Source organism: Streptomyces sp. Edi2, from assembly GCF_040253635.1.
In the GTDB taxonomy this organism is placed as follows: Bacteria; Actinomycetota; Actinomycetes; order Streptomycetales; family Streptomycetaceae; genus Streptomyces.
In genome coordinates, this window is record NZ_JBEJGX010000003.1 from 7046843 (window position 1) to 7103148 (window position 56306).

Genomic DNA, 56306 nt, shown 5'->3' on the forward strand with positions numbered 1-56306 from the left:
GCCTGGGCGCTGCCGCGGCTGGTGACCCAACTGGCGAGCACCGCCGTGCCGCCGGTCACCGCCGCGATCCCCAGAGTCCACCACGTACTGTCGCCCACACGGCGCACTTTATCGAGCCGCTGTGGCGCCTTCGCGCCCCCCTTCCCGCTCATCCTTGCTCGGCTCCGCGCTCACGGCCTTTCGGCCACGGCAGCCCTCGGCCACCGCTACGACGGGAACTCGGCCGGCGGCACCGCACTCGTACTGGCATTCCCGCCGACCACCTTGTTCAGGCTGAACGTCAGCACCGTGTACTGCGTTCCGCCCGCCACCCGCACCGTCCGGAAGGTCGCCTTGTCGTCGAACTTCTCGAAGCGGCACTCGCGGGTGAAGGAGCTCTTCGGGCCGTTCCAGTCCTCGCCGGTGGTGAAGTACACGCTGTACGAGCCGCTGTTGACGCTGCGTACGGTCGCCTCGGAGCCCCTGCGCACATACACGGAGAACGTCGTCCGGGTGCCGCGGGCCAGCGTCACCACCGCATCGGTGCCGGTGCCGTTCTTGACGGTCAGCCGCCCCAGACCGCCCCGGCTGCCGTCGTGGACGAAGGCACCGTTCGTGAGCCGTCGGTGCCGGGCCCGTTCCGTACGCGGCAGGCGCAGTGTGGCGTCGTAGCCCAGCGCGGTGAGCGCGCGCCCGGCCAGCTTGACGCTCTGCGGGCTCCGGGCCGTGCCGAGTGCGACGCGTGGTGAGGCGGCGCAGCGGCCGCCGCTGCCACGGGCGTTCCGCAGATCCTGCGCCAAGGCGCCCAGGGCAGAGGCGAGTTGTCCGTTGCCGGCAAGGGCGTCGTCCGGCGTCGCGGTGGAGTGCAGGGCGCCTGCGGCGGTGTCCGCCTTGGCTGCTGCCGCGTCCAGGGCCCTGTTCAGCGGCCCGCCCTCGTGCGCACCGTCGACCGTGCGCAGGGCGCTGTCGAGCGGCCCGAGAGCTTCGGTCAGCGCGTGGCGGTAGGTGGCCGGTGCGACGGTCGGTGTCGGGCTCGGACCGGGGGAGTACGCCGAGCTGCTGGGGCCGTCCCCCGATCCCTTGCCTTCCCCGTCCGAAGACGACGAACAGGCCGCAAGCGGCAGTGAGAGAATGAGCGCCGCCGCGACCGGAACGGCGGCCCGGCTCCTGAGACGTGGCCTCCGTGCCGGCTGCGTCGATCGTGCGTTGGCGGTGGTGGTCCGGCTTGTGCCGTGTGCTGGTGGTGCGCCCGTGTCCGTCGCTGTCTTGTTTGTCGCGTGCGCAGAGGCGTATCTCATCATGGGTCCCCCGATTCCCCTGATTCCCCCGGTATCCCCCGACATCCGGCAACTGCCGAAAGAACAGGCTTCTCCGCCCACAAGTGACTGTCAAGACAAGTGACTTTCAAGGCCGCTTGCCGGGGTGGCGGTTGCGGGGTGGCAGTTCCGGGGAAATCCCTCGGAATTCTTGCTTCCGCACCCGTGCGCTGTCACCTGGGCGTATGTAGAGTCCCCTGCCATGGCAGCGCTGAACGATCTTCTCCCGCAGGCGGCCGTACGCCTCGATGTCCGGGTGGCGGACTGGCGGGAAGCGATACGTAGGGCGGGTGGGCTGCTGGTGGATACGGGTGCCGCCACCGACGCCTACACCGCGGAGATGATCCGCAATGTCGAGGAGAACGGGCCGTACCTCGTCATTGCGCCGGGCTTCGCGTTCGTCCATGCCCGTCCCTCGCCCGCTGTGCTCCGGACCGGGATGTCCTGGGTCCGTCTGGTGCAACCGGTGGAGTTCGGTCATGAGTCGAATGACCCGGTGCATCTGGTCGTGGGACTCGCCGCGGAGGACTCCGGGGCGCATACGGCGGCGATGGCCGCACTCGCGCAGCTGCTGGCCGACCCGGCGACGGCTCAGGCGCTGCAGGACGCGGCCGGTCCGGACGCGCTGCGTGCGGTGCTGGCCGGGCCGGAGGGCGAGTGGGATGGGGCCGGCGACGTCGGCGGCGATGGCGATGACCGGCCGCGAGGTGGAGAAGCCGTGCACGAGCGGCCCGTACCCGGTCAGGCCGTGCACGAGGAAGTCGTACGCGAGCAGCCCGGCGCCGCCCCGCAGGCGGTACACAAGATCCTTACCGTGTGCGGCAACGGCGTGGGCACCAGCCTCTTCCTGAAGAGCACACTGGAGCAGGTGCTCGACCGCTGGGGCTGGTCCCGCCACGTGACGGTGGAGGCGACCGACACCATCTCGGCGAAGGGCAAGGCGTCCGAGGCCGTCGCGATCCTCACCTCCCGGGAGATCGCCAGGACGCTGGGCGAGGTCGGCGTACCGGTGAAGGTCGTCGACGACTTCACCAGTGGTCCCGCGGTCGACCGCACCCTCCGCGACATCTATGACGTGTGAGTTCGGCAGTTGAGTACGGCAGTTGAGTACGGCGACTGAGCACAGCAGCTGAGCACGGCGGGCACGGCAGCTGAGCACGGCGGGCACGGCAACTGAGCAGGGCAACGGCGCACCGCGTCGGGAAAGGCCGCCGTCAGCCGTCGCTCGATACACCCGCCACCCGACGCCTGACACCTGCCACCCTCCACCCGCCACCCCACGCCCGAACAAACGACGCCACGAGACCACGACACCACGGCGCCCCACCGAAGGAAGCCGGGAGGACGGATCGCCACCATGGACTGGCTCATATCCCTCGCCACGTTTCTCGTGAACGAGATCCTCAGCCAACCCGCGTATCTGATCGGCCTGATCACGGCGGCCGGTCTGATCGCGCTGAAGAAGACCGCAGGTCAGGTGGTCGGAGGTGCGATCAAGGCGACGCTCGGCTTTCTGCTGATCGGCGCCGGGGCCGGGCTGGTGGTCAGTTCTCTCGGCCCGCTGGGCGGCATGATCCAGGGCGCGACCGGGGCGCATGGGGTGATCCCGACCAACGAGGCGATCGTCGGCATCGCCCAGGCGCAGTTCGGCGCCCGCGTCGCCTGGCTGATGATCCTCGGCTTTGCCGTCGCCCTGATGCTGGCCCGCTTCACTCCACTGCGGTATGTGTTCCTGACCGGCCATCACATGCTGTTCATGGCCACCCTACTGACCATGGTCCTGGCCACCTCCGGCCGCTCCTCGGTGAGTGTGGTGGTCGTAGGGGGGCTGCTGCTGGGCATTCTGATGGTCGCGATGCCGGCCTTCGCACACCCCTGGACCAAGCGCATCACCGGCAACAACAGCATCGCCATCGGCCACTTCGGCACCGCCGGTTACATCGTCGCGGGCGCCGCCGGGCAACTCGTCGGCAAGCGCAGCCGCAGTACGGAGGACATGAAGCTGCCCGAGGGCCTGCGCTTTCTGCGGGACTCGATGGTTGCCACGGCGCTGTCCATGGTGCTGATCTACGTCATCATGTCGCTGGTCTATCTGGCCCGGGTGGGCCGGGCGACGGCGTTCAAGGCGTTCGCGGCCGATGGCGGCACCGCGGCCGGCGACCTCGGCAACTACGTGATGCAGTCCGTCATGCAGGGCCTGCAGTTCGGGATCGCGGTCGCGGTGATCCTCTTCGGCGTCCGGACGATCCTGGGCGAACTGGTCCCGGCGTTCCAGGGGATCGCCGGCAAGCTCGTACCGGGCGCGGTGCCGTCCCTCGACGCCCCGATCGTCTTCCCGTACGCGCAGAACGCGGTGCTCATCGGCTTTCTCGCCAGCTTCGTCGGCGGCCTGGTCAGCCTTGCCCTGCTGACCTGGGTGGGCCATCCGGCGCTCGGCCTCGCGCTGGTCCTGCCGGGGCTTGTACCGCACTTCTTCACCGGGGGAGCGGCCGGCGTCTACGGCAATGCGACCGGTGGCCGGCGCGGTGCGGTCGTCGGTGCCTTCCTGAACGGTGTGCTGATCACGTTCCTGCCTGCGCTGCTGCTCAAGGTGCTCGGTGCGTTCGGCAAGGAGAACACCACCTTCGGCGATGCCGACTTCGGCTGGTTCGGCACCCTGATCGGCAATGCCGCCAAGGCGGGGGCGACCGGCGGCACCGTCGTGATGCTGGCCCTGGGGGCCGTGCTCCTGGGCGCGGCGGTCCTCTTCCAGAAGCGGGTCGTGGACACGGGCTGGGACCCGGGTGCCCGGCGCGATGCCTTGCTGCCGGGCTCGGAATCCGGGGCATCCGCGGTACCTGCGGCTTCCGGGGCACCCTCGCCACCTGGGGCGTCCGGCGCGGCTTCGGCTTCGGCGCCGGTCCCGGTCCCGGTCCCGGTCCATGCGAAGATCGCGCCGCCGGCCGGGGCGCCGACCCCGCCACCGCCACCCGCGGACGGCTGAGCCGGAACGTACCGGCGCAGGCTCCCCATGCGTAGGGCATGGCGCGGCACGTACGACACGACACGGACGGGCACGACACGCACGGACCGGCACCGCACGGGCACGGCACTGCACGGACCGGCCCGGCTCCCCGGCTGGGCCGTTCGATGCCCGCTCCGCGCGCGTCCGGGGCCACTGGCTGCCCGCAGAGCTAAAATCCGGAGCGTGGCTGCAGGGGAGTTCCCGACTCGTCGGCCGATGCGCCGGCCGGTGTCCAGCGGCTGATTCGCTGCCGGCGGCCCTTCCTGCCCTGCGCAGGCTCGCCCACCACCTGCACGAGGAGGCGGAGCGCATATGACCTGCGACGACGAAGAACGGCCGGGGCGGACGTCCGGCCCCGACCCGGACGCGGCCGCCCCCGACCCGGACGAGGCCGCCCCCGACGCCGTGACCTGCCGGGCCCTGCGCTACGCCTTCGGGGAGACCAAGGCCGTGGACGGCGTCGACCTCTCCGTCCGCCCCGGTGAGGTCTTCGGCCTGCTCGGCCCCAACGGCGCGGGCAAGACCACCGCGATCCGCTGTATCACCACCCTCCTGCCCGTCCCCTCCGGCATGGTGCGGGTATTCGGGCATGACGCGGCGAAGGAGCGGATGGCGGTGCGCCGGCTGCTGGGGTACGTACCGCAGCAGCTGTCCGCGGACGCCGGGCTGACCGGGCGCGAGAACGTCGCCCTGTTCGCCCGGGTCTTCGATGTCCCGCGCCGTGAGCGCGCCGCACGCGTCACCCAGGCGCTGGAAGCCGTCGGCCTCACCGACGCGGCCGGCCGGCTCGCCAAGACGTACTCCGGCGGCATGATCCGCCGCCTCGAACTCGCCCAGGCGCTGGTCAGCGCGCCCCGCCTGCTGATGCTCGACGAGCCGACGATCGGCCTCGACCCGATCGCCCGCACCAGCGTCTGGGAGCACATCAACGCCGTACGGGCCGCCACCGGCATGACCGTGCTGGTGACCACGCACTACATGGACGAGGCCGACCAGTACTGCGACCGCCTCGCCCTGATGCACCGAGGCCGGATCCGCGCCCTCGGCACTCCCGACGAGCTCCGGTCCGCCCTGCGCGCCCGCCGCCGCGCGGCCGCGGCCTCGGCCACTGCCCCCACGGCACCGAGCACTGAGGCCACCTCCGCAGTATCCGCTGCCGCCTCATCGGACTCGCCCTCCTCCCCCTCCCCCTCCCCCTCCTCTCCTTCTCCCTCCTCTCCCTCATCGGCCCCCTCGGGCTCGTCCGATGCCGTGCCGACGCTGGAGGACGTCTTCCGGGACGTCGCCGGCAGCGGCCTCGACGAGCAGTCAGGAGACTTCCGAGATGTCCGGAGCACCCGCCGCACCGCACACCGAGTCGGCTGAACCGGCCACCGGCCCCGGCCGCCTGGACCTGCTGCTGGTACCGCCACGTGCCCGCACCGGCTGGCGGGTGCTGCCCGCCAGGGTCATCGCGATGTGCGTGGTCGAACTGCAAAAGCTGCGCCACGACCGGACGGAGCTCTACACCCGCGCCGTCCAGCCCGCCCTGTGGCTCCTGGTCTTCGGCGAGACCTTCACCCGGATCAAGGCCATCCCGACCGGCGGCACCCCGTATATCGACTATCTGGCGCCCGGCATCATCGCCCAGTCGGCCATGTTCATCGCGATCTTCTACGGCATCATGATCATCTGGGAGCGGGACGCCGGCATCCTGACCAAGCTGCTGGTCACACCGACCCCACGTTCCGCTCTGATCGCCGGAAAGGCCTTCGCCGCCGGGGTGAAGGCGCTGATCCAGGCCGTCGTGGTGATCGTCATCGCCGCACTCCTCGGGGTGGCCATGACCTGGAACCCCCTACGGCTCCTGGCCGTCGGCGTCGCGGTGATCCTCGGCTCGGCCTTCTTCTCCTGCCTGTCCATGACGATCGCCGGGATCGTGCTCACCCGCGACCGCCTGATGGGTATTGGCCAGGCCATCACCATGCCGTTGTTCTTCGCCTCCAACGCCCTCTACCCGGTGGCGATCATGCCCGGCTGGCTCCAGACGGTCAGCAGGATCAACCCCCTGAGCTACCAGGTCGATGCCCTCCGCGGCCTCCTCCTGGGGACCCACGCCCATCTGGCTCTGGACTTCACCGTCCTGATGGCCGCCGCAGTACTGGGCATCGCTGCGGCCTCCTCACTCCTGGGGCGCTTGGCTCGCTGAAGCCACATCACCCGCCCCCGTCACACCACCTCGTCCGCCACGTCACCCCCGACCACCGGCGACCGTGCTGCTCCGCGCCCCGTGCACCGCACCGCGCATCGCCGAGAATTCGCCCTGCGGGCCCGGCGTTACACTCGCGCGGGATGCGTTCCCGCGGTTGTACCGCCGTCCGGACAAACCGGGACGGGACGGGAGTGAATCGCCGCCGCCGGCAGGCCTGCCTGCCCGGCCCACTGCGTCTCTCCGCCGTGGCAGCACATCGTGTTCCTTTGCCGGGTCGATGACGGTGGGTGCGAGGGTGGAAACGGCGGAGTGGCCGAAGCGGTCGAAGCAGTCGAAGCGGCCGGAGCAGTCGAAACGGTCGGAACGGACCCGGAGAACGTGGTCTTTCCGAATACCTTCGGCGCGCCACGTCTCGGATACCGGTGCCGCGTTCGGTCGACGCCTGCCAGGCCCACGGGCCATGGGGTGGACCGTTACCGCGGTATTTTTTGTGCTGTACACCGTGGTGTCGGTGCTGCGGAACGACCGCATGCTCAATGCCGGCTACGACCTGGGGATATTCGAGCAGGCAATTCGTGCCTATGCGCACGGCCGGGCTCCGATCGTGGAACTCAAGGGGCCGGGTTTTCACCTCCTCGGAGACCACTTTCACCCCATCCTGGTGCTCGTCGCCCCCTTTTACCGGCTCTTCCCCAGCGGCGTGACGCTGCTCGTGGTGCAGGCCGCGCTGATGGCACTCGCCTGTTTTCCGCTCACCCGCTGGGCACACCGGGCTGTCGGACCGGTCACCGGCCTGGTGGTGGGCTGCGGGCTGGGCGCTTCCTGGGGCCTCGTCGCGGGAGTCGCCAAGGACTTCCACGAAATATGCTTCGCGGTTCCGCTGCTCGCATTCAGCGTGACCGCCCTCGGTCAGCGTCGCTGGGGGGCGGCGGCAGCATGGGCGCTCCCGCTGCTCTTGGTGAAAGAGGACCTCGGGCTCACGCTCGCAGCCATTGGCGGCTATATCGCATGGCAGGGGCTGCGCGAGCGGCGCCACAATTCCCTGGAACGGTCCGGCCATTCCAGGGAACGGAGCCATCAGCCCAAGAATCGGCGCCGTGATCCCGGCGACGGGCGCCGTGATCCCGGAGACCGGCGTCACGATCCTGGGGAGCGGCGTCACGATTCCGGGGACCCGGCTTACCACCCCGGGGAGCGGCGACGTTTCCCCGTCCTGCTCGGTGTTGCCGTGGCCTTTCTCGGCGTGGCGGGCACAGCGGTGGAAATTCTCGTTCTTCTGCCTGCCATGAATCCCCGTGGCGGCTTCGACTATTGGCACCAGATGCCGGGCGAGGCCTCCTCGTCGGGCAGCCTCGCCGGTCTTGCGTCCGCCGGACTGCACCTGCTCTGGCCGCCGATGAAGTGGCTGCTGCTGTTCATGCTCGCCGCGCCCACCGCCTTCCTCGGCCTGCGTTCCCCCCTGACACTGCTGTGCGTACCCACGCTCGCGTGGCGGCTGCTGGCCGGCAACGAGCACTACTGGCAGCCGAATTTCCATTACAACGCGATCCTGATGCCGCTCGTCTTCGCCGGCCTCGTCGATGTGCTGCACCGGCGGCCGGATATCGTGCCGCCCCGCAGACGTCGTAAAGCCCTTGCCTTCACGGCCGCCTTCACCGCCGTCACGGCCGCGGTCTATCCGCTCCACGACCTGGTCCTCCCCTCGGCCTGGCGGACACCGGCGCATGTCCGTACGGCGGAGCGGTTGTTGAGCCGCATACCCGACGGGGACACCGTTGCCTCCTCGAACCGCTTGGCACCGATGCTGACCGGACGCACCACCGTCAGCCTCGTCTGCTTCGGCATCGGCACCGGCACCGGCACCGGCACCGGCCCCGATCCCGCCGCGCCGCCCGCCCTCCCGGCACATCCGCCGCGCTGGGTGGTCTCGGACCGTCACGACCCGACCGTCGAAACCCCCTGCCCGGTGGACCAAACTCACCGCATGCTGCGCCTCTACCGTGCCCATGGCTATGTCCAGGTCGCCGAGGAGGACGGGATCACCCTGCTCCGCAGGCCGTGATGCCCGCGCCGCCTCCCAGGCCCTCGGCAACTCCGCAGGACTGCGCGGTCGTGGCTCTCATCGCGGGCCGGCGGCGGGCCTGGCGCGGGGCCGACGGCGGGCTGGCGGATGTGGCTGAGGTGGATGTGGCTGCCTGGCTAGCGAGCCGCGGATGTGGCCGGCGGTGGAGTGGAGGTGGCTCAGGCGTCCGGAGCGACGAGGCTGCGGAGCAGGGGAGTGGCGATCCGCACGATGTCCTCCACGTCCGCGTCTGCCAGGTCGGGCAGGTGCAGCAGATAGCGCTGGGCGGCGACCCCCATCATGATCGCGCTGAACAGTGCGGCACGCAGTCGCGCGTCGGGGGCATCGATGGTGGCTGCGATGTGATCGGTGACCTCTGCGGTCATGTGCCGGCGCAACAGCTCTGCCGCTTCGTCGCTCGTCATGCTCGTCCGCAGGAGCACCGCCATGGGGCTGTCCGGATCCGCCGCCCAGGTGTCCAGCATGGCGCGCAGGCGGTTCTCCACCGTGTGGCGGGGGTCGCTGGTGGTGAGTTCGTCATGAGGGATCTGCCAGTGGACGGCCTCACGGAACAGGGCCTGCTTGCTGCCGAAATACTGGATCACGGAGGACTTGTCCACGTCGGCCTCGGTCGCGATGGCGCGAATGGTCGCACGCTCGTAACCGACCTCCGCGAACTTCCGCCGCGCGGCCGTCAGAATGCGCCGACGGGTGCGCTCGCCCTTGCGCTCCGGAAGGGCTGCCTCCTCGGCCGGATGTCCAGATCCGGACGAGCGCTGCGCGTCCTGTCCGGGTGCGTTCGGCACTGCATCGGCGCAGGTCAAAGTCGGTCCCCTTTCCGGTGCCGGTCCTGATGCTACAAGCACTTCCGGACAGTGCCGGGGCCTTGGAAACGGCGGACCGGAAGCTTCGCAGAGGGAACGGAAGATCGGAAGGCTTCACAGGGGGAACGGCGGACCGGAAGGTTCCGCGGGAGGGGGCGGGGGGCTGCCGCTGGGCTCCACCGGCCTGCACAGAGGAACAGCCGACCCCACCTTCTCCGCGGGAACGAGCCGGCGGCGTCAGCACAGGGAGAGCGTCGGCCCTCACCCCCACCCGCTCCGGCCGCTGGAGCCAGTCCCAGCGGCCGGAGCGAGACCGTACGTACCAGCGGTACGAACCGGCAGAACGGACCAGCGGTACGGACCAGCGGTACGGACCGGCGGAACCGCCCCCCCCCGCGGTGGTGTGCGGCGAGAGCCGTCCGGCTCAAACGGCCAGCGCTGCCGCATCCTCCACCAGTTGGCCGAGGTCCGGCAGAGCGTGGGACCGGCGCTGGAGCCCCTGGGCGCGGGACCGGTAGGAGCGGTCATCCAGAACGTTGCGCAGCGCCGAGGCCAGCGCGTCGCGCGTCACGTCCTGGACATTCATCCGGATCCCGACGCCCAACTCCTGCAGCCGGGAAGCATTGTGGGACTGCTCCGCGAACAGCGGTACGGCCACCATGGGGACTCCGGATGCCAGCGCCTCCCGGGTCCCGTTGAAGCCGGCATGCGTGAGGAACAGATCGCTGGACCGGAGCAGCAGTTCCTGCTGGACGAACGACGTCAGATGGACGTTGTCGCGGCGTGGCCCGTCCCACTGCTGCGGGTCGCGATCGGCTCCCAGGGCCACGACACCGGTGACCGGCAGCTCTCCCAGGGCCTCGATGATGGTGTCCAGCAGCGCACGGGCACCGCCGGGAAGCCGGGTAGCGTTCGAGCCGAGGGTGGCGAGGACGAGCGGCCGGTCCGTGTCGAGTCGGGCGATCTCCGGATCGAGGCCACCCTGTGCCGTCTGGGCGGGAACCTGGTAATAGCGGGCGCTGGGCAGCCGGTTGTCCGTGGGGTAGAAATCCTCCGGAACGACTCCGGCGCGGAAGGCGCGGAAGGGGTGCCAGGCGTCGGTGACCGGTGCCAGGCCGAATTTCTCCCGCTGCCGGTTGAGCTCCTCCGTCACGGCGGGATGGGCATAGGGCGCCATCGGCCCGATGTCCAGAGCGCCGTGCGGGATGCCGAGGATTTCCGCCGCCAGATAGCCGCCGTACTCGGTCGACTCATGGAGGATCAGGTCCGGTTGCCAGCTCTTCGCCACGTCGAGGAGGTCGGGGACGCCGGACGCGGAAAGGCGCCCGATGAAGGCCGCGGCGAAGAATTCCGGCGCCAGCTCAACGGTAACGGAGCCGGCCTTCTCCATGCCCGGAGGACGCGGGAACGTGCCGTCCCGCAGCGCCTCCCCCATCGACACCATATGGGGCAGTGTCAGCGCGGTGAGACCCCGCTTCTCTATGTGCTGGACGACCTCGGCGCCCGTGGCGACGGCCACCTCATGGCCTGCCGCCTGAGCTCTCTCCGCCACTGGCAGTACCAGCGGTGCGAGGTGCGAATAGATCGCATGTGCGGTGATGAGGATGCGCATGATGCTCGCTCTCCACGAAGCGGTGCAGGCACCACCGGGTGGGCCCCTGCGCCGCGGGTTTCACGGCCTACTGCTCAAAAATAAACGCTTGTTGAGAATCTATCACTCGCCTCTGTCGCTCGCGGTTCGTGCCCCTTCGGACCGCCGCCGACGGGAACGCCCCGCGCACTGGTCCGCAAGTACCTGGTGACTGCGCCTGCGTCTGTGCTCGGCTGCTCAAGCGCGCGGCTGGTCAGCCCCTCGGCTGCTGTTGGGTTGCCCGCCTATGGCTGTCAGCGGTGCACGCAGGTGGCCGAGTTGTCCTGGCACCAGCCCCGGGCGGGTGATCCATCGCTCTGTCCCGGGCTGCCTTTCTCGCCGCCGCGGAGATCTGAGCGCGGCTCACGTCGATCACAGATCCGGAGTGCATCGCCCAACTGAACATACGCCGCCACGACCGACCCGGCGGAGCCCTCCACGAGTACCGGTATCCGGGCTGAACACCGGGGATGTACTTTTCGGCACCCACAGGGTCCATACGCTTGCTCACCAGGGGACTTTCCGCGATGGAAAGCTCATGCCATAGTGGCAAGCCTCGAGTGAGGGAGTGGAGGGCGTCGTGAAGCAGAACGTCAATGGTGGGGGAGCGCGCGAGGGCGTGTTGTCGGCCGAGGCCGCGACGAGTGCCCTGCGGGACGTGGCGGCTTCGCAGGGTACGGCGCGGCTCCAGGCTCGACTGCTGCCTGCTTGGTATGGGCCGGTGTCCGGTGCGGTCCTGGCGGTCTACGCCATCGTGGCGGTGTGGCTGCTGGAGACGGACCAGCTCCTCGTCCAGCAATTCGCCGCATGGCCAGTGGCGTTGCTGGCGGTTTTCGTGATCAAGCGGGCCGCGCGGCGCAGTGCGGGCGTGCGGCGGTCCGGGTCGGCGCACTCCGTGGACGCCCGGGAGGAGCGCAGGAAGCGGATCTTTACGCACCTGGCCCTTGTCGTCGTCGCGGCATGCGTGGTGGGGGGAGCGTGCTGGGCGCTCGGTGCGGGCGCGCAGGCCGCCGTCGTCGCCGCAGCCGTCGCCGGGGGGCTCGGCAGCTGGGCCGGCATTGCCCGGCACAACGCTGTGATCAGGCGTCAACTGCGGGAACTGGTATGACCGCCGGCGCGCCACCGGGGACTGTCCTCGACGCGGTGCTGCACAACCCCACCCGGCTGGCCGTCGCAGCGTTCCTCTCCGAGTGCGCAGAAGCCGAGTTCGCGGTGGTGCGTGACCACTGCCAGGTGTCGGACTCGGTCATGAGCAAGGCCGCATCGGCGCTCGAGGACGCCGGATACGTCGAGATCCGCAAGGGCCACGTCGGCAAACGCTCGCGCACCTGGCTCTCTCTCACCTCCGTTGGACAGGGGGCGCTGGCCCGGCACGTCACCGCGTTGCAGGAGATCGTCGCTGCGGCCCGGAACGCCGCGGCCGGCATGCGAGCCGAGTAGGCCGGGCCGCCCCGAACCGTACGTCGCTCGGCTCGTCGTCCGCGCGCCCCGTAACACCGGTGGGGCATGGAGAGGTCCGCAGGTGTCAGTGGGGGAGCGCGGTGAGCGGCGCGGGTAGTGGGCCCGGGTCGCCGGTACGGGCGAAGGAGGCCCAGGCGGCGCGCACCCCGTTGCCGACCGCGTCCACCTGCGCCCAGTTGAGGCCACCCAGCATCGGCGTGTCCCGCCAGGCGTCCGCCGAACCGAGGAGCAGCGGGATCTCGGCGCAGTGGGTAGCGCCGTAGGGGGAGCCGGGCGGGCGCCAGTCCAGCCGGTAACCGTGCACGCGGGCGCCGGAGCGCTCCAGCTCCGCGCGCAGGGCGGTGAGCGGTGCCTCGTAGATGCGCCGCGTGCGTGCGGCGACACTTCCTCTGTCGCGCGGGCCCTCGGGGAAGGCGGACATGTCGTCGGCGTTCCACCCGTACAGCACGTCCGGGGCGCTGCCGCCGAGGGTGAGCCGCCCGGTGACGCAGGGCAGTTGGGCGGTGCTGCGCACCGGGCCGAACGGTGGGGCCAGGAAGCTTCCCGTACGACGCCGGTGGTCGGCGGCGGTCCGGGTCTGGGCGGCGAGCAGCGCTTCGTGCGAGGCGGTACGTGGGTCGGTGCCGAGGTGGGCGGCGAAGACGCGGCCGGTCTCGCGTGACTCGGTCAGGGAGCGGGTGGCGAGGGACAGCGGCGCGCTCTGGAGGACTGCCCGGCGGAACAGGCCCCGGGCATCGTCCAGTTGCAGCAGGAGCAGGATGGACAGGGCGCCGGCCGACTGGCCGAAGAGGGTGACGTTGCCGGGGTCGCCGCCGTAGCGGGCGATGTGGTCGCGCACCCAGCGCAGCGCCTCCAACTGGTCGTGGAGGCCGAGGTTGCCTTCGCTCACCCCGTCGAGGACGAGGTAGCCGAGTGCGCCGAGCCGGTAGCCGGCGCTGACCACGACCACGTCTTGTTCGGCGGCGAGCGCGCCGCCGTCGTACCAGTCGAGGAGGCCCGCACCGCTGCTGAAGCCGCCGCCGTGGAACCAGACGAGCACCGGGCGGCCGGTCGAGGGGGCGGCCGGAGTGGTCACGGCCCCCGCGGCCGGGGCGGCGGGGGCCGTGACCGTCAGGAGAAGACAGTCCTCACTCTGCGGGCGCCGGTCGCGGGGCGGGCCCATCACCGCGTCGAGCCGGGACGGCGGCTGTGGGCAGATCCGGCCCACCGGCGGGGTGTCGATCTCCGGCCCGGTGGGCCCTTTCGGCTCACTCGCCCCTGCAGGCACGGGACAGGGCAGGGCGAAGCGTTCCGCGGTGGCGAACCGGAGGGGACCGCTGCGGATCACGGAGCGGGCGTTCATGCGTCACCTGCGAGTTCGGGCTGGAGAACGGGCTGATCGGTCGACGTCTCCGGGGCCACCCGGAACAGCGCCACCGCGCCGACCAGACTGAGTGCGCAGATCCCCACCAGGTAACAGGTCACCCCCGTCGAGGAGTTGCCCGGTCCGAGGAGCGCGCTGGAGATCACGGGCGCCAGGCCGCCGCCGAGTACCGCACCTGCCTGGAGGATCAGGGAGGTGCCTGAGTAGCGCACCCGCACGGGGAAGGTGTCGGCGATGATGGCCCCCTGGACGCAGTGGGTCACCGGGATGATCAGGCCCATACCGGCGAGTGCGAGCAGGGCCATGGCGCCGTCTCCGGTGCCGAGCAGGGGGAAGAACACCGCGCACCAGACGAGGATGGCCACGGATCCCCCGACGAAGAGGGTGCGTCGGCCCTTGCGGTCGGCGAGCCTGGTCCACACCGGTATGGAGACGCACCACAGCACCGCGGCACAGGTCACCCCGAGGACGAGAAACTGCTGGTCGTAGCCGAGGTGTCGGGTGCCGTAGGACAGCGTGAAGACCATGAAGACGTAGGCGACCGCGGAGTTCGCGAGCACGGCGAGCAGGGTCAGGCCCAGTCGGGGCAGTCCGGTCTTCAGCGCTTCGGCGAGCGGGAAGCCGGCCACCTCGTCGTGTGCGCGGGCCTGCTGGAAGGACGGCGATTCGGTGACGCGCAGCCGCACGACCAGGCCGACCCCGACGAGGACGAAGCTCAGCAGGAACGGGACGCGCCAGGCCCAGGCGAGGAAAGTGCCGTGCCCGGCCAGGGAGTTCGTGGCCAGGAAGACGAGGTTCGCCAGCACCAGACCGGCCGGCGTGCCCATCTGGGGAAAGCCCGCGTACAGGTTCCGTCGTCCCTCGGGGGCGTGTTCCATCGACAGCAAAGTGGCCCCGGCGCCCTCACCGCCCAGGCCGATGCCCTGGACGACGCGCAGCACGACCAGCAGCACAGGGGCCCACAGGCCGATGGTGCCGTAGCCCGGCACGAGCCCGATGAGGGTGGAGCCCATGCCCATCATCAGCAGCGATACCACCAGCGTGGAGCGGCGTCCGAGGCGGTCGCCGAAGTGCCCGAAGACCAGGCCGCCGAGCGGACGGGCCACGAAGCCCACCGCGAGGGTGCTGAAGGCGGCGAGCGTGCCGGCCGCCGGGCTCAGGGACGGGAAGAACTGCTTGTCGAAGACCAGGGCGGCGGCCGTGCCGTAGAGGAAGAAGTCGTACCACTCCAAGGTGGTGCCGAGGAGGGTGGCAAGCGCTGTTCTGCTCGCGCCCGTGGGACGCTCCGCGTCGCTCATGGGATTGCCTCATCTGCTGGGGGACGGCGGGCGGGCCCCGCGTTATCGGTGGATCCTGGGCCCGGTGGCCAGAGGAGACAAATGCCGGTTCGCCCCGCCGCCATAGCGGTTCGGGTATAGCCGGCACCTGGTCCCGGTAGTCGGCAGTCCGTTCGGCGCGGCGCGTTCCCGGACCTTCGTGGCCCCTGTCACCCCCGTCCTGACCTGTGGGGAAGCGGTCCTGGCGGGCGGCAGGCGGGAGCGCGCGCCGGAGGCACATACCGAAGTGGGCATAGCAGTAACCCGAAAGATCATTTGTCAGTCATGGCGGCGCGATTCCAGGGTGGGAGCCATGACGGCACAGATTCCGCGGTGGATCCGCAACTTCGTCGACGGGCGGTTCATCGACCCCGAGGGCCACTGCTTCGACGCGACCGACCCGGCCACCGGCCGCGTGCACGCCCTCGTCCACGAGGCCGACGCTCTGTTGGTGGACCGGGCCGTCACCGCGGCGCGCAAGGCGCTGGACACCTGGTCGGCGACCGCGGTCCGGGAGCGGACCGACGTGCTGCGCAGGGCGGCGGACCTGATCGAGGCACGGTGCGAGGAGTTCGTGGCCGCCGAGGTGGCCGACACCGGCAAGCCCGTCACCCTGGCCCGCGACCTGGACGTGGCCCGGGCCGTGGGCAACTTCCGGACCTTCGCCGACGTGGTCGCCGCCGCCGGCCAGGAGTCCTTCCTGACCGACCTGCCCGGCGGACGTCACGCCCTCAACTACGCTGTGCGCAAGCCGCTCGGCGTGGTCGCGGTCATCGTGCCGTGGAACCTGCCGCTGCTGCTGCTCACCTGGAAGGTGGCCCCGGCGCTGGCCTGCGGCAACACCGTCGTCGTCAAGCCCAGCGAGGAGACGCCCGGTACGGCGGCCCTGCTCGCCGAGGTGCTCGCCGAGGCGGGGCTCCCGGCGGGCGCCTACAACGTCGTGCACGGGTTCGGCGGCGGTTCGGCGGGGGAGTACGTCACGACCCATCCGGGGATCGACGGTGTCACCTTCACCGGTTCGTCGGCGACCGGCGCCCGCGTGATGAAGACGGTGGCGCCGCGCGTGCGCCCGGTCTCCTTCGAACTGGGCGGCAAGAACGCCGCGGTCGTCTTCGAGGACGCCGACCTCGAGGAGACCCTGGACGGCCTGACCCGGTCGGTGTTCGCCAACACCGGCCAGGTGTGCCTGTGCACCGAGCGGGTCTACGTCCAGCGGTCGGTCTTCGCCGACATCGCCGACGGGCTGGTCGAGCGGGCGCGGTCCCTGAGCCTGGGCAGCCCGCTGGAGGCGTCCACCACTACCGGGCCGCTCATCTCGCAGGCACACCGCGAGAAGGTGCGGGCGTATCTGGAGCTTGCCGAACAGCTGGGTGCCAACGTCCTCATCGGCGGGAACACGCCCAGCCTGGGCGCCGAGCTGGACGGCGGCTCGTGGATCGAACCGACGCTGTGGACGGGCCTGACCAACGCCGACCGGCCGGTGCGTGAGGAGATCTTCGGACCCGTCGCCGCGCTGATCCCTTTCGACACGGAGGAGGAGGCCATCGCGCTGGCCAATGACACGGAGTACGGTCTCGCCGCCGCCGTGTGGACCCGCGACCTGCGCCGCGGCCACCGCGTGGCACAGGCGATGAACGTGGGCATGGCCTGGGTCAACACCTGGTTCCTGCGGGACCTGCGCTCGCCCTTCGGCGGTGTCGGCCTCTCCGGCCTCGGACGGGAGGGAGGCGCCTCGTCCCTGCACTTCTACACCGAACCGACGAACGTGTGCGTGTACCTGTGAAGGCGCCCGCCGCGACGGGGGCACCGACCCCCGGTTCCCGCACCCGTGATCGAACCGGCTGCCGGCAACACACCGGTGGCCAGAAGGACATGACCGTGGACATCGCCCCGCACGCCGTATCCGGCGGCCGCAGGCCAGGACCCGGCGTACGCCGCGCGTCCGGCGTCGCCGCCGCGCTCACCGCCGGCCACGGCGCAGGAGATGACCGATGATCGCCGACGAGACGATCGGCGCACTGGCCACCCGGCTCGACGACGCCCAGACGTCCGTGGCCGACACCCCGAGCCTCGCCGGCACACACCCCCTGGACATCGACGACGCCTACGCCATCCAGGCCGCGCTCCTCGCCCGGCGTGTGGCGCGCGGCGAGCGCACCACCGGCGTCAAGCTGGGCTTCACCAGCAAGGCCAAGATGGCGCAGATGGGGGTTTCGGAGATCATCGTCGGCCGGCTGACCGACGCCATGTGCGTGGCCGACGGCGGCGAGGTCGAACTGGCCCGGTTCATCCGCCCGAAGGTGGAGCCGGAGGTCGCCTTCCGGCTCGCCCGGGACGTGGACACGGGCGCCCCCGGCACCGACATCACCGCCTGTGTGGACGCCGTGGCCCCCGCGCTGGAGATCATCGACTCCCGTTACCGGGACTTCCGTTTCACCTACGAGGACGTCGTCGCGGACAACACGTCCGCGGCGGGCTACGCCATCGGCCCGTGGCTGCCCGTCCAGGATGTGCCCGACCTCCCCGTACGGCTGCACGGTGAGAACCGCGAGATCCTGGGTTCCACCGCAGCCATCCTCGACGGACCGTCGCACGCACTGCGCGCGCTGTTCCACATGGCCCGGCGGCGGCGTATCCCGCTGCGGGCGGGCGATGTCGTGCTCGCCGGCGCGGCCACCGAGGCGATCCCCCTGACCCCTGGGGTGACCGCATGCGAGATCACCGGTCTCGGCCGGGTCAGTATGAGGAGTGTGTGATGCACCAGGCCCGTATCGTCCCGGGGAAGGCGACGCCGCGCGGCCGCTTCCCGCACTTCCGCCGCGCCGGTGACCTCGTGTTCGTCTCCGGCACCAGCTCCCGCCGCCCCGACAACTCCTTCGTCGGCGTCACGACGGACGGGATGGGCACGACCGACCTCGACATCCGGGCGCAGACCCGCGCCGTCATCGAGAACATCGCCGACATCCTCGCCGATGCAGGCGGCAGCCTCGCCGATGTCGTCCAGGTGACCACCTACCTGGTCTCCATGAACGACTTCGGAGGCTACAACGAGGTCTACGGCCGGCACTTCGATGAGAACGGCCCGGCCAGGACCACCGTCGCCGTCCACCAACTCCCCCATCCCCACCTGCTCATCGAGATCCAGGCCGTGGCCCACCTGCCGGCCACCGCCACGGCCGCCACCACCATCGAGGAGACACCGTGACCGACATTCCCGAGGTCATCGACTTCCAGGGCTGGATCGACGCCCATGCGCACCTGCTGAAGCCGCCGGTGAACAACCGGACCATGTCGCTCGGCAACGACTTCATCGTCCAGATCATCGGCGGCCCCAACCAGCGCACCGACTTCCACCTGGACCCGTACGAGGAGTGGTTCTACCAGATCAAGGGGGACATGCATGTCGGCCTCATGACCGACGAGGGCCCGCGGACCGTGCACGTGAAGGAGGGGCAGGCGTGGCTGCTGCCGGGCAATGTGCCGCACTCCCCGCAGCGCCCCGACCCCGGCTCCATCGGCCTGGTGATCGAGCGGGTCCGCGAAGAGGGCACACTGGAGAAGTTCCTGTGGTTCTGCCCGTCCTGCTCCGCGACCGTGCACGAGGTGGAGCTCCAGGTCCGCGACATCGTGGCCGATCTGCCGCCGGTGTTCGCGGAGTTCTACGGTGACGAGCAGGCCCGCGTGTGCTCCGCGTGCACCACCGTGCACCCCGGGAAGGGCTGACCGGTGGCAGACGTGATCGACGTCCACACCCACTGTGTGCCGCGGGGCTGGCCCGACCTGTCGGCCGTGGGCGGTCCCGACGCTCCCTGGCTGCGGATCGAGTCCGAGACCGAGGCCGTGATCATGACCGGGTCGTCGGAGTTCCGCCGCATCCAGGCGGACTGCTGGGATGCGGACGTGCGGCTGCGGGACATGGACGCGGACGGAGTGCGCGCCCAGGTGGTCTCCCCCACCCCGGCCTTCTTCTCCTACGGCCGCAGCGGCGCCGAGGCCGCGAAGATCGCCCGGATCTTCAACGACCTGGCTCTCGAGATCACCGCTCCCGCGCCGCACCGGCTGATCCCCTTCTGTCAGGTGCCGCTCCAGGACCCGGACGCCGCCTGCCGTGAGGTGGAGCGGGCCGTCGCGGCCGGTCACCGGGGCGTGGAGATCGGCAACCACGTCGGCGACCAGGACCTGGACAGCGAGGGGGTGGTGACCTTCCTCCAGCACTGCGCGTCACTGGACGTGCCGGTGTTCGTCCACCCCTGGGACATGGACACCTCGCCCCGCCTGGACCGGTGGATGGCGCGGTGGCTGACGGCCATGCCGGCGGAGACCCATCTGTCGATCCTGGCGATGGTCCTGGGGGGCGTCTTCGACCGCATCGACGAGCGGCTGAAGATCTGCTTCGCGCACGGCGGCGGGTCGTTCGCCTTCTGGGCGGGCCGCATGGAGAACGCCTGGCACGGACGCCACGACATCATCGGTACCTCGCAGTACCCGCCCTCCCATTACCTGGGCCGGTTCTCCGTGGACTCCGTCGTCTTCGACGAGCGTGCTCTGCGACTGCTGGTGGACACCGTCGGCGAGGACCGCGTCATGGTGGGCAGCGATTACCCCTATCCGCTGGGCGAGCGCCCGGTGGGCGAGGTGGTGCGCAAGAGCGGTTTCCTCACCGAGGAGGCGCGGCACAAGATCATCCGCGGTAACGCGGAACGCTACCTGGGGCTTTGATGCCCGCTGCGCTCCGGGTCCCCGGCCCGCTCCGCTCGGGTACGGGGACCGTCCGTCATCGACTCCGCGGCCTCCTCCAGGCTCCGTATCAGTGCCTGCGCCGACGGGCGGAGAGTGCGCCCTTCCGGCAGGGTCACCCCGACCCGGTGCCCGACCGGCTCCAGCGGCACCGGAAGCCGGGCCAGCCTGCTGTCGTCCTGCACGATCAAGGCAGGCAGCACGGCCACCACGTCGGTGTCCAGCAGCAGTTGACGCACCGCAAGGAAGGAGGTGGCCTCCACGCGGTTCTGCGGCGTCCCGAGCCCCTGCCGGGCGAAGAGTTCCTCCACCTCGCGACGGAGCGTGGTCTGCTGGCCGGGCAGGATCCAGGGGAAACCGAGGGTGTCCGCCAAGCCGGCGCCGGGCCGTTCGGTCAGCGGATGGCCCGCGCGGACGACCAGGCCGACGTACTCGTCGTAGAGCGGGCGCCGGATCAGCCCCTCGCCGGAGGGCGCGGTCAGCCGGCCGACGATCAGGTCGATCCGTCCGGCCTCCAGGTCCCGCAGCAGTTCCTCCGGGGAGGCCTCGCGCACCACCACGGTGAGAAGGGGATGGTTCCGCTTCAGCGCCGCAACGGCACGCGGCAGCAGGATGTTCGAGCCGGCCAGGTGCGTGCCGACCACGACGGTTCCCCGGTCGGCCTCGGCCAGTTCCACGAGATGGCGGCCCGCCTGGGTGAGCTGGGCCAGGACGGCGCGCGCGTGCCGGGTGAACGCCTCGCCGAAGACGGTGGCGCTGACTCCCCGGGGGCCGCGCTCGAACAACGGCACGCCGAGGATGTCCTCCACCTCGTGCAGACTCCGGGTGGCGGCGGGCTGTGTCACATGCAGCTCCTTGGCCGCGCCCACTACCGATCCCTGCCGGGAGAGCGCGTCCACGAGCAGCAGGTGCCGCACCTTGAGCCGGCCGTCGAACAGGCGGGGGGTCTCCACGGCACGACACTAACCGAGCCGTGCCCCGTCCTCCGTCCGGCCCTCGCGCAGCACCCGGGACAGCCCGAGAGCGGCCGTACGCACCGCAGGGGCGAGCCGGGCGGCGCTGAAGCGCTCCCGCGGCACCGCGACCGACAGCGCGGCCACGGTCACGCCGCCCGCGAAGACGGGGGCCGCGATGCAGCTCACCCCTTCCGCGGCCTCTTCCTCCTCGTAGGCGAGCCCGGCCACCTGGGTCTTCTCCAGCGCCGCGCGCACCAACAGCGGGTCGGTGAGGGAGCGCGGAGTGAGGCTCGGCAGCGGCCGGGACAGCAACTCCTCGGTCAGTTCGGCGCCCGAGAAGGCGAGCAGCGCCTTGCCCACGGCGGTGCAGCTCAGCGGCAGGCTCCCACCGATGCGGGAGGGCAGCCGCAGTGCGTCGTGGCCGTGGATGCGTTCGAGGTAGACCACCTCCAGACCCTCGCGGACGCCGAGGTGGACGGTCTCACGGGTGGCCTCGAACAGGTCCTGGAGGAAGGGCAGCGCCACCTCCCGCAGATCGCGTCTGCGCGGCACCCGGGAGCCGAGTTCGAAGAGCTTTGCTCCCAGCCGGTAGCGGGTTCCTGAGCGTTCCAGCCAGCCGAGGCGGACCAGGTCCGCCGTCAGCCGGTGCACGGTCGGCTTGGGCAGACCGGTGCGTCGCGCAAGTTCCGACAGACGGTACGACTCCGTGTTCGGAGTGAAGCACTCCAGGATATGCGCCGCTTTGTCGAGCATATTGCCCGCCTCGTTGTTCCGTGTCACGGAACGAACTTTGCCCCGCCGGGGCAGCTCTGTCTATACCGAGGTCATCCCGAGGCCACCGAGGGCCCCGAAGTCCTTGTCACTCTCCGGAGGTTGCACCATGCCGTCCCCGCCCGATACCGTCCGGCACGGCGACCCCGTCCCGGCCGTGGCCCAGGCCGCCGCCTCGCTGGCCGGGGCCGCCCGCACCCTGGCCCCCTGCGCGCCGGTGCGCGCGCTGTTCGACGAAGGCGACGTCGAGTCCGCCTACGCCGTACAGCAGTTCAACGTGCGGCGGGCCCTGGCCGCAGGGCGCCGGATCACCGGCCGCAAGATCGGCCTGACCTCCCCGGCCGTGCAGCGGCAACTCGGCGTGGACCAGCCCGACTTCGGCGCCCTGTTCGCGGACATGGCGGTCCCCGACGGTGGCCAGGTGTCCGCCGGCCGGCTGCTCCAGCCGAAGGTGGAGGCCGAGGTCGCGCTGGTCCTCGGGGCCGACCTGCCGTACGAGGTCTGCACCGTCGCCGACGTGCTGCGGGCCGGCGAGTTCGTGCTGCCCGCCCTGGAGATCGTGGACAGCCGGGTGGCGGAGTGGGACATCTCCCTCGTGGACACCGTCGCCGACAACGCCTCCAGTGGCCTGTACGTCCTCGGTGGCACTCCCGTCCCGCTCACCCGGCTCGACGTGCGCGCGCTGACGATGACCATGACCCGCAACGGCGAGCAGGTCTCGGTGGGTACGGGCGCCGACTGCCTCGGCAGCCCGCTCAACGCGGCCACCTGGCTGGCCTCGACGCTCGCCATGAGGGGCGATCCACTACGGGCGGGCGACGTCGTGCTGACGGGCGCGCTGGGGCCGATGGCTCCCGCGGCGCCGGGAGATGTGTTCGAAGCCCGCATCCCGGAACTCGGGTCGGTGCGGGTCGGGTTCGCGACAGAGGGGGACAACCGATGAGCAGCGAGCACCACTCCCGTACCAAGGTCGCCGTCATCGGCTCGGGGAACATCGGGACCGACCTGATGATCAAGGTGCTGCGCCTGTCGGACAGTCTGGAGATCGCCGCCATGGCAGGCATCGACCCGGCTTCCGACGGTCTGGCCCGCGCCCGCCGCCTGAAGGTCGCCACCACGCACGAGGGCATCGAAGGCCTGGTGGCCATGGACGAGTTCGCCGACGTGGAGATCGTGTTCGATGCCACCTCGGCCGGCGCGCACCGCCACCACGAGGACGTGCTGCGCCCTCTGGGCCGTACGCTCATCGACCTCACCCCGGCCGCCATCGGCCCGTACGTGGTCCCGCCGGTCAACGGCGACGCCCACCTCGACGCGCCCAACGTCAACATGGTCACCTGCGGTGGCCAGGCCACGATCCCGATGGTCGCCGCGGTAGCAGCGGTGACCCCGGTCCACTACGGCGAGATCGTCGCCTCCATCGCCGCACGCTCCGCCGGTCCCGGCACCCGCGCGAACATCGACGAGTTCACCGAGACCACCGCGTCCGCCATCGAGCAGGTCGGCGGGGCCGCACGGGGTAAGGCGATCATCGTCCTGAACCCGGCCGAGCCCCCGCTGATCATGCGGGACACCGTGCACTGCCTGGTGGACGACTGCGACACCGAGGCGATCACCGCCTCCGTGGAGGAGATGGCCGGCCGGGTCCAGGCGTACGTCCCCGGCTACCGGCTCAAGCAGAAGGTGCAGTTCGAGCGGGTGAGCGCGGATGATCCGCTGCGCGGGCTGCTACCCGCAGGCGCCGCGGGTGACGCCCTGCGCGTCTCCGTCTTCCTGGAGGTCGAGGGCGCCGCGCACTACCTGCCGGCGTACGCAGGGAACCTCGACATCATGACCTCGGCCGCGCTGCGCACCGCCGAGCGCATGGCCGCACACCGCTCCACCGAGGGGGCAACACGATGAGCACCGGCAAGAGCACCGAAACGAGCACCGCGGCGAGCACCGAAACGAGCACCGCGGCGAGCACCGAAACGAGCACCGACAAGACCGCGGACGCCCCCCGGCCGGGCCAGGGAACCGTCCCGCCCGCGCTGTACGTCCAGGACGTCACCCTGCGGGACGGCATGCACGCCGTGCGGCACCGCTACACCGTCGAGCAGGCCCGTGCCATCGCCGCCGCCCTGGACTCCGCCGGGGTCGCCGCCATCGAGATCGCCCACGGCGACGGACTGGCCGGCTCCAGCATCAACTACGGCATCGGCGCCCACACCGACTGGGAGTGGATCGAGGCGGTCACCGACGCCGCCGACCAGGCCGTGCCCACCACACTCCTGCTCCCCGGCATCGGCACGCTGCACGACCTGAAGCAGGCCCACGCCCTCGGGATCCGCTCGGTGCGCGTCGCCACCCACTGCACCGAGGCCGACATCTCCGCCCAGCACATCGCCGCCGCCCGCGACCTGGGCATGGACGTCGCCGGGTTCCTGATGATGTCCCACATGGCCGAGCCCGCCGAACTCGCCCGCCAGGCCCAGCTGATGGAGTCCTACGGCGCGCACTGTGTCTATGTCACCGATTCCGGCGGCCGCCTGACGATGGACGGCGTCCGCGACCGCTTCCGCGCGTACCGCGACGTCCTCGACCCGGCCACAGAGCTGGGCATCCACGCCCACCACAACCTCGCCCTGGGCGTGGCCAACACTGTCGCCGCCGTGGAGAACGGCGCCGTACGGGTCGACGCCTCGCTCGCCGGCCAGGGCGCGGGAGCCGGCAACTGCCCCCTGGAGGCGTTCATCGCCGTCGCCGACCTCATGGACTGGGAACACGGCTGTCACCTCTTCCCCCTCATGGACGCCGCCGACGACCTCGTACGCCCCCTCCAGGACCGCGAGGTCCGCGTCGACCGCGAAACCCTCACCCTCGGCTACGCCGGCGTCTACTCCAGCTTCCTCCGCCACGCCGAAACCGCCGCCGCCCGGTACGGCCTGGACACCCGCTCCATCCTGGTCGAGGTCGGCCGCCGCAAGTTGGTCGGCGGCCAGGAGGACATGATCACCGACATCGCCCTCGACCTGGTCGGGGGGCGGGTCGGCGCGGCCTGAGCGACAGGTTGGAACGCATGGGGCGCGGCGGGTGCCTGTGCCGGCGACCCGGAAGCTCGGCGACTGGCTGTACGGAAGTGCGCTGCCGGGATCGGGGAGCCGTCCGCCCGCGTCGCTGAGGGTGAAGACGCCGATGGGGGAGCGGAGGCCGCCGGCCGAGTGGTCGGCGGTTCAGCCGCGCAGGGCGTTGCGCGCGGGCCAGGAGGCTTTGGGCTGCCAACCGTGGCCGCCCGTTCCTACAGAACGGCCTTGGACGTCCAGGTGCTCCTGTCCGATCGCCTGACGACGAGCGCTTGCCGGGTGTCGTCCGGGACTTCGGCGCGGGTCCGGGGCCCCAGGTCGGGCAGCACGTCCGACTGTTCCCCGAGGGTGTGGTCGCCCGCGGTGATGGTGTGCGCGGTCGCCCCGGCGCGGCCGTGCAGCCAGACCGACCTACCGGCCTCGGCGAGGCGTGGGATCGTGTCGTTCACGGACGCGCTCACTTCGTCTGCTCGTAAGCGCCGATCGCGGCGACCTTCTCGGCGGATGCGGACTGCTCGTCGAAGTGCTGGCCGAGCCATTCGTCGACGAGGGTGCGGGCCAGTTCCAGGCCGATGACGCGCTGGCCGAAGCAGAGGATCTGGGCGTTGTTGCTGAGAACCGAGCGGCGTACGGAGTAGCTGTCGTGGGCGGTGACGGCGCGGATGCCGGGGACCTTGTTGGCGCTGATGGCCACGCCCAGCCCGGTGCCGCAGACGAGCAGCGCGCGGTCGGCGTCGCCCTCGGCGACACGGCGAGCCGCGTCGACGGCCACATGCGGGTAGGCGGTGTGCTCGTCCCCGCGGACACCGACATCGGTGACCTCGGCGACCCGGGGGTCGGCGGCGAGGTCGCGCTTGAGAGCTTCCTTGTACTCCAGCCCGGCGTCGTCACTGCCCACGACGAGACGGAGCGGGGGGCGAGGTGGCGTGGTGGTCATCGTGGTTCCTTAACGGTGGGCGGCCACGGCTTCGAGCACCATGGCGAGGGAGATGGCCCCGGGGTCGGGGGTGCCGAGGCTGCGCTCGGCCAGGGGGCGGGCACGGCCGAGCCGGGGGCGCAGTCCGGCGGTGGCCTCGGCGGCGGTACGGGCGTCGGCGGCGGCCTCGGCGAAGGCGCCGGTCACCGGGCCGCCTTCCGCGAGGCGCCGGGTGAACGCGGTGACGAACGGCTGGAGCGCGTCGACGAGGGTCTTGTCGCCCGGCTCCGCCTTGCCGAGGGAGGTGACGGCGGCCAGCGCGGACGCGGCCCCGGCCGCCAACTCATGGGGTTCGGGGGCCCGGTCGGCGGGGAGCGCGGAGCCGAGCGCCCGCAGCGCGGCACCCCACAGGGCGCCGGAGGTGCCGCCCGCGTCGGCCGCCCAGGCGTCACCGGCGGCGCCGAGCAGCGCGGCGGGGGCGGCCTGTTCCTGGTGGGCCCGCTCGGCGACGGCGAGGGCCGCGTTTACGCCCTTGCACATTCCGCGCCCGTGGTCGCCGTCCCCGGCCACCGCGTCGAGGCGGCCAAGGGTTTCCTCCTGCTCGTGCAGGACGTCGCGGGCGGCGCGCAGTGCCCGCACCGCGCGGTCCGCGGTCCGTCCGGCGGCGCCGGTGGCGGTGGGGAGGGGGGAGGCCGCGGAGGCACGGCGGCCGGGGGGTGCGTGCCGTGCCTCCGGGGCCGGTCCGGTGGGGTGCACGGTTCCGCGGCGGTGGGCGGGGGTGTCGACGGGGGCGAGCCACAGGCGTTCCAGCTCGTCATCCAGCCAGGTCAGGGTGAGGGAGCAGCCCGCCATGTCGAGACTGGTGACGAGCTCGCCGACCTCGGGCCGTACGGGTTCGAGCCCCTCCTCGGCCAGGAGGCGGGAGACGGCGGCCCACAGGACGTACAGCTCCTCGTGTTTGGTGGCGCCGAGACCGTTGAGGAGGACGGCGACGCGGGATCCGGTGTGCGGGGGGCGTTCGGCCAGCAACCCCTCGACCAGGGTGCGGGCCAGATCGTCCGCGGAGGTCAACTCGCTTTCGCTGACGCCGGGTTCGCCGTGGATGCCGAGGCCCAGGCCGAGTTTGCCGTCGGGGACGGTGAACAGCGGCTCGGACCGGCCCGGCAGGGTGCAGCCCGCGAAGGCGACGCCGAGGGTGCGGGTGCGGGCATTGGTGCGTTCCGCGATCCGTACGACCTCGTCCAGCGAGGCGCCTTCCTCGGCGGCCGCGCTCGCGGTCTTGAACACCACGAAACCGCCCGCTATGCCACGCCGGTGTGCGAGGTCGTCGGCGGGTGCGGAGGCGATGTCGTCGGTGACCGCGAAGCACCGCGCGGGGATGCCGTCGGCGGTCAGGTGCTGGGCGGCGAGGCCGAAGTTCATCACGTCCCCGGCGTAGTTGCCGAAGAGGAAGAGCACCCCTCCGCCGGTTTCGGCCTCGAGGGCCACCGCACGGGCGCGGTCGGCGGACGGCGAGGTGAAGATGTTCCCGATCACCGAGCCGTCGGCGAAGCCGGGGCCGACGACGCCGCAGAACGCGGGGTAGTGACCGCTGCCGCCGCCGGTGAGGACGGCGACCTTGCCGGGCCGCGGCCGCACCGCCCGTACGACTCCGCCGGGGACCGCGGTGACGTACTCGGGGTGGGCGGCGGCGAATCCGGTGACCATGTCGTCGGCGAAGCGCGCGGGGTCGTTGAACAGGCGGGTCATGCAAGGCTCCTGGAGGTGCGGGTGCAGGACGCCGTCATCGGGACCATTCCTCGCGGGCGGCGGCCAGGCTGCGCCGGTAGGCGGCGTAGCCCTGGGCGTAGAACTCGATCGCGGAGGGGTCGGCGGTGACGGTGCGTCGCCGGGCGCGCCACCCGTCGGCGTCGACGGGCTCCCCGAGGGCTTGCCAGGCGACCTGGGCGGCGCCGCGGATGCCGACCGCGTCGTCGCAGACGTACAGGTCGGTGCCGAGGACGCCGGCGAAGATGCGGGCCCATTCGGCGGACCGGGCGCCGCCGCCGCAGGCGGTGACGGCGCCGGTGACGCCCAGCGTCTCCATGCAGTGCCGGGCGGAGTACGCCACGGACTCGCACAGGGCGCGGATGAGATCGGCGCGGGAGGTCAGCGGGGACAGGCCGTCCAGCCGGCCCCGGGCGCGGGCGTCGACGAACGGGGCCCGCTCGCCGCCGGCCGACAGGAACGGCAGGGCACTCACCCCGCCGGCGCCCAGGGGCGAGGTGGTCAGCAGGGCGTCGAGTTCGGCGATCCGCACCCCCAGCAGCTTCAGCAGCCAGTCGAGTCCGGCGGTACCGATCATGGCGGGCATCACCCGCAGGTAGCGCTGCTCGAAGGGGGTGGCGAGCAGCATGCCGGCGGGCTCGTCGCCGGTCACCGGGGCCGGGTCGGCGGTGAGCACCTGGCTGGCCAGCGTGGTCCCGATGATCAGGTTGCCGTCGCCCGGCCGGGCGAGGCCCGAGCCGAATCCACAGGCGGGTATGTCGAACGGGCCCGCGGAGACCGGCAGTCCGGGCGGCAGACCGAGCTGTGCGGCCACGTCCGGCAGGAGGGGGAAGAGGGTGCCGGGCGGCGCGGGCTCGGGGAGCAGTCGCCGGTAGGCGCTCAGGCCGCAGAGGTCGAGGGCCGTTTCGTCATAGGTGCGGGTGGCGACGTGCAGGAACGGCTGGGAGGCGTCGGAGGCGTCGACGGTGATCCGGCCGGTGAAGCGCTGGACGATGGCGTCCACGCAGTATCCGGCGACGGCGGCGTCGGCCAGGCGCTCCGGCTCGTGCTTGGCCAGGTGGGCGAGGAGCGGGGCGGCCGAGCCGGGGAACATGCCGGCGCCGGTGCGCCGGTGGACGTGGTGGGCGACGCCGTCGGCCGTCCAGTCGTCCAGGATGCCGGCGGCGCGGCCGTCCATCCACGAGAGGGCACGGCCGACGCCGGCTCCCCGGGCATCGCGCAGCCACAGCCCGTCGCCCTGACCGGTCAGGGCCAGTGCCTCGACGGGCTCGCCGAGCCGTCGGGCATCGGCGACCACCGCCCGCACCACGGTGATCACGGTGCCGATGACCTCGTCCATATCCTGTTCGACGCGGTTTCCCGGCAGGGTGTAGACGGTGCTGCGGGCCTCGTGGGCGGGGGTGGTGTGCCCGTCCCTGCCGATCAGCTGGGCTTTGGTGACGGAGGTGCCGACATCGACTCCGACGATCATCGTGCACCCCCTGGCAGCACTTCCGGGTTGGCGACGAACTTCAGCGGCTCGCCGCGCAGGTAGCGGGCCGCCTCACCGGCGCTGATGGCGGCGGCGCGATGCGCGGTCTGGCGGGTGGCGCCGGCCAGGTGCGGGGTGGTGATGACGTTGGGGGCGTGGTGCAACGGCCAGTCGGCGGGCGGCGGTTCGAGGTCGTAGACGTCGAGGGCGAGGGCGCCGAGACGGCCGGTCTCCAGGAGGGCGGGCAGCGGTGCGTAGTCGAGGAGGCCGCCGCGCGCGGAGTTGACCAGGACCGCGCCCTCGGGCAGGAGACCGAGGTTGCCGGCGTGGAGCAGGTGCCGGGTCTCGGAGGTGAGCCGCGCATGGAGGCTCACCACGGCGCTGCGGCCGAGGAGGTCGTCGAGGGCGACCAGTTCGACCCCGTCGGCGGCGGCACGGGCCGGATCGGTGTACGGGTCGGCGACCAGGACGTGGGAGCCGAAGGCGCGCAGGACGCGGGCGACGATCGAGCCGATGGCGCCGTAGCCGACCAGTCCGACGGTGGTGCCGTCGAGTTCGAGGCCGGCGTTGTCGTAAGCGTAGTAGTCGCCGCGCCAGAGCCCCTTCTTCAACTCGGCGTCGGCGGCCGGGATACGGCGCAGGGCGGCGAGCATCAGGCCGATGGCGAATTCGGCGGCCGCGGCGGCGTTGCGACCCGGGGCGTAGGAGACCACGACGCCGGCCCGGGTGGCGGCGGCGAGATCGACATTGACGGGGCCGCCCCGGCAGACACTGATCAGCTGGAGCGCGGGCGCCCGCTCGATGACCTCGGCGGTGAAGGGTGCCATCTGGGTGAGGGCGATCTCGGCGTCGCCCAGGGCGGCCAGGACGGCGTCCTCGGTGCCGCTGGCCTCGTCGACGCCGCCGACCGGGCCGAAGGGGGTGACCGGCCAGGGCGAGCGCAGGGAGCGGAAGGCGAGGTCGGTGCCGGGGGCGGCGTCCCGCAGGGCGTCGACGAACAGTTCCGGGGCGACGAATTCATCGCCCGCTGCGAGAACCTGGGTCATGCCCGGTCACCTTCCTTCAGCCGGCTGATCAGGTAGCGGCGTACGGCGTCATGGTCGGCGGCGGTGAACCGCGCCGCGGCGAGCGCGTCGGCGGCCGGCGGGTACTGGGGGTTGGGGATGGCCACCACGGTCATCCCCGCCGCGGCGGCGGCGCGCAGGCCGTTGCTGGAGTCCTCGACGGCCAGGCAGTCCACGGCGGGCACGCCGAGCTTCGCCGCGGCGGCCAGATACACATCGGGGCTGGGCTTGCCGTGGGCCACCTCGGCGCTGGAGACCGTCGCCTTGAAGTGGTGGTCGATGCCGTGGTGCACCAGTACCCCGTCGATCACCCGGCGTGGCGCGGAGGAAGCGAGCGCGATCGGCGCGCACGCCGCGGCTTCGGCCACCATCGCGCGGGCGCCGGGCAGCAGGTCGATCCGGCCCTGTTCCAGGGCGTGGACCATGCCGTCGACCACGGCCTGCTCGGTGGCCTGGGGGCTCTCGCCGCCACTGGCGAACGCGGTGAGGTAGGCGGCCCACTCGGGGGCGCTCATGCCCTGGCAGTTTCTGGTCTGTTCGGGCCCCCAGGTCGCGCCGCGTTCGGCTGCGAAGGCCGTCCACAGCTCCTCCCAGAGGTGCTCGCTCTCGACGAGCACACCGTCCATGTCAAATACCACTGCTTCGGCCACGGCCGGTACTCCTTAACGTCGCGGTCCCCACAAATTAACGTCCATAGAGTTAGGTGTCACTAGTCGATTGATAGAAAACGTGGACCCGATGAGGTCGCGCCGGGCCGGACGGGGCAGGATGAGCCGTATGACCAACCAGGGGAAGCGCGCCACCCGCCAGCAGCGGCAGCAACGGCAGCAGCAGATCGTCGACCACGTCGTGGCACACGGCGACGCGACCGCTGCCGACCTGGCCGAGCTGACCGGCGTCAGCCTGATGACCGTGCACCGCGACATCACCGAACTGGTGGAACGCGGCGTCCTGCGCAAGTACCACGGCGGCGTCTCCGCGCAGCCGTCCACGGTCTTCGAGTCCAGCTCCGACTACCGGCTGCACTCCCATGTGGCGGACAAGAACGCCCTGGCCAAGGAGGCGCTGAAGTTCATCACGCCGGGCATGTCCCTGATGCTCGACGACTCGACCAGCGCCCTGGCGCTGGCCAGACTGCTGCCGCAGGCGGGGCCGCTGACCGTGGTGACCAACTACCGCCTGATCACCGAGGAGTTGCGGGACGCGGAGAACATCCGGCTGATGTGCATCGGCGGGGAGTACTCCCGTACCCACGACTCATGGATCGGGCTGCCCGCGCTGGAGATGGTCGCGGGCTTCTCGGTGGACCTCACCGTGCTCTCCACCTCGGCGATGACGGGGACCATGACCTTTCACCAGGAACAGGAGATCGTCGCGGTCAAGCGGGCGATGCGGGACGCCGGTGCGTGCCGCGTGCTGCTGATGGACCACAGCAAGGTCGGCCGCAGCGCCCTGCACCGGCTGGCCGGCGTGGAGGCCTTCGACCATGTGCTGCTGACCGGCCCGGTCGAGTCCGGCCTGCTGGCGTCCATGGGCAAGCTGACCGATGTCCGGGTGGTCGGCACCGACTGACCGGGACCGGCAACGCCGCCCCGATGCAACATTCAGATCGATAATTCTAACGCGACTATTGATATTTTCCATGGAGGTGCTGACGCTGTAGGTGCCGCCGAGGTTCACGTCGGACTTCGGGCTTCGCTCACGGCCGCCCGGCCGTCCGGACACCTACGCAAGGAGGCGCCCCGTGGGTTCCACGCCCCCCACCGGCAGCGGGCCATCACCCAGGCTGACCGACCGGCTCGGCATACCGCACCCCCTGGCCTGGGGTTTTCTTGGTCTGCTGCTCTTCATGATCGGTGACGGTGTCGAGTCCGGCTATCTCTCGCCGTATCTGACGGACAACGGTCTCTCCACGCAGCGGGTCGCCCTGCTGCTGTCCGCGTACGGCATCACCGCCGCCGTCGCCGCGTGGGGCTCCGGTGCCCTGTCCGAGCTGTGGGGGCCGCGCCGCGTGATGTGGACCGGACTCGGCATCTGGGGCGTGTGCCAGGTGCTCTTCCTCGCCTTCGGCGTGGGGTCCTTCAACTACCCGGTCATGCTCGCCACCTATACGCTCCGCGGCTTCGGTTACCCCCTCTTCGCCTTCGGGTTCCTGGTCTGGGTCACTTCCGCGACGCCCCAGCGCCGGCTGGGCGCCGCCGTGGGGTGGTTCTGGTTCGCCTTCAGCGGCGGCCTGCCCACCCTCGGCTCACTGTTCGCCAAGGCGACGATCCCCGTCGTCGGCCAGTACGTCACCCTGTGGCTCTCCCTCGGCCTCGTCGTCCTCGGCGGCGCCATCGCCCTCCTGGGCGTCCGCGAACCGCACGGCGCGATGCGCACCGAAGGGCGCCCCCTCGCCACCCTGCTGAAGAGCATCACCATCGTCTGGCAGCAGCCCAAGATCGGCATCGGAGGCGTCGTCCGCGCCATCAACACCGCCCCCGAGTTCGGCTTCCTGGTCTTCCTCCCGCTCTTCTTCACCAAGACCGTCGGCTTCTCGCTGGGCTCCTGGCTGACCCTGCTCAGCGCGATGTTCACGAGCAACATCATCTGGAACCTGCTGTTCGGCGTGATCGGCGACAAGCTCGGCTGGCGCCGCACCGTCGCGTACTGCGGCGGTCTCGGCTGCGCGGTCAGCACGCTGCTGCTCTATTACGTACCCGTCGCCACCGGCGCCCACATGGGGATCGCGCTCCTCGTGTGCGTGCTCTACGGCGCCACCCTCGCCGGATATGTCCCGCTGTCCGCGCTGATGCCGTCGCTCTCCCCGAAACACAAGGGCGCGGCGATGTCCATCCTCAACCTCGGCGCCGGGCTCAGCACGTTCATCGGCCCGGCCATCGTCGGTCTGGCCATCGGCCCGCTCGGCGTCGCCGGCGTCATCTGGATCTTCGCGATCCTCTACGTCGTCAGCGCGGTCCTCGCCTTCTTCCTGCGACTTCCCCCTGAGGAGCCGGCGCCGGGCACCGTCCAACAGCCCGCCGCCGGCCGGGACATCATGCCGCCGACCGAGCCGGTCGGCCGCTGAGGCGTCCGGCGGACGCGGGGCCCGGCACGCACCGCCGGGCCCCGCGCGCAGATCCCGACGACCGGTACCGCCGGCCGACCGGTGATCGAAAATCATCTCTCGCAAAGCGGTGGTGGAGGCACTGACCGAGACGGGGCACGACGGCGAGGACCCGGCCAGTCTGTTCGGCGCCATCGGCTCGCTGCGCATCCCTCTCGAGTACCTTGCCGAACTGTTCACGGCAGGAGACCCGGCCCCGGTGGAGGCCGCGCTGTGCCGGCTCGCCGCGATGCGTGCGCACCTGCGGCGGGTCAATCTCGGTGAGGAACAGGACCCGCATATCGCGGGCGCCGTGGGCCGAGGGCCTGGACCCCTTCCCTGCGCCGAGAGGACCGAACTCCTCTACCGGAGGCTGCGCGTGCCCGCCATACGGGCCGCCACCAGCCGCAGCGACCGGGTGGTCCACCCGTTGCTCACCGCGGTCCTGCCGGCGGGCCTGACCGCCACCGCTCAAAGAGCGGGAGCGGTCGGCACTGCTTCGCCGCACCAGCTGCACAAATGCGCTCCCGCTTCCACCCTCGGGCGCCCGCAGGCCCGGCAGACCCGTTCCGGAGCGTGGGGTGCCTCCCCGCCCCCTCGGCAGCACGGCCGCCGGTGTGTGCCTGCTTGCACGTCGATCACTCAGAGCCAGTCCCGGCGCTTGAAGATGAAGTACAGGCTGGTGCACACCACTGCCATCAGGACGATGGCGAACGGGTACCCGAACACCCAGTGCAACTCCGGCATGCTGTCGAAGTTCATGCCGTAGATGGTCCCCACGAGGGTGGGTGCGAAGAGGATCGCCGCCCATGAGGAGATCTTCTTGATCTCCTCGTTCTGTTCGAAGCCGGCTTCGGCCAGGGCCCGCATCTCCGCGTTCTGCTGCTGGTTCACCAGGGTGGCGTTGACGGCGAGGATGTCCTGCAGGGCCTGCCGGAAGCCGTCCACGCGGTCCGTGGTGTGCAGTACGTGGTCGGCCACGTCGCGCAGATAGCGGCGCAGCTCCTCGTCGATGGCGTACTTCTCGAAACCCGCGGTCAGGCCCTCCAGCATGCCGTTCAGCGGGCGGGTGGCGCGCTGGAACTCGACCACCTCACGGGAGAGTTCGTAGATACGCCGGGAGACCCGGGGGTCGCCGCTGAAGACCTCGGTCTCGATCTCGTCGATGTCGTTCTGGACGCCGGCGACGACCGGCTCATAGCCGTCGACGACGGCATCGAGGATGGCGTAGAGCACGCCTTCGGGGCCGCGCTTGAGGAGTTCGGGGGTGCCCTCCATGCGGGCGCGTACGGCCGAGAGGTCGGGGGCGCCGCCGTGCCGCACGGTGATCACGAAGTCGCGGCCGACGAAGACATGCAGTTCGCCGAAGTCGACCTCCTCCGGGTCGTCGAGATAGCGCGCGGCGCGCAGGACGACGAAGAGGGTGCCGCCGTAGCGTTCCAGCTTGGGGCGTTGGTGAGCCTCCAGGGCGTCCTCGACGGCGAGCGGGTGGAGGTCGAACTCCGTTGCCAGGGCGAGCAGTTCGTCGCGGCTGGGGCGGTGCAGGCCGATCCAGGCGAGGGTGCCGGAGGTGGCGCGCTGCTGCCGGAAGGCCTCGGCGAGCGTGTCATGGGTGCTGACCCGGTGGCCGTCGCGGTAGAGGACGGCATTGATGACGCTGCCGGTGGCTTCGGCCGGGGGCTGCCCCGCCGCCGCGTCGGATTCGTCCGCGGCCCGGGCGGGCGACGGCTCGGCGGGGCGCTTCTTGGCGGGCTTGCGCAGGCCGCGCAGACCACGCGGCCGACGACCGGGAGGCTCGGACCCCACGACAGCACCAACCTCCGTCACACGGGGATGAACGGGCACACAGAATCTCGACGGAGGATATCTGCCGGAGATGCCGGAACAGGCCAGCGGGCATGGTGCAGGATGGAGCGGGGCGTGCCGCGGCGTGTGTCACGTCCGCCGAGGTTTGTGGGTTTATCCCTAGAATTGTGCGATGCAGATACCGCAGACAGCCAACACTCTCCCGGGCGAGGTGATTCGGTGAACGGCCCCGATGCCACCGACGAGCAGTGGGAAGGGCTGGCCGAGGTCGTCCCGCTCCGCGGCAGCAGTGAATGGCCTTCCTGGCCCGACCACCGTGCCCTCCCCGAGGAGGAGCCGGCCGAGGAGGCGCGGCGGTTCATCGTCATCCGCGTCCAGATCTTCGCGGACGCCCGTGAGGTCGCCGAGTACCTGATGGCGCAGATCCCGGTCCTGCTGGACCTCAGCAGTGCCGACGGCGATGTCGCCAAGCGCATCCTCGACTTCTCCAGCGGAGTCGTCTTCGGCCTCGGCAGCGGGATGCACCGCGTGGACACCAATGTCTTCCTGCTGGCGCCGACCGGGACCGAGGTCGCGGAAGAGGTGGCGGGAAGTGTCCCCCGTTCGTAGGAAGAGCTGTTGGGCGTAACGGTTCTCCGGCCGGGGCGCTGCATAGCGTCCCTTCATGAATCCCGACAGTGTGCGGCCGGCCGTCACGGAGTTACGGCTGTCCGCCTTCAAGTCCCATCGCGGCGTCACCCTGCCGCTCTCCCCGCTGACCCTGTTGAGCGGGGGGAGCGGCAGCGGCAAGTCCAGTGCGCTGCAGGCGTATGAAATCCTCGCCCGGCTCGGCAGCGGGGAGTCGCTCTCCCGGGCGGTGGGGGAGGTGGCGGGCAGCCCCGCGGCCTGTGTGCCGGCCGGGGCGCACCCCGACGAACAAGGGCGGCGCGGGTTCCGTATCGGCTGCACGGTCGACGGCCCGGCAGGTCCCGTCAGCCTCGATCTCGCCGTCCAGGCCGAGCCCGAACTGCGGATCGTCGGCGAGCGGTTGACCGGCGGCGGCGAGACGCTGCTGACCACCGCACTCACCGACCCCACCCGTCCGGCCGTCCAGGCCGCCTGGCACACGGCGGGTGCGACTCCCGTGACCCGCGCGCCGCTGCCCGACGACCGGCTCGGCACCTCCCTGCTGCCGCTGCGCGTCGCGGGCAAGACGGCGGGGCAGCGGCTGGTGCTGGCCGCGGCGGAGCAGGTCGTGGTCGCTCTGCGGTCGGCGTTCGTGTGTGACCCGCGGCCGGAGGTCATGCGGGGAGCGGGGACAGGCGGTACGGGAAGTACGGGCGGTACGGGTGTGGTCGGTGAGGGCGATGGACGGGGTGCGGACGGCGGGGGGCCTGGCGCCGGACGTGCCGGACATGCCGCCGGGGCGCGCGGGGGCGGTGCGGGAGCCGGGCGCGGGAAAGCGGTGAGTGCGCCGGGGGGAGCGAGGGGGACCGGCGGGGCGGGCGTTGCCGGAGGAGCTGCGGGGGCCTGGGGTGCGCGGGCGCGCAGGACGAGCGGTGGTGAGGCGGGCGGCTGGGGCCGTGCGGCGGGGGAGCCGCGGGACGAGGGGCGGCTGCGGTCGTCCTGCGACAACCTGCCCGCGGTGTTGCAGCGTACGAGCCGGGAGTGCGCGCGGCGGCATGCGGTGCTGGTCGCGGCGGTGCGGGAGGCGTGTGCCGGTCCCGTCGAGGGGCTGCGTGCGGTGCCGTGGCAGCCGGGCGGGACGGGAGACGGGACCGCCGGTGCTCCTGCGGCGGTGGGGCGCGGTGGCTCCACGGGGCCGCAGGGCGTACCGGGGGCCGGGGGCGCGGTGGGTGTGCGGGCCGTACTGGACCGGGGCGAACTGGGGGAGCTGCCCGTCGAGCAGTTGGGCGATGGTGAGCTGCGGTTTCTCGCGCTGGCACTGGTGCTGCTCACCGGGCCGGACGTACTGGCCATGGATCCGGTCGGGGAGGTCCCGTCGGCCCATCAGCAAATGACGGTCATGGCGGACGGGATGGATCGCTGTATGGACCGCAGGCAGGCACGTGAGCTGGTGTCGCTGGCCGTGCGGATGACCGAGCGCGGACATGTCCGGTTGCTGGGGACGGTGCGGGATCCCTCGGTCGCCGACGGGCTGCCCGGCGTACAGGTGCTACACCTAGAGGCATGAGTGAGGATCTTCATGCGCTGCAGCGACGACTGGCCGAGTTCGCGGCCGCGCGGGACTGGCAGCAGTACCACACGCCCAAGAACCTGGCCGCGGCGCTGAGCGTCGAAGCTGCTGAACTCGTCGAGATCTTCCAGTGGTTGACGCCGGAGGAATCGGCGAAGGTGATGTCGGACCCGCGGAAGTCCGGCCGGGTCGAGGACGAGGTCGCGGACGTCCTGGCGTATCTGCTGCAGTTCTGCGAGGCGCTGGGGATCGACGCGTTGACGGCGCTTGCCGCAAAGATCGAGCGCAATGAGTCGCGGTTCCCGGCGGTGCGCTCGGCGCGGCCCGATCGTCCGCGCGAGGGGGAGGAGTAGCGGCTGAGGCGGGTGGGGGAGGACTGGCGGGCTGAGCCGGGAGGGCGGGGCGAGCGGGGAGGGGCGGGCGGCCAGGAGGGCGGGAATTGGCGGGCGGGGGCGTCGGCTCCCGCCCGCAGGCGTTTCCGGATTCTTCCGGGGAGTGCTGACGCTCCCTGCATCGCCCCTCTTCGGGCGTTTCGCGTGACTTGTGCAGGGCGTGTGAGGGGTGGGGGTGCTGTGGTGCGAGGGGAGGGAGTGGGGACGAGGTCGCCGCTCGTCACTCTATGGAGTCATGGATCTTTCCACATCGCCTTGCTTGTCCATAGATTTGCGAATTCCCCTGGCTTTTTTGGGTGTTCACCCTCACTCTGGGTAGTGGAAAGAGTGCACGGTGCACGCGAATGAAGAGGAGAGGAGGGAGCGGATGGACGCGGTGCGGATCATCGCGGCAAGCCGGCGCGGTCTGGCCGAGGCGAACACGGTGCAGGGAGTGATCGTCGAGGCATGGCAGGCGCAGGCCTTGGCGGAGGCGATCGGCAGCCATCTCGCGATATTCGGGCCGTACGAAGTGCGGTCCAGAGCCCGAGGGCTGGGCGACGCGGGCGGGCGGTTCAGCGGGGGACTGCTGTGCCCGGCATCGGTCACAGGGGGACTGCGGGCGGCTCAGCTGTCCGAGGTGCGGGACGCCAAGGAGGCACTGACCGGCCTGTGCCGACTGCTGCGGGAAGTGTGCGAAGCGCTGGTGAGCGTGGTGCTGCTCGCTGACGAGGAGGGGATGTACTGGACGTGCGTCGAGGCGATGGACACGGTCGACGAAGCGAGAGACCGTGTGGCCGGGATACTGGAGAAGCTGGAGGTGCGCGACCGGAATCCTGCCTGAAGCAGAAGGACACCACTGTCACTGCCCCACTGCCCTTCCCCTCCCCGCTTCTCCTTCCGCTGCCGCTCGCCGCTCGCCGGTCGCCGTACGCCCTCGCGCCGAGCTGAGAGCCGGGGCCGACCGCCCCGACTCCCCGCCGCCCCTTCCGCGCGGTGTCCGCATCGCCCATATCGTTCCGGCCGCCCACACCGCCCCGTCGCAGGCCCCTCGTCCTCGTCGCCCTCGCCGGGGCAGACACAAGAGCAGACACAAGAGCAGACACAAGATGTGCTCACCTGATCCGGTTCGCCCCGGCCAGGGCATCGACCGACCGGTGCATCGACCGACCGGCGCATCCATGCGCCTCCGACGATTGGTTCGCTGCTCGGAGCGCAGGATGGAGGTATGAAGCTACGCATCTTCACCGAGCCCCAGCAAGGGGCTTCCTACGACACTCTTCTGAAGGTCGCCAAAGCTACTGAGGACCTTTCCTTCGACGCGTTTTTCCGTTCGGATCATTATCTCCGCATGGGCAATGCCGACGGGCTGCCCGGTCCGACGGACGCCTGGATCACCCTGGCGGGGCTGGCCCGTGAAACCCGGCGCATCCGTCTCGGGACGCTCATGACGGCGGGCACCTTCCGGCTGCCGGGTGTGCTGGCCATCCAGGTGGCCCAGGTCGATCAGATGTCCGGCGGCAGGGTGGAACTCGGCCTCGGCGCCGGCTGGTTCGAGGAGGAGCACAAGGCATACGGCATTCCGTTCCCCAAGGAGAAGTTCGCCCGGCTGGAAGAGCAGCTGGCGATTGTCACCGGCCTGTGGGCCACCGAGGCAGGACAGGAGTTCAGCTACGACGGGACCTATTACCACCTGGAGAATTCGCCCGCGCTGCCCAAGCCGGCCCAGGGCAAGGTGCCGGTGCTGATCGGCGGACACGGTGCCACGCGTACACCGCGGCTGGCGGCACAGTACGCCGATGAGTTCAACATCCCCTTTGCCTCGCTCGAAGACAGTGAGCGCCAGTTCGGACGGGTGCGGGCGGCCGCTGAAGCCGCCGGGCGCAAGGGCGATGAGCTGGTGTACTCCAACGCCCTCGTGGCCTGCGTCGGCAGGAACGATGCCGAGGTGGCACGACGGGCCGCGGCCATCGGGCGGAACGTGGACGAACTGAAGGCCAACGGCCTTGCGGGCTCACCCGACGAGGTCGTCGACAAGATCGGGCGCTACGCCGCCATCGGGGCGTCCCGTGTCTACCTGCAGATGCTGGACCTGGATGATCTCGACCATCTGGAGCTGATCTCCGCGCAGGTGCAGTCGCAGCTGAGCTGACGGCTGAGCGGGCGTCGGGCGGCGCCGCCGGAAAACCGGTGTGGATCGAGGCGTGCACGGCAATACTCGGCCGCGTGTTCCTGACGATAACCACCAACGGCAGCGCCGACCGTCCCGCGACCGACCTCGGATTCCTGCTGCACAAGCATCCTGACAAGGCGCAGCAGTTCTCGACGTCGCACGGCACCGCGCATGTCAACCTCGTGTGGCGCGCCACGAGGACGGCGGCGGAGGCCGCGCAGAAGAATCCCCGTGCGCCGCGCGCCACATGAGCACCCACGCGGTCAACCAGTTCGAGACCCACGCGCAGCGCGCGGCCACTGATCCTGATTGGGAGGTCAAGCCGTTCGGGGAGATCAAAAACCTCGGCCTGGCTGCGAGGACCCGTGTCCTGTTCTACACCGTGCTGGACCTGCACCCGCTGGATACAGCCTGCCGGAGATCCGGCAGGCCCTGCCGCCGACAGCCGCCGAACCTCAGTCCGCTGTGGAGGCGGAGGGCGGACCGGTCGATGAGCTCACCACGCTGATCGAGTGGGTCAACGAGTGCCGCGATACCTGGGAGCCAGCCGACGTGCCCCTTGTGCTCGACTGCTCGCCCAGTCCACGCCGGGGCTCGAAGCGGAGGTCGAACAGCGGGTCATCCGCCGCGCCGCTCTCCGCCTGCAGCGCCTTTACACACGCCTGGCGCCCACCGTGGGCGAACGCCACGCAGCCCTGGAGTCCTGGCCGCCACCGACCTTCTCATCCATCCGCTCAGCGTCAACGGCGACAACACAGACTCGGGCGACTACATCCTCGGCAAGCTCAGCACCATCCTGCTGTATCCCCCAGAGGAAGATTGATCTGCCGCACGGGCCTGAGCCGGGCTGAGCGGTTTGCCCAGATGGCCGGTGCTTTTCGTGAAGCCCGGGACCGCTCACCTGCCCATTCCAGCCCGAGAGCGCTTTCGGATTCCTGCGGCACTGCGCAAGGCCGTCGGCCGCTGATCCGGGCCGACGCCCTCCCGGAGGGCCGCGACGCTTATCCTCCGCCGGAGTTCGAGCAGCAGGACCAGGCTCACCCGGGCTGGACCGGGCCCAGGGGCCTCCCCCCGACCACGGGGAGGACTCCTACCGGGGCAGCGGCCTTCTGGAAGGGCGCAAGGCCGTGGCGACCGGCGGGGACTCCGGTATCGGGCGGGCCGTCTGCCTGGCCTTCGCACGTGAGGGCGCGGACGTCCTGTTCACCTACCTCCCGGAAGAGGACAAGGAAGCCGGTGAGACCTCCCGTCACATCGAGGAAGCCGGGCGTACGCCGATGGCGGTGCCCTGCGACGTCCGCGAGGAAGTGCAGTGCGAGCGTCTTGTGGAACGCGCGGTGACGGAGTTCGGCAGGATCGACATCCTCGTCAACAACGCCGCCTACCAGATGTCACAGCCCGACGGCATCAGCGCCATCACCACCGAACAGTTCCGTGGAGGCACGTGAGGCGGCGTGAGCTGGGCGAACGTTTCCTCGGCAGGCCCCCGGGCACCCGTCCAATGACGCCCGCGCAGCGTTTCAAGACAGACCCGGCGATTCGCGCCGGAGAAGATGGAGGTCCACCGTGTTGTCGGCAATCGCAGACGTTCTTCGGTCGATCGGCGGGGCCATCGCCACCGTCGTTACCCTGCCTTTCCGGGCCGTGGCCCGGCTGTTCGGCGGCGCATCAAGCTCCGCCCACGGACACCACTGACCGGCCGCCGCGCGTGACGCGCTCTCCAAGGCCGCGAGCCCGACTGGCACCCTCCAGCCGGGCTTGCGCCGTATCGGGAGGAGGACAGGCCCGCCAGGTCAAGAGGGGACGCTCCTGGTCCTCCTGGCCGGGGCTGGGGCCTCCGAAGCTCCGGCCCGCGCGGAATGCGACTGTTGAACGCGGAGCCGGATCCTACTTACTTTCACTTCCGCACAGGCCGTGCAGGCGCCGGGGGCCAGTACGTGGATGTGGCTGGTGTCTGTGGTGTTTCAGGCGGCCTGGATGAGTTCGGCGCGGCCGAACAAGAGCGCGTAGCCGCTGGGGAGATGGCGCAGGATGCGGGTGAGGAGATCGGGTCCGGCCAGGGAGGCGACCGTGGTCAGGACGGAGCCGGTGTCCCAGCGGGTCGTGGCCAAGGTCGCGCCGGAGCGGGCGGCGAGGTCTTTGACGAAGGCCCAGCCGGTCAGAGGCTGGGTGTCGGGAATCTGGGCGGTGAGGATGGAGGCGGCCTCGAAGGGCAGGCGGGCGGCCAGCTCGACACGTTCGTCGCCCGTCAGCTGGCGCCCGAGCCCCGAAAGGACCACGCGGACGACTTCCTCGGCTCGTTCCCGGGTGGGGTAGACCCCTTCGTACCGGACCTTTTCCAGCATCTGCTCGAACGTCATCACCGGCGAGTGCTGGAGAGGTGCACGCAGGTCGGACATCACTGCGGTGGTTGCCTTTCTGTATCCGAGGTCGTGATGCCGGTGCGCGGGCACCGGCGGGTGGTGGTCAGGTGGGCTGGGGACGGCCGAAGAGGAGGTCGTATCCCGCGGGGAGCTGGAGGAGGACCTGCTCCAGCAGGACATCGCCGGCTGCGTCGGCCACCGTGCTGAGGACGGCGCTGACATCCCAGGCCGCTGTCGTTTCGGTGGCCCCCTCGATCCAGGCCGCCGTTGCCCGCACGAAACGCTCCGGCGAGAGTGGTTCGGCGCTCTGCAGCGGGTTGAGCAGGACCAGGGCGAAGGCTTCCGGCAGACGCGCCGCCAGCCGGGCGCGCACCTCGCCAACCAGGTGCGCGCCGAGCAGAGCGAGCACCACGCGGGCTGCTCGTTCCGCCTCTTGGCGGCTCCCGTACTCGCCGCGTTCCCGCACATGGTCGAGGAACGCTTCCCATCGCAAGGTCATATCGGTCGCCACCCTTCATTCGTCCAGTGCGGAGGACGAGCGAGGGGGTAAGTACCCGTCCTCCGCCGCATAAGCGCCGGCTGCCGAGGCCTCAGCCGGAGATCTGCTTGCGGGAGGCATCCCCGCCGACGACGATCTTGCGGGGCTTGGCGCGCTCGGCGATCGGAATACGCAGGGTGAGCACACCGGCGTCGTAGTCGGCCGCGATGCGCTCGGTGTCCAGCGTGTCGGCCAGCACGATCTGACGGGAGAAGACCCCCAGCGGCCGCTCCGACAGCTCCATCTGCACATCGTCGGCCTTCACCGAGGGGCGGCGTTCGGCCTTGACCGTCAGCATGTTCCGCTCCACGTCGATGTCGATCGCCTCCGCAGTCACGCCGGGGAGATCGAAAGCCACCACGAACTCGTCACCTTCGCGGTAGGCGTCCATCGCCATCGCGGACGGCCGCGTCCAGGTGCCGGAGCTGGTCAGCTGCTGAGCGAGACGGTCGAGCTCGCGGAAGGGGTCGGTGCGCATCAACATCGCGAAACACCTCCAGAAGGTTCGGGCAGTACCTGCCAATGCGCTTCACTGGAACCGTTGTACCATCGTCATCCAATGGATGACAAGCGCGGTGTCGTCCAAAGGGTGACACTGCTGAAGGAGGTACCCATGGCAGAAGCCGACCAGCCGGCCTCTTCCCCTGGCGACGCCCAGAGTCCGGCATCGTTTGTCGCCGCCGCGGCGGCCCTGGAAGCCATCAACGGCGAACTGCGCGCCGCCCAAAACGAGACCCCAGGCGCCCGCGGCGCCCCGGCCGGCGGCCCGGAACAGGCCCTGGCCTCCCTTCTGCTGCTGCGGCAGATCCGCGAGGAGCTCTCCGGATGGGAGTCCGGCCTGATCGAAACCGCCCGCCACGCAGGAGCCAGCTGGGCCGACCTCGCCCACCCCCTCGGCGTCGCCAGCCGCCAGGCCGCCGAACGCCGCTACCTGCGCAACCGTCCCGGGCCCGCCGGAACCACCGGCGAACAGCGTGTACAAGCCACCCGCGAACGCCGTGCAGCCCACCGCGCCCACACCTCCTGGGCCCGCGACAATGCCGCCGGGCTCCGCCGGCTCGCCGGACAGATCACTGCCCTCACCGACCTTCCGGCGGCCTCCCGTGCCCCGGTCGGGCGGCTCGACGAAGCCCTCGCCCAAGATGATCCTGCCGCCCTGGTCGGTCCCCTCGGCGCCACCCGCCCGTACCTGGAGGATGCCCATCCCGGCCTCGCCGCCCAAGTTGACGCCCTTGCCGGGCGTGGCGGCCGCCGCCCCTGCTGAAGACCCGTGCCGACCTCTCGGCAGCGCAGCGGTAGCGGCGGGCGGCGAACGAGCGGTCACCCGTCGGGCCTACCGCAGAAACGCGCGCAAGGATCGCGTAGCGTATCCGCGCGCCGCGGCCATCGGGCCCGGCAGGTTCACAGCAGCTGACCCTGCTCGGCGGTCGTGGCGACATCCGGTGCGCTTTTCCCGGCTGCGCCTGGACGTGACCGCCGTGAAGGCGGATCTCACCGCGGCGCGGGTCCAGGTGGGGAACCCGGAGCAGAAGGTGAGCGGGCTGGACGAGAAGGTGGACCAGCTCGTCGAAGAGATGCGCGGCCTGAACTCCATGATCCTCAACGTCAAGATCGACCGAAATCATGCCAAGCTCGTCGAGCTGCTGACTGCCCTGGTCAGCAGGGACCCGAACGAAAACTGATCACCATGTCGACGAAGGGGCCCTTCTCTCCCCTCGCGGCCGTCAATGAGGACCAGGCGGCGCTGCGCGGTGAACTCCGGAACGACTTCACCAGGCTCAACCCCCGCTTCGACACCGTTGAAGCGAAGGTCGACCGCAATCAGGCGCAGATCGTCGAGCTGCTGACCGCGCTTCTCGGTAAAACGCCGAACGGCAACTGATCATCGCCAGGAGCCGGCGTGGAGTGCGCTGAAGTCACGCACCTGCGGGCGTCCCGCCGGCTTGCGCAGGGAATGCCGCTTCCCACACCTCGCGGATGTGCCGGCTGACCAGGGTGCACAGCACAGGCCACTGCGAGACACTTCCCGCTCGGGACGGTGATCCTCGGGTGGCCCTACCAGGGAAAGCAAGACAGCTGAGCCCTGGCCAACTCCATTCGGCTGCAGGCCGGTGATGACGTCTCCGGATCGCAGCCCGGCCCTGCGGCCCGGTCCGCGCCTGGCGTGCCTGGACCGAGGGCGCCGGGCGAAGTTTGGCCCGGTGCTCCTCTGGGCGCATTCCGAGGCCATTCGGCATGCGCGGTCGGTCAGGTATCGGTCGAGCAGGCGACTCCCGGGGCAGGGGCGAGGGGTAGCGCTCCGCCCGGCCCATGGCGCCCGGAACCACGCACGGCTTGCTGAGCGTGACTCACCATGTGCCCTGTGTGGGTATGGACGTGTCCAGGGCGCCCGAACTCGCTCACTACGACGGTGGATGCGGGGCTGGCGGGTGTCGGCCCCGGACGGCAGAGCATGTGGGGAGGAGGCTGGATGGAACACCGGATCAAGGGCCCACGCCGTGCTGCTGCGCTCGCCGTGGTGCTGATCGCGACGGCGGGGTGTGCGCACGGCAGCGGTGGAGTGCCGGACGGGGCCGCCGACGGCGGACACTCGGCACCGGGTGTCCGTACGGGGGCCCCCGCCGATCCCGGAACGGCGAAGCCTTCGTCCTCGGGTCGCGGGGGGACGGCTTCGGAGCGTCAGGACGGGGGCGGGTCTGCGGCCGGCGGGGCGGAGGCCGGTGGGGGACAGGGCGCTCCGACCGGAGAGGCGCCCAGCTACGGGGGTGACCCTGTTCCGCCGGTGATGTCACCACCCGTCGACCAGGGTGTGCCACCGGCCGGCGGTGGTGTGGACCCGAGCGGCGGTGGTGACGGGGGCGGCAGCGATGTGGGCGGTGGCACCGCAGACGGCGGGGGCGGGCAGGGCGACGGGACCTGCCCGCCCTCCGGGGAATCGCCCTCGCCGGGCGACTCGCCCGACGTGACCAGGTCGGCTACCCCTTCGGACTCGCCCGCCCCTGACCCTTCGCCGGAGGAAACCTGCCCGTCACCGTCCGGCACGTGAGTCTCGGACCGACGAGGAGAAGGAGACGTCGTTGTCCCGCCGGAGCAACCAGCGGCAGTCGGGGACGAGTTCACGATCACGGGCGGAGGAGGAAGAGGAAGGCGCTGGGGGAGGCCCAGGGGCAGGTGTCGTGAGGGGGCCGGGGAGCGGCGGTCCGGCCGGGGGACGGAGCGCTCCCACCCGTCGGTCCCCCACAGCCGCCCGGCACGGCCGACCGGCGCGAGTACGGGCACCGGCATCCGCGCCACCAGAGCCAGAGCCAGAGCCGGGGCCGGGGCCGGGGCCGGGGCCGGGGCCGAAGGAGCGTACGGCCGCCGGACTGCTCGGGACCGTGACGGCGCAGGCCTCCTTCCTTGTGGCGGTCATGTACTTCCTGGGTGCGGTCTATATGACGGCCTACTACCACTACTTCCGCCTGGACGCCTTCAGTCTCGGCTTCGGCTTCGCAGAGCTGGCGATGCAGAGCCTGAATCTCCTGACCGCACCCGCTGCGATTGTCCTGACCGCCGCAGTCCTGATCGCACGTCATCTCTCCACCGGAGAACCGGTTCTTGGCCAGGGCAGGGTGATGCACGCGATGGACAGCGGCATGCAGGCCGCGGCACGGGCACACCTGTACGTTGTGGGGGCCGGCATCGCGCTTCTGCTCCTGTGGCCGTACATCCAGCCGTGTGGGTGGTCCGGCCCTGCGCTGCTGGGGATCGGAGTCCTGCTCGGACAACGTGGGCAAGCTCCCCATCCGGCCCCACCGCCCGGAGTGTGGAGCAAGGCGGTACCCGTCTTCGCGGCCGGCGTCCTGGTGATGTGGGCGCTCAGCCTTGCCACCGGCCAACTCGCGGAGGGCGAGGCCCGCGAGGCCGCCGCGAACCTCCCGCGCCGCACCGCCGTCGTGCTCCTGAGCACCGACCGGCTCAGCCTGGCAGGTCCGGGGCTGACAGTGGAGGACCTGGGATCCGCGGCGCACTATCGCTACCGCTACACCGGGCTGCGCCGGCTCATCGAACGCAACGGCCGGTACTACCTGCTGCCCCTCGGCTGGAACGCCCGGACCGGTTCCACCTACGTCATCCAGGACGGCCAAGGTATCCGGGTAGAACTGCTGCCCGGCGCCCAGCAGGGGTGAGTCGGGGCAGTGCGGTCGCCATGCGTTGTGCAGATCTATGTGGTGCTGGAGCCGGTGCACTGGCTGCTGAAGCGGGTGAACAACCCCTTCCTGGGACGGAAGATCGCCCGGGAGGTCGGCCGTCAGCCGACGGGCGGGCTGGACGCTGAGCGCCTGCAGCACCGGCTGGCCGCCCGGTTCGCCGGGACCTCACCGTCGGAGATCCGTGACCCGGTCCGGTGGCTGCTCGGGGTGGCGCTGCCGCGCTGGGGCTGCGGGCACCTGGACTGCGAGACCGGCGTGCTCTGGTCCAGCGGCCGGTCCTGCCCGGTGTGCGAGGACATCGCCGGCGGACGGCCGTCCGCTCGACCTGAACGATGTGGCGGGGCGGCGGATCGTGGAGACCCGGTACATGGGCCGGCTCGCGGTCAAGGAGGAGAACGCCGCGGCCGCGCTGGAGGTGATGAGCCGCTTCGCGATCGACCCGCGGCTGCTGCCGTACCTCCCGCCGACCATGGCGCCGTGTGCGACCTCGGCGGAGGACGGCTACCTGGAGCACCCCGCGGAGGCATTCGCCGGGTACCGCGCGGACGGGGTGCGGGAAGTGGTGTGCGAGGAGAAGCACATGGGCTCCCGTGCCGTGGTCCTGGTGTGCCGTGCCGCGACGGTGGCCGCGGCATTCCCCCATGGGCCCAACGGCACGGGAGGTACCCGCCGCGGGGTGCCGGGCGCCCTGTACACCCGCACCGGCCGGCCGTTCTTCGACGACCCGGAGACGACCGGACGCATCCTGCGGCGGGTCAGGGCTGTGTGGAAGAGGCCGGCCTGTGGGCGGAGCTGGAGACCGACTGGCTGCTGCTGGACGCCGAGTTGATGCCGTGGTCGCTGAAGGCGACCGGTCTGCTGCGCAAGCAGTACGCGGCCGTGGGCGCGGCATCCGGAGCGGTGTTCCCCGGCGTGCTCGGTGCTCTGGAGGCGGCGGCCGCCCGGGGGATCGAGGTGTCCGCGCTGCTCGACCGGCAGCGGGACCGGGCCGTGGACGCTGCCGCCTTCACCCAGGCGTACCGGCGCTATTGCTGGCGCGTCGGGGTGGAACCGGTGGACCCGGAGGGCGCCGCCGACGCGTCGGACCGGGACGCCGGGCTCGGCGCGCCGGACGGTGTCCGGCTCGCGCCGTTCCAGATACTCGCGGCGCGGGGCCGCAGCCTCGCCGGACTGGCACACACCGAGCAGCCGGCGCTGATCGACCGGCTCATCGCGGCGGAGGCGGTGGTGACGGCCCGGGGCGACGGCGCGGCGGCCGACGGCGCGGCCGACGGCTCCCCGCAGCGGCCGGGCCTGCTCGCCGCGACCCGGCGGATCATCGTCGACACCGACGACGAATCGTCGGTCGCGGCCGGCACCGACTGGTGGCTGCGGCTGACCGCCGACGGGGGCGAAGGCATGGTGGTCAAGCCGGTTCAGGCGCTGCTACGGCAGGGCGACGGACGACTTGTCCAGCCGGGCGTCAAGTGCCGTGGCCGCGCATACCTGCGGATCATCTACGGGCCGGAGTGCACCCGCCCGGAGAACCTCGCGCGCCTGCGCATCCGTCATCTGGGCCACAAGCGTTCGCCGGCCCTGCGCGAGTACGCACTGGGCCTGGAGACGCTGGACCGGTGGCGGACGGCGAACCGCTGTGGCGGGTGCACGAGGCGGTCTTCGCGGTGCTCGCGCTGGAGTCGGAGCCGGTGGACCCACGGTTGTAGACGGGCCGAAGCGGCGTACGGGCAATGAGGGAGGGGCGCCCCCGGCCCGCCACGCCGCCCGCCCCGGGCGACCCGACATCCGCCGACTCCCTCCGCCGAGCCGTCCGAGCGGCCAAGATGGGTGGATGGGATTCCAAGTCGACTCCGAGGCCGGGCGGCTGCGCCGGGTCATCCTGCACCGTCCCGATCTGGAACTGAAGCGGCTCACGCCCTCGAACAAGGACGCCTTGCTCTTCGACGACGTGCTGTGGGTGCGCCGGGCGCGGGCCGAGCACGACGGGTTCGCCGATGTGCTGCGCGACCGGGGGGTGGAGGTGCACCTCTTCGGGGATCTGCTCGCCGAGAGCCTGCAGATTCCCGTGGCGCGGAAGCTGGTCCTCGACCGGGTCTTCGACGAGAAGGAGTACGGGCCGCTGGCCACGGGGCATCTGCGGGCGGCCTTCGAGGAGCTGCCGGTACCGGAGCTGGTGGGAGCGCTGGTCGGCGGCATGACCAAGCGTGAGTTCCTGGAGCGGCATGCCGAGCCGACCTCGGTCCGCTTCCATGTGATGGATCTCGACGACTTCCTGCTGGGCCCGCTGCCCAACCACCTCTTCACCCGCGATACCTCGGCCTGGATCTACGACGGGGTCTCGATCAACTCGATGCGCTGGCCGGCCCGGCAGCGCGAGACCGTGCACTACGAGGCGATCTACCGCCACCACCCGCTCTTCCGCGACCAGGACTTCCATGTCTGGTCGGAGGGGCAGGCGGACTTCCCCTCGACCATCGAGGGCGGCGACGTCCTGGTGATGGGCAGTGGCGCGGTGCTGATCGGGATGAGTGAACGCACCACTCCGCAGGCCGTGGAGCTGCTGGCGCGGGGGCTGTTCGCGGCGGGGTCCGCCCGCACGATCGTGGCGCTCGACATGCCCAAGCGCCGGGCCTTCATGCATCTCGACACCGTCATGACCATGATCGACGGGGATACCTTCACCCAGTACGAGGGGCTGGGGATGCTCCGCTCGTACACCATCGAGCCGGGCTCGGGCGACCAGGACCTCAAGGTCACCGATCATCCGCCGGAGCATATGCACCGCGCCATAGCGGCCGCGCTGGGCTTGTCCGACATCCGGGTGCTGACCGCGACCCAGGATGTGCACTCGGCGGAGCGTGAGCAGTGGGACGACGGCTGCAATGTGCTGGCGGTGGAGCCGGGCGTGGTGGTGGCGTACGAGCGCAATGTCACCACGAACACCTTTCTCCGCAAGCGCGGCATCGAGGTGATCACGATTCCCGGGAGCGAGCTGGGGCGCGGACGCGGAGGGCCGCGCTGTATGAGCTGTCCGGTGGCGAGGGATGCGGTGCCGGGGGCAGCCTGAGCGTGACCCCCGATCCGTCCGGCAAGGTATGACCCCGGATCCGTCCGGGGAGTGTGACCCGGTATCCCGTCCACGGGCCGATGGCTCCGTATAGGGATGCGGGGGATCGTATACAATTCCAGGGTCTGAGTCCGTTCCTACTGCCGCGAACCAGGAGCCCACCCATGGCGATAGACCTCACCGGCCGCCACTTCCTCAAGGAGCTGGACTTCAGTGCCGAGGAATTCTGCCGACTGATCGACCTGGCGGCCGAGCTGAAAGCGGCCAAGCGCGCCGGTACCGAGGTCCCTCGTCTCCAGGGCCGGAACATCGCCCTGATCTTCGAGAAGACCTCCACCCGGACCCGCTGTGCCTTCGAGGTCGCGGCCGCGGACCAGGGCGCCTCGACCACCTACCTGGACCCGTCCGGCTCGCAGATCGGGCACAAGGAGTCGGTGAAGGACACCGCCCGGGTTCTCGGCCGGATGTTCGACGGTATCGAGTTCCGCGGGAGCCACCACTCCGACGTCGAGGAGCTGGCGGCCCACGCCGGGGTCCCGGTCTTCAACGGGCTGACCGACGACTGGCACCCGACCCAGATGCTCGCCGATGTGCTGACCATGGTCGAGCACGGCGGGGGCCGCCCCCTGTCCGAGACCGCCTTCGCCTACCTCGGCGACGCCCGCAACAACATGGGCAACTCCTACCTCGTCACCGGGGCCCTGCTCGGCATGGACGTACGGATCGTCGCGCCCCGGCAGCTCTGGCCCGACGCGACGGTGATCGCCGGCGCACAGGGACTCGCCGAGACCAGTGGCGCCCGCATCACGCTCACCGAGGACGTCGCGGAGGGCGTGAACGGCGCGGACTTCGTGACGACCGACGTCTGGGTCTCCATGGGCGAGCCGAAGGAGGTGTGGGACGAGCGGATCGCGCTGCTCGCGCCGTACGCGGTCACGATGGACGTGCTGCGTGCGACCGGCAAGCCGGAGGTGAAGTTCCTGCACTGTCTGCCCGCGTACCACGACCTCGGCACCGCGGTGGGCCGGGAGATCCACGCCCGGCACGGACTGTCGTCGCTGGAGGTCACCGACGAGGTCTTCGAGTCCGCGCACTCCGTCGTCTTCGACGAGGCGGAGAACCGGCTGCACACGATCAAGGCGGTGCTGGTCGCGACGCTCGGCCGGTAGGGCCGGGCTACGGGCGGGGTCGGTGTCAGCTGCGCCGTGAGCGCCGCAGCTCGGGAAGGGTGAACCAGACGGCCTTGCCGCGGGGCGTGGGGCGGCAGCCGGAGGCGGAGCTGAGGAACCGGATCAGCAGCAGCCCACGGCCGCGGTCGTGGCCTTCACCCGCATCCGCCTCTGCTTGCGCCTCCGCATCCGAATCCCCTTCTGCAACCGCTTTCGCGTCCCCATCTACAGCAACGTTGCCCTTGCCCTTGCCGTTGCTGTCGGCGTCGTCGGCGTCGTCGGCGTCGTCGGCTCCGTCGGCTCCGTCGGCTCCATCGGCGTCATCCGCCTCGTCGTGGCCCTCCGCATGACCTTCCTCGTGGTGCCCGGCCGCGTTGGCGCCAACAGGCTCGGTGCTGTCCGTCTCGGCGCCGACAGGCCCGCTGCCGTCCGTCTCGGCGCTGTCCGTCTCGTCGTGGTGCCCGGCCTGCCCGCCGTACTCCGTGCGCTGTACCGGGAAGTGGCCCTCACCGGTGGGATGCCCGTCCGCTGCGCGAGGGCCGTCCGCCGTACGATGCCCGTCCGCCCTGCCGGGCCCGTCCGCCGCACAGAACGGCGCCGGGCCCGTCGGCGTCCCCACCGTGACCGGAGCGTTCAGGGCCGGCAGGGGCAGCGGGCCGCCGAGCCCCCGGACGAGGAGGGGATCGCTGTCGTGCACCTCGATCCGGCAGCCGGCCGACCGCAGCTCCACCACCAGCTCGATGGGGTCCGTATCGCAGGTGTGCTTCAGGGCATTGGCGACGAGTTCGGCGGTCAGCAGCTGTGCGGTGGTGCGGTCGGCCGTGGCCCGGAGGTCCTGCATGGCGGTTCTGACCATCGCACGGGCAATGGGGACGGCCGTCGCGCTGCGCGGCAGCGTGATGCGCCAGGTCGAGGGGGCGGGCGGTTCCAGCATGGGCTGTCCGTTCCGTTCGCAAAAGGCCGGGCCGGATACCTGAGGCCAGATGACACGTCCACGGTAGGAAGCGCAGGGCGGCCGGAGCAGGGGCGAGTGACCGGGAAGGGCACGACCTAAGTCATACGGCGGCCGGGACCTTCGGCCGGTGGCGACGCCACCGCGCGATGCCGTCGTGAAGCCATGACGCGATGCCGCCGTGGAACCCGATGCGCGATGCCCGATGCCCGATGCCCCGATGCCCCGATGACCTCCTCACGCCGCGCCACTATCGCGTCCTCGTGACGACGGTCACCAACCGGTGATAACTTCGACAAGGCATAAGGCATCCGGAACACCATCCACCCGGCCGGTCGGCCAAAGGGGGCAGGCAGCCCGATGAGCCCGTTCGCAGGATCAGCCCGCAGTACAGACGCCTGGCAGCACATCCGCGTGACCAGGAAGGACGGGATCGCCACCGTCACGCTGGCGCGCCCGGACAAGCTCAACGCACTCACCTTCGAGGCCTACGCCGACCTCCGTGATCTGCTCGCCGAGCTGTCCAGGGAGCGTTCCGTACGTGCCCTGGTGCTCGCGGGGGAGGGGCGCGGCTTCTGCTCCGGCGGCGACGTCGAGGAGATCATCGGCGCCACCCTGGACATGGACACCGCGCAGCTCCTGGACTTCAACCGGATGACCGGTCAGGTCGTACGGGCGGTGCGGGAGTGCCCGTTCCCGGTGATCGCGGCGGTGCACGGGGTCGCGGCCGGGGCGGGCGCGGTGCTCGCGCTGGCCGCGGACTTCCGCGTCGCCGACCCGTCGGCCCGTTTCGCCTTCCTCTTCACCAAGGTCGGCCTCTCCGGCGGTGACATGGGTGCGGCTTATCTGCTGCCCCGGGTGATCGGCCTCGGCCATGCCACCCGGCTGCTGATGCTCGGCGACGCCGTCCGGGCCCCGGAGGCCGAACGGCTCGGCCTGATCAGTGAGCTGGCCGACGAGGGCCGGGCCGACGAGGCGGCCGCGGCGCTGGCCCGACGGCTCGCCGAGGGACCCGCGCTGGCTCACGCCCAGACCAAGGCGCTGCTCACCGCGGAACTCGACATGCCGCTGGCCGCCGCCGTCGAGATGGACGCCGCCACCCAGGCGCTGCTGATGAACAGCGCCGACTACGCGGAATTCCACGCCGCTTTCACGGAGAAGCGGACGCCCAAGTGGCAGGGGAAATAGCCATGCGGGTCGCCGTCATCGGCGGGGGACCGGGCGGGCTGTACGCCGCGGTCCTTCTCAAGCGCCTCGACCCCACCCGCGAGATCACCGTCTGGGAGCGCAACGCGCCGGACGACACCTTCGGCTTCGGCGTGGTGCTCTCCGACGAGACCCTGGGCGGTATCGAGCACGCCGACCCGGAGGTCTACCGCGCCCTCCAGGCGGAGTTCGTCCGCTGGGACGACATCGACATCGTGCACCGCGGCCGCACCCTGACCTCCGGCGGGCACGGCTTCGCCGCGCTGGGACGGCGCCGGCTGCTGGCCGTGCTCCACCGGCGCTGCCGCGACCTCGGCGTCGACCTGCGTTTTTGCACCGAGGCCCCGCCCGCCGCCGAGCTGGCGCGCACGCATGACCTGGTAATCGCTGCGGACGGGGTGCACAGCGCGACCCGCACCGCCCATGCCGACGCCTTTCGCCTGCAACTGACCACCCACCGCTGCCGCTACATCTGGCTCGCCGCCGACTTCGCCTTCGACGCCTTCCGCTTCGAGATCGCCGAGACCGAGCACGGCGTCGTACAGCTCCACGCCTACCCCTTCGCCGGCCCCTCGCCCGCCCCGCAGCACCCCGCCCCAGAGCACCCCGCCCCGCAGCACTCAGGGGCGTTGCCCTCCGGGACGGCGGAAGGCACCCCCGGGGCCAGCACGGTCATCGTCGAGATGCGCGAGGAGGTCTGGCGGGCGGCCGGACTCGACCGCTGTGACGAGCGCGAGTCGGCGGAGTGGTGCGCCAAGGTCTTCACCGACGCGCTGCGCGGCCGCTCGCTGCGCTCCAACAACTCCAGCTGGATCGCCTTCCGTACGGTCGTCAACGACCGCTGGTCGCACGGCAACACGGTGCTGCTCGGCGACGCCGCGCACACCGCGCACTTCTCCATCGGCTCCGGCACCAAGCTCGCCGTCGAGGACGCCCTCGCGCTGGCCGCCTGCCTCCAGGAGCAGCCCGACACCGCCCGCGCCCTGGCCGCGTACGAGGAGGAGCGCCGCCCGGTCGTCGCCTCCACCCAGCGCGCCGCCCGCGCCAGCCTCGCCTGGTTCGAGGAACTGGCCACCTACCTGGACCAGCCGCCCCATCAGTTCGCCTTCAACCTCCTCACCCGCAGCCGCCGGGTCACCCACGACAACCTGCGGCTGCGCGACCCCGGTTTCGTCGCCGCCGTCGAGCGCGAGGCGGGCACCCCGTCCGCCACGCCCCCGATGTTCACGCCGTTCCGGCTGGGGGAGCTGACGCTGCGCAACCGGGTCGTGGTCTCCCCGATGGACATGTACTCCGCCGCGGACGGCGATGGCACCCCCGGCGACTTCCACCTCGTCCACCTCGGAGCCCGGGCGCTGGGCGGCGCCGGGCTGGTGATGACGGAGATGGTGTGTGTCAGCCCCGAGGGCCGGATCACACCGGGCTGTACGGGGCTGTATGCGCCGGAACACGAGACGGCCTGGCGCCGGGTCACCGACTTCGTCCATGCCTCGGCGCCCGGCACCGCCATCGGCGTCCAGCTCGGCCACTCAGGCCGCAAGGGCTCGACCCGGCTGATGTGGGAGGGCATCGACCAGCCGCTCCGGGACGGCAACTGGCCCGTCGTGGCGCCCTCCGCACTGCCCTACCGTGCCGGCGTCAACCAGATCCCGCATGCGTTGTCCGTGGCCGAACTGCACACCGTCCGCGATCAGTTCGTCCGCTCCGCGGAGTCGGCCGCCCGTGCGGGCTTCGACCTTCTCGAACTCCACTGCGCCCATGGCTACCTGCTCTCCGGCTTCCTCTCCCCGCTGACCAATCACCGCACGGACGCCTATGGCGGCGACCTCACCGGCCGGCTGCGTTTCCCGCTGGAGGTCTTCGACGCGGTGCGCGCCGTCTGGCCGGCCGGCCGCCCGATGACGGTCCGTATCTCCGCGACCGACTGGGCGGACGGCGGCACCAGCGGGGACGACGCGGTGGCGATCGCGCGGGCCTTCGCCGGGCACGGCGCCGATGCCATCGATGTGTCCACCGGACAGGTCGTCCCCGACGAGCGCCCCGACTTCGGCCGCTCGTACCAGACCCCGTTCGCCGACCGGATCCGCAACACCCTCGGTGTGCCGGTCATCGCGGTCGGCGCGATCTCCTCCTGGGACGACGTCAACTCCCTGGTGCTGGCGGGTCGCGCGGACCTGTGCGCTCTGGCCCGGCCGCATCTGTACGACCCGCACTGGACGCTGCACGCCGCCGCGGACCAGGGGTACGCAGGTCCTGGCGCTCCCTGGCCACTGCCCTACCAGGCGGGCAGCCGCACCCCGCCAACCGGACGTACCGATGCGCCGAAGCCCCGCCTCACGCTGCAGTGATGGGGAGGCACGGGCAGCGGGGCGGGGCCGTTCTGTGGCCGCGGCCCGGCAGTCGGCGGGCCGGTGCGGAGGGCCGGTCAGGGTGGCCGGGGCCGGGGCCGGCGGGCCGGTGCGGGCGGGTCAGGACGTCGGTACGCAGGCGACCCGTGCCGAGATCACCCGCTTGCCGTGCTGTTCGACGGTGACCTCGACCTGCCGCCGGTCGCCGTCGGTGCGGCCCGTGGTGCGCGCCTCCACCCAGGAGGGCGCATCGAGTTCGGCGTAGCGCTCGAAGCCGCAGTCCAATGAGGCGGGCACGGTGAAGCCGGGCGTTGCCGCCTGCGCGGCCTGCCGGGCGGCCTCGACCATCAGCATGCCGGGCGCGTGGTCCACGGGGTGGTCGAAGAGCACCGGGTGCGCGGTGTCCACCCGCAGCTGCCAGCGGTCGGGGCGGTCGGTGGGGGAGAGCACCACATCGCGGTCGCGTTCCCTGGCGACCAGCTGCGGGGCGACCGCCTCCGGCAGCGGCAGCCTGCGGGAGTTGGCGAGGGCCAGATCGCTGTATTCGCCGCGCAGCCGGCGGTAGACGGCCGGGCTGTGACAGGAGTAGACGAGCGTCGCGGAGGCCAGCTCGGCGCCGTCGCACACGATCCGGAACTCCTGGTGGGCGCTGACCAGCCGGGTGCTGCGGTGAACCATGTCACGGTCGGTGATGTGCAGCGTGACCTCGGCCGGCTGGTCCGTGGTGCGCAGCGCCTGCGGAGCGAGGTCGTAGCGGACCCGCTGCCAGATGATCGGGTGGTCCAGCGGCAGCCGGTGCGCGACATGGCTCAGTAATATTGCGGCCTGCCGGATGGTCTCTATCAGCAGCAGCGGGTCGTGCAGCCCGTGGACCGGACCGTAGAAGGTGTGGGCGCGCGGCCACTGGGCGCTGACCACCCAGCCCTCCTCGCCACGCCGCCAGTTGGTGAGAAAGACCTCGGATATGGCGGT

Annotated in this window: 51 protein-coding genes and 5 pseudogenes (2 of these 56 running past the window's edge); 36 read left to right on the forward strand and 20 right to left on the reverse strand. The window is 71.1% G+C overall.

The features are described 5' to 3' along the window. Together ABR737_RS34350 and ABR737_RS34355 are read right to left on the reverse strand one after the other, a co-directional pair. Window positions 1-98: the beginning of a hypothetical protein gene (locus ABR737_RS34350; RefSeq protein ID WP_350254872.1), read on the reverse strand. The gene continues 436 nt to the left of window position 1, outside the view; only the first 98 of its 534 coding nucleotides appear in the window; its start codon is at window positions 96-98; its stop codon lies beyond the left edge, outside the window. A gap of 108 nt (window positions 99-206) precedes the next feature. After that, a complete protein-coding gene (locus tag ABR737_RS34355) occupies window positions 207-1277 on the reverse strand; it encodes a hypothetical protein (RefSeq protein ID WP_350254873.1) in 1071 nt (356 codons plus the stop codon). Between the two features lie 220 nt (window positions 1278-1497). Between ABR737_RS34355 and ABR737_RS34360 the strand changes: the two genes are divergently transcribed. The 5 genes from ABR737_RS34360 (at window position 1498) to ABR737_RS34380 (ending at window position 8552) form a co-directional block, all read left to right on the forward strand. Next, the gene (locus ABR737_RS34360) at window positions 1498-2376 is read left to right on the forward strand and encodes a PTS sugar transporter subunit IIAB (RefSeq protein WP_350254875.1); all 879 of its coding nucleotides are present in this window, start codon (window positions 1498-1500) and stop codon (window positions 2374-2376) included. A 276-nt stretch (window positions 2377-2652) separates the two neighbouring features. After that, the gene (ulaA, locus tag ABR737_RS34365) at window positions 2653-4278 is read left to right on the forward strand and encodes a PTS ascorbate transporter subunit IIC (protein ID WP_350254876.1); all 1626 of its coding nucleotides are present in this window, start codon (window positions 2653-2655) and stop codon (window positions 4276-4278) included. Window positions 4279-4611: 333 nt separating this feature from the next. Next, entirely contained in the window at window positions 4612-5664 is a 1053-nt protein-coding gene (locus ABR737_RS34370) for an ATP-binding cassette domain-containing protein (RefSeq protein ID WP_350254877.1), read from the forward strand. After that, window positions 5624-6487, forward strand: coding sequence for an ABC transporter permease (locus ABR737_RS34375; RefSeq protein ID WP_350254878.1), 864 nt, complete (start codon window positions 5624-5626; stop codon window positions 6485-6487). The genes ABR737_RS34370 and ABR737_RS34375 overlap by 41 nt, the downstream gene beginning before the upstream one ends. A 64-nt stretch (window positions 6488-6551) precedes the next feature. Beyond that, window positions 6552-8552 (forward strand): DUF2079 domain-containing protein, encoded by a 2001-nt coding sequence (locus ABR737_RS34380; RefSeq protein ID WP_502964426.1) that lies wholly within the window; start codon window positions 6552-6554, stop codon window positions 8550-8552. Between the two features lie 179 nt (window positions 8553-8731). On the opposite strand, the gene ABR737_RS34385 is transcribed toward ABR737_RS34380, so the two are convergent. Both ABR737_RS34385 and ABR737_RS34390 read right to left on the reverse strand, forming a co-directional pair. Next, window positions 8732-9358, reverse strand: coding sequence for a TetR/AcrR family transcriptional regulator (locus ABR737_RS34385; protein WP_350254879.1), 627 nt, complete (start codon window positions 9356-9358; stop codon window positions 8732-8734). 442 nt (window positions 9359-9800) lie between these two features. Beyond that, window positions 9801-10988 carry a glycosyltransferase gene (locus ABR737_RS34390; RefSeq protein WP_350254880.1) on the reverse strand — a complete coding sequence of 396 codons (1188 nt, stop codon included), beginning with the start codon at window positions 10986-10988 and terminating at the stop codon, window positions 9801-9803. Between the two features lie 598 nt (window positions 10989-11586). Here ABR737_RS34390 and ABR737_RS34395 point away from each other — a divergent pair. Both ABR737_RS34395 and ABR737_RS34400 read left to right on the forward strand, forming a co-directional pair. Continuing rightward, window positions 11587-12114 carry a hypothetical protein gene (locus tag ABR737_RS34395; RefSeq protein ID WP_350254881.1) on the forward strand — a complete coding sequence of 176 codons (528 nt, stop codon included), beginning with the start codon at window positions 11587-11589 and terminating at the stop codon, window positions 12112-12114. Next, on the forward strand, window positions 12111-12446 hold the full coding sequence (locus tag ABR737_RS34400; protein ID WP_350254882.1) for a transcriptional regulator: 336 nt from the start codon (window positions 12111-12113) through the stop codon (window positions 12444-12446). Before ABR737_RS34395 ends, ABR737_RS34400 begins: the two co-directional genes overlap by 4 nt. A gap of 85 nt (window positions 12447-12531) precedes the next feature. On the opposite strand, the gene ABR737_RS34405 is transcribed toward ABR737_RS34400, so the two are convergent. Together ABR737_RS34405 and ABR737_RS34410 are read right to left on the reverse strand one after the other, a co-directional pair. After that, the gene (locus ABR737_RS34405; RefSeq protein WP_350254883.1) at window positions 12532-13809 is read right to left on the reverse strand and encodes a carboxylesterase family protein; all 1278 of its coding nucleotides are present in this window, start codon (window positions 13807-13809) and stop codon (window positions 12532-12534) included. Continuing rightward, on the reverse strand, window positions 13806-15128 hold the full coding sequence (locus ABR737_RS34410) for an MFS transporter (protein WP_350254884.1): 1323 nt from the start codon (window positions 15126-15128) through the stop codon (window positions 13806-13808). Before ABR737_RS34410 ends, ABR737_RS34405 begins: the two co-directional genes overlap by 4 nt. 331 nt (window positions 15129-15459) lie before the next feature. Between ABR737_RS34410 and ABR737_RS34415 the strand changes: the two genes are divergently transcribed. From ABR737_RS34415 to ABR737_RS34440, 6 genes are all read left to right on the forward strand, one after another. Continuing rightward, on the forward strand, window positions 15460-16929 hold the full coding sequence (locus ABR737_RS34415; protein WP_350254885.1) for a 2-hydroxymuconic semialdehyde dehydrogenase: 1470 nt from the start codon (window positions 15460-15462) through the stop codon (window positions 16927-16929). Between the two features lie 89 nt (window positions 16930-17018). Further along, window positions 17019-17141 carry a hypothetical protein gene (locus ABR737_RS34420; protein ID WP_350254886.1) on the forward strand — a complete coding sequence of 41 codons (123 nt, stop codon included), beginning with the start codon at window positions 17019-17021 and terminating at the stop codon, window positions 17139-17141. Continuing rightward, window positions 17138-17902: a 2-keto-4-pentenoate hydratase gene (locus ABR737_RS34425; protein WP_350254887.1), complete on the forward strand. Its 765-nt coding sequence runs from the start codon at window positions 17138-17140 to the stop codon at window positions 17900-17902. The genes ABR737_RS34420 and ABR737_RS34425 overlap by 4 nt, the downstream gene beginning before the upstream one ends. Continuing rightward, on the forward strand, window positions 17902-18351 hold the full coding sequence (locus tag ABR737_RS34430; protein WP_350254889.1) for a RidA family protein: 450 nt from the start codon (window positions 17902-17904) through the stop codon (window positions 18349-18351). Before ABR737_RS34425 ends, ABR737_RS34430 begins: the two co-directional genes overlap by 1 nt. After that, complete coding sequence (locus tag ABR737_RS34435) at window positions 18348-18869, forward strand: 3-hydroxyanthranilate 3,4-dioxygenase (protein WP_350254890.1); 522 nt, start codon at window positions 18348-18350, stop codon at window positions 18867-18869. Before ABR737_RS34430 ends, ABR737_RS34435 begins: the two co-directional genes overlap by 4 nt. A 3-nt stretch (window positions 18870-18872) precedes the next feature. After that, window positions 18873-19865: an amidohydrolase family protein gene (locus tag ABR737_RS34440; protein WP_350254892.1), complete on the forward strand. Its 993-nt coding sequence runs from the start codon at window positions 18873-18875 to the stop codon at window positions 19863-19865. Here ABR737_RS34440 and ABR737_RS34445 read toward each other — a convergent pair. Continuing rightward, window positions 19850-20836 (reverse strand): LysR substrate-binding domain-containing protein, encoded by a 987-nt coding sequence (locus tag ABR737_RS34445; protein WP_350254894.1) that lies wholly within the window; start codon window positions 20834-20836, stop codon window positions 19850-19852. The genes ABR737_RS34440 and ABR737_RS34445 overlap by 16 nt on opposite strands. Before the next feature lie 9 nt (window positions 20837-20845). After that, window positions 20846-21592 (reverse strand): IclR family transcriptional regulator, encoded by a 747-nt coding sequence (locus tag ABR737_RS34450; RefSeq protein WP_350257039.1) that lies wholly within the window; start codon window positions 21590-21592, stop codon window positions 20846-20848. A gap of 127 nt (window positions 21593-21719) precedes the next feature. Here ABR737_RS34450 and ABR737_RS34455 point away from each other — a divergent pair, with 127 nt between their 5' ends. From ABR737_RS34455 to dmpG, 3 genes are read left to right on the forward strand one after another with little or no spacing between them, the layout of a single operon-like run. Continuing rightward, on the forward strand, window positions 21720-22553 hold the full coding sequence (locus ABR737_RS34455; RefSeq protein WP_350254895.1) for a 2-keto-4-pentenoate hydratase: 834 nt from the start codon (window positions 21720-21722) through the stop codon (window positions 22551-22553). After that, window positions 22550-23512, forward strand: coding sequence for an acetaldehyde dehydrogenase (acetylating) (locus ABR737_RS34460; RefSeq protein ID WP_350254897.1), 963 nt, complete (start codon window positions 22550-22552; stop codon window positions 23510-23512). The genes ABR737_RS34455 and ABR737_RS34460 overlap by 4 nt, the downstream gene beginning before the upstream one ends. Continuing rightward, window positions 23509-24651, forward strand: coding sequence for a 4-hydroxy-2-oxovalerate aldolase (gene dmpG / locus ABR737_RS34465; protein ID WP_350254899.1), 1143 nt, complete (start codon window positions 23509-23511; stop codon window positions 24649-24651). Before ABR737_RS34460 ends, dmpG begins: the two co-directional genes overlap by 4 nt. A 236-nt stretch (window positions 24652-24887) precedes the next feature. On the opposite strand, the gene ABR737_RS34470 is transcribed toward dmpG, so the two are convergent. The 6 genes from ABR737_RS34470 to ABR737_RS34495 are packed head-to-tail and all read right to left on the reverse strand — an operon-like array spanning window position 24888 to window position 30540. Then, entirely contained in the window at window positions 24888-25121 is a 234-nt protein-coding gene (locus tag ABR737_RS34470; RefSeq protein ID WP_350254900.1) for a hypothetical protein, read from the reverse strand. Window positions 25122-25129: 8 nt separating this feature from the next. Next, the gene (locus ABR737_RS34475) at window positions 25130-25609 is read right to left on the reverse strand and encodes a ribose-5-phosphate isomerase (RefSeq protein WP_350254901.1); all 480 of its coding nucleotides are present in this window, start codon (window positions 25607-25609) and stop codon (window positions 25130-25132) included. A gap of 9 nt (window positions 25610-25618) precedes the next feature. Then, window positions 25619-27337, reverse strand: coding sequence for a dihydroxyacetone kinase family protein (locus tag ABR737_RS34480; protein WP_350254903.1), 1719 nt, complete (start codon window positions 27335-27337; stop codon window positions 25619-25621). 34 nt (window positions 27338-27371) lie between these two features. Further along, window positions 27372-28826 carry an FGGY family carbohydrate kinase gene (locus ABR737_RS34485; protein WP_350254905.1) on the reverse strand — a complete coding sequence of 485 codons (1455 nt, stop codon included), beginning with the start codon at window positions 28824-28826 and terminating at the stop codon, window positions 27372-27374. Beyond that, the gene (locus tag ABR737_RS34490) at window positions 28823-29872 is read right to left on the reverse strand and encodes a 2-hydroxyacid dehydrogenase (RefSeq protein ID WP_350254907.1); all 1050 of its coding nucleotides are present in this window, start codon (window positions 29870-29872) and stop codon (window positions 28823-28825) included. Before ABR737_RS34490 ends, ABR737_RS34485 begins: the two co-directional genes overlap by 4 nt. Then, window positions 29869-30540 (reverse strand): HAD family hydrolase, encoded by a 672-nt coding sequence (locus ABR737_RS34495; RefSeq protein ID WP_350254908.1) that lies wholly within the window; start codon window positions 30538-30540, stop codon window positions 29869-29871. The genes ABR737_RS34490 and ABR737_RS34495 overlap by 4 nt, the downstream gene beginning before the upstream one ends. 127 nt (window positions 30541-30667) lie before the next feature. Here ABR737_RS34495 and ABR737_RS34500 point away from each other — a divergent pair, with 127 nt between their 5' ends. From ABR737_RS34500 to narY, 3 genes and pseudogenes are all read left to right on the forward strand, one after another. Continuing rightward, window positions 30668-31462 carry a DeoR/GlpR family DNA-binding transcription regulator gene (locus ABR737_RS34500; protein WP_350254910.1) on the forward strand — a complete coding sequence of 265 codons (795 nt, stop codon included), beginning with the start codon at window positions 30668-30670 and terminating at the stop codon, window positions 31460-31462. A 172-nt stretch (window positions 31463-31634) separates the two neighbouring features. Continuing rightward, window positions 31635-32957 carry an MFS transporter gene (locus ABR737_RS34505; protein ID WP_350254912.1) on the forward strand — a complete coding sequence of 441 codons (1323 nt, stop codon included), beginning with the start codon at window positions 31635-31637 and terminating at the stop codon, window positions 32955-32957. A gap of 109 nt (window positions 32958-33066) precedes the next feature. Then, window positions 33067-33357 (forward strand): annotated as a pseudogene (narY, locus tag ABR737_RS34510) (nitrate reductase subunit beta); the annotation flags it as partial. A gap of 260 nt (window positions 33358-33617) precedes the next feature. Here the strand turns inward: narY and ABR737_RS34515 are convergent. After that, window positions 33618-34781 carry a magnesium and cobalt transport protein CorA gene (locus tag ABR737_RS34515; protein ID WP_350254913.1) on the reverse strand — a complete coding sequence of 388 codons (1164 nt, stop codon included), beginning with the start codon at window positions 34779-34781 and terminating at the stop codon, window positions 33618-33620. 219 nt (window positions 34782-35000) lie between these two features. On the opposite strand from ABR737_RS34515, the gene ABR737_RS34520 reads away from it, so the two are divergent. The 8 genes and pseudogenes from ABR737_RS34520 (at window position 35001) to ABR737_RS34555 (ending at window position 41196) form a co-directional block, all read left to right on the forward strand. Next, window positions 35001-35390, forward strand: coding sequence for a cell division protein SepF (locus tag ABR737_RS34520; RefSeq protein ID WP_350254914.1), 390 nt, complete (start codon window positions 35001-35003; stop codon window positions 35388-35390). A 55-nt stretch (window positions 35391-35445) separates the two neighbouring features. Further along, a complete protein-coding gene (locus tag ABR737_RS34525; protein WP_350254916.1) occupies window positions 35446-36954 on the forward strand; it encodes an AAA family ATPase in 1509 nt (502 codons plus the stop codon). After that, on the forward strand, window positions 36951-37310 hold the full coding sequence (locus ABR737_RS34530) for a nucleotide pyrophosphohydrolase (RefSeq protein WP_350254918.1): 360 nt from the start codon (window positions 36951-36953) through the stop codon (window positions 37308-37310). The genes ABR737_RS34525 and ABR737_RS34530 overlap by 4 nt, the downstream gene beginning before the upstream one ends. Window positions 37311-37716: 406 nt before the next feature. After that, complete coding sequence (locus ABR737_RS34535; protein ID WP_350257040.1) at window positions 37717-38172, forward strand: DUF6099 family protein; 456 nt, start codon at window positions 37717-37719, stop codon at window positions 38170-38172. A 384-nt stretch (window positions 38173-38556) separates the two neighbouring features. After that, window positions 38557-39480, forward strand: a complete 924-nt coding sequence (locus ABR737_RS34540; RefSeq protein WP_350254920.1) for an LLM class F420-dependent oxidoreductase — start codon at window positions 38557-38559, stop codon at window positions 39478-39480. 74 nt (window positions 39481-39554) lie between these two features. After that, window positions 39555-39677 (forward strand): annotated as a pseudogene (locus tag ABR737_RS34545) (hypothetical protein); the annotation flags it as partial. A 790-nt stretch (window positions 39678-40467) separates the two neighbouring features. Then, a pseudogene (locus ABR737_RS34550) lies at window positions 40468-40934 on the forward strand (SDR family NAD(P)-dependent oxidoreductase); the annotation flags it as partial. Window positions 40935-41067: 133 nt separating this feature from the next. After that, the gene (locus ABR737_RS34555) at window positions 41068-41196 is read left to right on the forward strand and encodes an LPFR motif small protein (protein WP_350254921.1); all 129 of its coding nucleotides are present in this window, start codon (window positions 41068-41070) and stop codon (window positions 41194-41196) included. 269 nt (window positions 41197-41465) lie between these two features. Here ABR737_RS34555 and ABR737_RS34560 read toward each other — a convergent pair whose 3' ends face one another. The 3 genes from ABR737_RS34560 to ABR737_RS34570 form a co-directional block, all read right to left on the reverse strand. Then, window positions 41466-41900: a DUF2267 domain-containing protein gene (locus ABR737_RS34560; RefSeq protein ID WP_502964427.1), complete on the reverse strand. Its 435-nt coding sequence runs from the start codon at window positions 41898-41900 to the stop codon at window positions 41466-41468. Window positions 41901-41967: 67 nt separating this feature from the next. Further along, window positions 41968-42363, reverse strand: a complete 396-nt coding sequence (locus ABR737_RS34565) for a DUF2267 domain-containing protein (protein ID WP_350254924.1) — start codon at window positions 42361-42363, stop codon at window positions 41968-41970. Window positions 42364-42454: 91 nt separating this feature from the next. After that, window positions 42455-42886 carry an Hsp20/alpha crystallin family protein gene (locus ABR737_RS34570; RefSeq protein ID WP_350254926.1) on the reverse strand — a complete coding sequence of 144 codons (432 nt, stop codon included), beginning with the start codon at window positions 42884-42886 and terminating at the stop codon, window positions 42455-42457. A gap of 129 nt (window positions 42887-43015) precedes the next feature. Here ABR737_RS34570 and ABR737_RS34575 point away from each other — a divergent pair, with 129 nt between their 5' ends. The 7 genes and pseudogenes from ABR737_RS34575 (at window position 43016) to argF (ending at window position 50828) form a co-directional block, all read left to right on the forward strand. Further along, window positions 43016-43666, forward strand: a complete 651-nt coding sequence (locus ABR737_RS34575; RefSeq protein WP_350254927.1) for a type III effector protein — start codon at window positions 43016-43018, stop codon at window positions 43664-43666. Between the two features lie 178 nt (window positions 43667-43844). Continuing rightward, complete coding sequence (locus tag ABR737_RS34580) at window positions 43845-44084, forward strand: hypothetical protein (RefSeq protein ID WP_350254929.1); 240 nt, start codon at window positions 43845-43847, stop codon at window positions 44082-44084. A 5-nt stretch (window positions 44085-44089) separates the two neighbouring features. Beyond that, on the forward strand, window positions 44090-44284 hold the full coding sequence (locus tag ABR737_RS34585; protein WP_350254931.1) for a hypothetical protein: 195 nt from the start codon (window positions 44090-44092) through the stop codon (window positions 44282-44284). 1495 nt (window positions 44285-45779) lie between these two features. After that, window positions 45780-46571 (forward strand): hypothetical protein, encoded by a 792-nt coding sequence (locus ABR737_RS34590; RefSeq protein WP_350254933.1) that lies wholly within the window; start codon window positions 45780-45782, stop codon window positions 46569-46571. 331 nt (window positions 46572-46902) lie between these two features. Then, a pseudogene (locus ABR737_RS34595) lies at window positions 46903-48298 on the forward strand (polynucleotide kinase-phosphatase); the annotation flags it as partial. A 125-nt stretch (window positions 48299-48423) separates the two neighbouring features. Continuing rightward, window positions 48424-49659, forward strand: a complete 1236-nt coding sequence (locus ABR737_RS34600; RefSeq protein WP_350254934.1) for an arginine deiminase — start codon at window positions 48424-48426, stop codon at window positions 49657-49659. Window positions 49660-49823: 164 nt separating this feature from the next. Beyond that, window positions 49824-50828, forward strand: a complete 1005-nt coding sequence (gene argF / locus ABR737_RS34605; protein WP_350254935.1) for an ornithine carbamoyltransferase — start codon at window positions 49824-49826, stop codon at window positions 50826-50828. Window positions 50829-50853: 25 nt separating this feature from the next. On the opposite strand, the pseudogene ABR737_RS34610 reads toward argF, so the two are convergent. Next, window positions 50854-50970 (reverse strand): annotated as a pseudogene (locus ABR737_RS34610) (ATP-binding protein); the annotation flags it as partial. A 1170-nt stretch (window positions 50971-52140) separates the two neighbouring features. On the opposite strand from ABR737_RS34610, the gene ABR737_RS34620 reads away from it, so the two are divergent. Further along, the gene (locus tag ABR737_RS34620) at window positions 52141-52968 is read left to right on the forward strand and encodes an enoyl-CoA hydratase family protein (protein ID WP_350254937.1); all 828 of its coding nucleotides are present in this window, start codon (window positions 52141-52143) and stop codon (window positions 52966-52968) included. Between the two features lie 2 nt (window positions 52969-52970). Continuing rightward, entirely contained in the window at window positions 52971-55334 is a 2364-nt protein-coding gene (locus ABR737_RS34625; protein ID WP_350257041.1) for an oxidoreductase, read from the forward strand. 120 nt (window positions 55335-55454) lie between these two features. Here ABR737_RS34625 and ABR737_RS34630 read toward each other — a convergent pair whose 3' ends face one another. Next, window positions 55455-56306, reverse strand: partial view of a ScbA/BarX family gamma-butyrolactone biosynthesis protein gene (locus ABR737_RS34630; protein WP_350254938.1) — the 3' portion only. The gene runs 123 nt beyond the window's last position; 852 of the gene's 975 nt are visible here — the last part of the coding sequence; its start codon lies beyond the right edge, outside the window; its stop codon occupies window positions 55455-55457.

Coding starts and splice junctions, on each gene's coding strand:
- ABR737_RS34355 (WP_350254873.1), bottom strand. CDS start 1,277: ATGAGATACGCCTCTGCGCACGCGACAAACAAGACAGCGACGGACACG.
- ABR737_RS34360 (WP_350254875.1), top strand. CDS start 1,498: ATGGCAGCGCTGAACGATCTTCTCCCGCAGGCGGCCGTACGCCTCGAT.
- ulaA (WP_350254876.1), top strand. CDS start 2,653: ATGGACTGGCTCATATCCCTCGCCACGTTTCTCGTGAACGAGATCCTC.
- ABR737_RS34370 (WP_350254877.1), top strand. CDS start 4,612: ATGACCTGCGACGACGAAGAACGGCCGGGGCGGACGTCCGGCCCCGAC.
- ABR737_RS34375 (WP_350254878.1), top strand. CDS start 5,624: ATGTCCGGAGCACCCGCCGCACCGCACACCGAGTCGGCTGAACCGGCC.
- ABR737_RS34390 (WP_350254880.1), bottom strand. CDS start 10,988: ATGCGCATCCTCATCACCGCACATGCGATCTATTCGCACCTCGCACCG.
- ABR737_RS34400 (WP_350254882.1), top strand. CDS start 12,111: ATGACCGCCGGCGCGCCACCGGGGACTGTCCTCGACGCGGTGCTGCAC.
- ABR737_RS34405 (WP_350254883.1), bottom strand. CDS start 13,809: ATGAACGCCCGCTCCGTGATCCGCAGCGGTCCCCTCCGGTTCGCCACC.
- ABR737_RS34410 (WP_350254884.1), bottom strand. CDS start 15,128: ATGAGCGACGCGGAGCGTCCCACGGGCGCGAGCAGAACAGCGCTTGCC.
- ABR737_RS34415 (WP_350254885.1), top strand. CDS start 15,460: ATGACGGCACAGATTCCGCGGTGGATCCGCAACTTCGTCGACGGGCGG.
- ABR737_RS34420 (WP_350254886.1), top strand. CDS start 17,019: ATGACCGTGGACATCGCCCCGCACGCCGTATCCGGCGGCCGCAGGCCA.
- ABR737_RS34425 (WP_350254887.1), top strand. CDS start 17,138: ATGATCGCCGACGAGACGATCGGCGCACTGGCCACCCGGCTCGACGAC.
- ABR737_RS34430 (WP_350254889.1), top strand. CDS start 17,902: ATGCACCAGGCCCGTATCGTCCCGGGGAAGGCGACGCCGCGCGGCCGC.
- ABR737_RS34450 (WP_350257039.1), bottom strand. CDS start 21,592: ATGCTCGACAAAGCGGCGCATATCCTGGAGTGCTTCACTCCGAACACG.
- ABR737_RS34455 (WP_350254895.1), top strand. CDS start 21,720: ATGCCGTCCCCGCCCGATACCGTCCGGCACGGCGACCCCGTCCCGGCC.
- ABR737_RS34460 (WP_350254897.1), top strand. CDS start 22,550: ATGAGCAGCGAGCACCACTCCCGTACCAAGGTCGCCGTCATCGGCTCG.
- dmpG (WP_350254899.1), top strand. CDS start 23,509: ATGAGCACCGGCAAGAGCACCGAAACGAGCACCGCGGCGAGCACCGAA.
- ABR737_RS34475 (WP_350254901.1), bottom strand. CDS start 25,609: ATGACCACCACGCCACCTCGCCCCCCGCTCCGTCTCGTCGTGGGCAGT.
- ABR737_RS34480 (WP_350254903.1), bottom strand. CDS start 27,337: ATGACCCGCCTGTTCAACGACCCCGCGCGCTTCGCCGACGACATGGTC.
- ABR737_RS34485 (WP_350254905.1), bottom strand. CDS start 28,826: ATGATCGTCGGAGTCGATGTCGGCACCTCCGTCACCAAAGCCCAGCTG.
- ABR737_RS34490 (WP_350254907.1), bottom strand. CDS start 29,872: ATGACCCAGGTTCTCGCAGCGGGCGATGAATTCGTCGCCCCGGAACTG.
- ABR737_RS34500 (WP_350254910.1), top strand. CDS start 30,668: ATGACCAACCAGGGGAAGCGCGCCACCCGCCAGCAGCGGCAGCAACGG.
- ABR737_RS34525 (WP_350254916.1), top strand. CDS start 35,446: ATGAATCCCGACAGTGTGCGGCCGGCCGTCACGGAGTTACGGCTGTCC.
- ABR737_RS34530 (WP_350254918.1), top strand. CDS start 36,951: ATGAGTGAGGATCTTCATGCGCTGCAGCGACGACTGGCCGAGTTCGCG.
- ABR737_RS34535 (WP_350257040.1), top strand. CDS start 37,717: ATGGACGCGGTGCGGATCATCGCGGCAAGCCGGCGCGGTCTGGCCGAG.
- ABR737_RS34540 (WP_350254920.1), top strand. CDS start 38,557: ATGAAGCTACGCATCTTCACCGAGCCCCAGCAAGGGGCTTCCTACGAC.
- ABR737_RS34560 (WP_502964427.1), bottom strand. CDS start 41,900: ATGTCCGACCTGCGTGCACCTCTCCAGCACTCGCCGGTGATGACGTTC.
- ABR737_RS34565 (WP_350254924.1), bottom strand. CDS start 42,363: ATGACCTTGCGATGGGAAGCGTTCCTCGACCATGTGCGGGAACGCGGC.
- ABR737_RS34570 (WP_350254926.1), bottom strand. CDS start 42,886: ATGTTGATGCGCACCGACCCCTTCCGCGAGCTCGACCGTCTCGCTCAG.
- ABR737_RS34575 (WP_350254927.1), top strand. CDS start 43,016: ATGGCAGAAGCCGACCAGCCGGCCTCTTCCCCTGGCGACGCCCAGAGT.
- ABR737_RS34585 (WP_350254931.1), top strand. CDS start 44,090: ATGTCGACGAAGGGGCCCTTCTCTCCCCTCGCGGCCGTCAATGAGGAC.
- ABR737_RS34600 (WP_350254934.1), top strand. CDS start 48,424: ATGGGATTCCAAGTCGACTCCGAGGCCGGGCGGCTGCGCCGGGTCATC.
- argF (WP_350254935.1), top strand. CDS start 49,824: ATGGCGATAGACCTCACCGGCCGCCACTTCCTCAAGGAGCTGGACTTC.
- ABR737_RS34620 (WP_350254937.1), top strand. CDS start 52,141: ATGAGCCCGTTCGCAGGATCAGCCCGCAGTACAGACGCCTGGCAGCAC.
- ABR737_RS34625 (WP_350257041.1), top strand. CDS start 52,971: ATGCGGGTCGCCGTCATCGGCGGGGGACCGGGCGGGCTGTACGCCGCG.